Origin of the sequence: Rathayibacter sp. SD072, assembly GCF_017355185.1 — a bacterium.
Lineage (GTDB): Bacteria > Actinomycetota > Actinomycetes > Actinomycetales > Microbacteriaceae > Rathayibacter.
Map to the genome: position 1 here is coordinate 57,013 of NZ_JADILJ010000002.1, position 56,893 is coordinate 113,905.

Here is a 56,893-nt window from a genome sequence, read left to right on the forward strand (position 1 = left end):
CACGGTCTCGCGGTGGAGGGCGGCCCGCACGATCACGTTCCCGGTCTCGAGCAGGAGCAGTGCGGCGCCGACGGCGAGGAGGACCTGCTCGAGCGACCGACCGCGAGCGGGAGGATCGAGAGCGGTCCAGGCGTCGACGAGGGGACCCTCGAGGCCGGGCGCGGCGCGGTCGACGACGGTGAGCGTGAGGACTGCGACCGCCAGGCCGACGACGGCTCGCACCCCTCCCGGCGGGCGGCGCCCGGCCTCGGTGGTGGAGACGAGGAGCCAGAGGGCGGCGAGGACCACGACGACCGCCGCTCCGACGACCGGAGCACCCAGGCCCGCCACCGAGGCGACCACCGCCGCCGTGCCGAGGACGACGATCGCGACCGTCGCCGCCGTGCGGCCGAGGTGGGTGCGCAGCACATCCGACCCGCCGACCAGGACGAGCAGCAGGGCGGTCAGCACGCGTCCTCCAGCAGCCTCGACCCGGTGAGCAGAGCCTGCGCACCGGCCCGGCGCAGGGCCTGCGACACCGCGGACTGCGAGATCGACTCCTGCTCCGCAAGGACCCTCTGCGGGACCGCACGCGCGGTCCCGAGGACGAGCCGACGGTCCCGCGGGCTCAGGGGGGCGACGAGCGCGTCGCGCGCGAGCAGGTACGCGTTGACAGCGGCCTCCTCCGGACCCGGTGAGTCGGAGCCGACGAACCATCCGCGGGCGGTGGGGACGGCGCCGTCCTCGAGCCGGTGCGCACGGTCGATCGCCTCTCTCGCCCGCCACCAGCCCGAACCGTCCTGCAGCCCTCCCGCGACCCCGGTCCCGATGACGCGGACCTCGCCTCGACCCAGACCGATACGGCAGTCGATTCCCGCCGGCAGCGAGAGCCGCGCCAGGAGGGTCGCCGCCAACGCCGACGGAAGGGTCGGGTAGACGGCCTGGAACTCGTCGCCCACCGTCGGGTGCAGCGGCTCGAGCGGGGGGACGGCCCGATCCACTTCGGCGAATCCCCGCTCGACGTCCCGCTGGACGGCCTCGCGGTCCTCGATGCGGCGTGAATCGACCAGGTCGACCAGGACCGCGATGACCTCGGCTGCGCTCATTGCATCAGCTTAGGGCTGATATCGGACGGATATAAGCCCTGAACTGATGTGTCAGTGGCCCATCCCGAGACCGCCGTCGACGGGGATGACGGCTCCGGAGATGTACGCCGCCTCGTCCCCTGCGAGCCAGCGGGTGACCTTCGCCACCTCGCCCGCGGTCCCGTAGCGGCCGAGCGGGATGTTCTTCCGGTACTCGGCCTGCTGCTCGGCCGGCAGCTCCGCCGTCATATCGGTCTCGATGAACCCGGGCGCGACGACGTTCGCCGTGATGTTCCGGGCACCCAGCTCGCGGGTGAGCGACCGCGCGAATCCTACGAGGGCCGCCTTCGACGACGAGTAGTTGATCTGCCCGGGCGAGCCGTAGAGGCCCACGACGCTCGAGATCAGCACGACACGGCCGAACCTCTGCTTGAGCATGCCCTTCGACGCGCGCTTGACGACCCGGAACGCGCCGGTGAGATTCGTGTCGAGGACCGAGGTGAAGTCCTCCTCGCTCATGCGCAGCAGGAGCGTGTCGCGGGTGATGCCCGCATTCGCGACGACGACCTCGACCGGGCCCAGCTCCGCCTCCACCTGGGTGAACGCGGCGTCGACGGAGGCGGAGTCGGTGACGTCGGCCACGACGGTGAGCGAGCCGGCCGGTCCCGAGCCGGAGCGGGCGGTGACCGCGACCCGGTGCCCCGCGGCGACGAACTCCTCGGCGATCGCGTAGCCGATCCCTCGGTTGCCTCCGGTGACGAGGACGGTGCGGGGCGTGGTCATGATGTCCCTCCTGCCGACGCGCAGGTGACGCCGGACGACCCGTACATCCTAGGGGCGACCTGCGCAACACATCCGGAGATCCCGCCCTCACCGCTCGGCTCCCGCGCGCGCGACGTAGGCTTGTACAGCTGTGAAACCTCGCGAATCGCTCACCTCCCTCCCGCCGTCGCCGACCGCGGAGCGCCGCGCGCGCGCGATCAAGTACTCCATCGCGATGGGCATCCGCATGGTCTGCGTGATCTGCCTCATCTTCGCCCAGGGCTGGTGGCTCGCCTTCTTCGCGATCGGCGCCATCGTCCTCCCCTATTTCGCCGTGGTGCTCGCCAACGTGGGCGGGATCGGCGAGAGCGGGAACGTCCAGCGGCCCGGGGCGATCGTCCTCTCCCGCCCCGTGCCGCCCCCCGCGCCCGTGCCCGAGAGCAGCCCGAGCGCCGAGGGCGGCGAGCCGCCGGCGGACAGGCCGTGATCCCGCTCGGCACGACGCCCGATCGGCACACCTGCTCGCGAGCAGGCTGCACCACGACGGCGACCTGGGCCGTAGAGTGGCGGAATCCGCGGATCCACGCGGAGGACCGGCGCAAGACCTGGCTCGCCTGCGGTGAGCACCTCGAGTTCCTCCGCGAGTTCCTCGCCGCACGGGAGTTCCCGCTCGAGGTGAGACCGCTCTACACGACCGACCGGGGGACGACGCGTTGACCGCTTCCGCGCCGAGGCCCTCCTGGAGGTTCGTCCTCTCCCGCCGCTGGTTCGGCTACCTCGCTCTCGCCGTGGTGTTCGCCGTCGCCTGCGTGCTGCTCTCGCGCTGGCAGGTCGCCCGACTGGACGAGGCCGCGACGACGAACCGCCTGGTCACCGAGAACTGGACGGCCGATCCGGTTCCGCTGGACGGCCTGATCGGCCGCGGCGATCCGTGGGACGACGCCCTCGAATACCGGCCCGTCGAGGTGACGGGGGTGTACGAGACGCAGGACGAGACCCTCGTCCGCAACCGCCCGTACAACGGCAACCCCGGCTTCGAGGTGCTCACGCCGCTGCGGCTGGTCGACGGCAGCGTCTTCGTCGTTGATCGGGGCTGGGTCCCGGTCGGCCAGGAGCAGGACTCTCCGGATGCGGTGCCCGCTCCGCCGGAGGGCGAGGTGACGGTCACTGCGCGGCTCAAGCCGAGCGAGGGCCGCATCGAGGGCCGCTCGGCTCCCGCGGGGCAGATCGCGACCATCCAGCTCGAGGACCTCGGCGCCCAGCTGGACGAGCCCGTCCGCACAAGTGCGTTCGGCCTGCTCGTCGCGGAGGTTCCGCAACCGATCGACACTCCGCCGCTCGCCGAGCTGAAGCCGGTCGCCGACGAGGGACTGCACATCAGCTACGCCATCCAGTGGGTGCTGTTCGCCCTCATGGGCTTCGGCGGTCTCGGCTGGGCGGTGCGGCACGAGTACCGACTGCGCAACGCCGACGATCCCGAGGTCGTCGCCGCGGAGCAGCGGCGGGAGCAACGGCGCCTCAAGCGCGGCCGCAGCGACGCCGAGATCGAGGACGAGCTCCTCGACGCGCGCCGCTGACCCCGTCCGCTCGGCGGGACCGGCGGGCGCGGGCCGTTCTCAGGCCAGCATGATCAGGTCGAGGTAGTCCGAGGTCCAGTGGTCCTCGGTGCCCTCGGGCATGATGAGCACCCGCTCGGGGTTCAGCGCCTCGACGGCGCCCTCGTCGTGGCTGACCAGGACGACCGCTCCCTCGTAGTGCGCCAGTGCGTCGAGGATCTCGTCGCGACTCGCAGGGTCGAGGTTGTTGGTCGGCTCGTCCAGCAGCAGCACGTTGGCGCCCGAGACGACGATCATCGCGAGCGCGAGCCGGGTCTTCTCCCCGCCCGAGAGCACGCCCGCCGGCTTGTGGGAGTCGTCGCCCGTGAACAGGAACGAGCCGAGCACGCGGCGCGCCTCGGTCTCGGTGAGGTTCGGGCTGCTCGACACCATGTTCTCGAGCACCGAGCGCTTCACATCGATGGTCTCGTGCTCCTGCGCGTAGTACCCGATGCGCAGCCCGTGGCCCGCCTCGATGACTCCGGTGTCCGGGGCGTCCACGCCTCCGAGGATCCGGAGCAGGGTGGTCTTGCCCGCGCCGTTCAGACCCAGGATCACGACCTTCGAGCCGCGGTCGATCGCCAGATCGACAGCGGTGAAGATCTCGAGCGAGCCGTAGCTCTTCGAGAGGTTCTCCGCCTGCAGCGGGGTGCGGCCGCAGGGCATCGGAGTCGGGAAGCGCAGCTTCGCGACACGATCGACGGCGCGCACCTCCTCGAGGCCGCTCATCATCTTCTCGGCGCGCGCCACCATCTGGTGCGCAGCGGCGGCCTTCGACGCCTTCGCCCCGAAGCGGGCCGCCTGGAGCTGCAGTGCACCGGCCTTCTTCTCGACGTTGGCGCGCTCCTTCTTGCGGCGCTCCTCGTCGGCGGCGCGCTGGCGCTGGTAGTTCTTCCAGTTCATGTTGTAGACGTCGATGACCTGGCGGTTGGCGTCGAGGTAGAACACGCGGTTGACCGTCTCGCCGACGAGCTCGATGTCGTGGCTGATGACGATGAATCCGCCGCGGTAGTTCTTGAGGAACTCCCGCAGCCAGACGACGGAGTCCGCATCGAGGTGGTTGGTCGGCTCGTCGAGGATCAGGGTGCTGGCGTCCGAGAAGAGGATGCGCGCGAGCTCGATGCGCCGGCGCTGTCCGCCCGACAGCGTCTTCAACGGCTGGTCGAGGATCCGGTCGGGCAGGTTGAGGTTGCTCGCGATGGAGGCGGCCTCCGCCTCGGCCGCATACCCGCCCAATGCGAGGAAGCGGTCGGTGAGGTTGCCGTACTTCTTCATGCCCGCCGCGCTCACGGCCGGGTCGCTGCTCGACATCGCCTCGGTCGCCTCCGTCATGCCGACCACCAGCGACCCGAGGCCGCGGGCGTCGAGGATGCGCGTGCGGGCCAGCTCCTCCGGGTCACCGGAGCGCGGGTCCTGCGGGAGGTACCCGATCTCGCCGCCGCGGTCGACCGTGCCCTTCGCGGCGATCAGATCGCCCGCGAGGACCTTCGTCAGCGTCGTCTTCCCCGCTCCGTTGCGGCCGACGAGGCCCACCTTGTCGCCGTCGCCCACCCGGAAGGAGACGTTCTCCATCAGGAGTCGGGCGCCGACTCGGAGTTCGAGATCGTGCACGCTCAGCACAGTGCTGTCCGTTCTCGCCAAGAATTGGCGGTCGCTTCGGGAGGTCTGGGGCAAAGGGCCGCGATGCGGCAGCCCCCTAGTATATTTCCTGAGCCGCGGAGCGGGTTCACGTCCGCTCAGCGCGGACGGCGGCCCCGTCCTCGGCCGCTCTCGTTCCCCGCTCCTGCGCGACACGGCCTTTGGAGACACCCATGTCCAGCTATTCGCTCGCTCCGTCGCGACCGGTCCTCGCCGACCGCCTGTTCGCGCGCTCGATCGTCACCGATCTCGTCCTCGTCGTCGCCGCGGCGGCGCTCACCGCCGGGATGGCGCAGCTCTACATCCCGATGTGGCCCGTGCCGATCACGGGGCAGACGTTCGCCGTGCTGCTCGTGGGCACCACGCTCGGCGCCGTCCGCGGCGCCCTCTCGATGGGCGTCTACGCCCTCGTCGGCGCTCTCGGAGTCCCGGTCTTCACGGAGGGCTCGAGCGGCTGGGCCGTCCTCGCCGGCCCGACGGGCGGGTACATCGTCGGTTTCGTCCTCGCCGCGATCGTGACCGGGTGGCTCGCGCAGCGGCAGTGGGACCGCCGCGTGGTCGGCACGCTCGTCACCTTCCTCGCCGGAACGGCGACCATCTACCTCGTCGGTCTCCCCTGGCTGGCGACCGCGCTGGGCTCGCTCGGCTACCCGGCCGATCTCGGCTCGGTGCTGAACGCCGGGCTCGTGCCGTTCCTGGTGGGCGACGCCCTCAAGATCCTCGTCGCCGCGGCCCTGCTGCCGACCACCTGGGCGCTGCTGCGCCGCCGCTCGAGCTGAGCGCTCGGCGGGTACGGCGAAGGGCCGGGAGGATCATCCTCCCGGCCCTTCGCCGTACCGCCTCAGATCGAGAAGCCGAGCGCGCGCATCATGTCGCGGCCGTCGTCCGTGATCCGCTCGGGACCCCACGGCGGCATCCAGACCCAGTTGATCCGGAACGCCTCGACGATGCCGTCGAGCGACTCGGCGGTCTGCTCCTCGAGCACATCGGTCAGCGGGCAGCCCGCCGACGTGAGCGTCATGTGGATGACCAGGGCGTCGTTCTCGTCGTCCCAGCCGAGGTCGTAGATCAGGCCCAGGTCGACGACGTTGATCCCGAGCTCGGGATCCATGACGTCCTTGAGGGCCTCCTCGACCTGGTCGAAGAGCTTCGGCTCGAGCGTCGTGACGGCCATGGTCAGGCCGTCGCCGTCGTGAGGAAGCGGTCGTAGCCCTCGTCCTCGAGTCGCGTGGCGAGCTCCTTGCCGCCCTGCTCGGCGACGCGGCCGGCGACGAAGACGTGCACGAAGTCGGGCTGGATGTAGCGGAGGATCCGCGTGTAGTGCGTGATCAGGAGCACGCCGAGGCCTGTGTTCGCGTGAGCGCGGTTCACACCCTCCGAGACGATCTTGAGCGCGTCGACGTCGAGACCGGAGTCGGTCTCGTCGAGGACCGCGAACTGCGGGGCGAGCAGCTCGAGCTGGAGGATCTCGTTGCGCTTCTTCTCGCCGCCCGAGAAGCCCTCGTTGACGTTGCGCGCCGCGAAGGACGGGTCCATCCGCAGGTTGCCCATGGCCGCCTTGACGTCCTTGGTCCAGGTGCGGATCGCCGGCGCCTCGCCCGCGATCGCGGTCTTGGCGGTGCGGAGGAAGTTCGTGTTGGTCACTCCCGGGATCTCGACCGGGTACTGCATCGCGAGGAAGAGGCCGGCGCGGGCGCGCTCGTCGACGGACATGTCGAGGACCTCGACGCCGTCGAGCGTGATGGAGCCGCCGTCGACGTGGTACTTGGGGTGCCCTGCGATCGTGTACGCGAGGGTGGACTTGCCGGACCCGTTCGGGCCCATGATCGCGTGGATCTCACCCTGGTTGATGGTGAGGTCGACACCGCGGAGGATCTGCTTGGTCCCCTGCTCGGTCTCGACACTGACGTGGAGATCGCTGATCTGGAGAACGGACATTCAGACTTCCTTCGTGACGGTCGGGTCGATGTAGACGTCGCCGTCGATGATCTCGACGACGAAGACGGGGACCGGCTCGTAGGCCGGCAGGTTCAGAGGCGTCCCGGTGCGGAGCGAGAACTGGGACCCGTGCGCCCAGCACTCGAGGCTGTCGCCCTCGACGAAACCCTCGGACAGCGAGATCTCGCCGTGCGTGCAGGTGTCGCCGATGGCGTGGATCTCGCCGGCCGAGTCCTGGACGACGGCGATCGCGACCCCGTCGACCTCGACGCGCATGGCCTGGTTCGGGATCAGCTCCGAGACGGAGCAGATCATCGCGGCGTTGCTCATGCGGTCACCGCCGCCTGGTGCGCGGAGCCCGTCTGGCCGGCGCTGCCGGCGAGCTCGGCCTCGATCGCGAGCTGGAGGCGGTCCTCGAGCTCGGCGACCTTGATCTGCTGGACGATCTCGCTCAGGAAGCCGCGGACGACGAGGCGCCGCGCCTCGTCCTCGCGGATGCCGCGGGACTGCAGGTAGAAGAGCTGCTCGTCGTCGAAGCGGCCGGTCGCCGAGGCGTGGCCCGCTCCGGCGATGTCGCCGGTCTCGATCTCGAGGTTCGGGATGGAGTCGGCACGGGTGCCGTCGGAGAGGACCAGGTTGCGGTTCTGCTCGTAGCTGTCGGTGCCGGTCGCGCTGTTGCGGATCAGGACGTCGCCGATCCAGACCGTGCGGGCGCCCTGGCCCTGCAGCGCGCCCTTGTAGGTCACGCGGCTGCGGGTGTCGGGCGCGTCGTGGTCGACGTACACCTGCTGCTCGAGATGCTGGCCGCCGTCGGCGAAGTAGAGCCCGAAGAGCTCGCCGTCGGCCCCGCGCTCGACGAGGTGCGCGGACGGGTTGACCCGGACGATCGAGCCGCCGAGGGTGACGACGATGTGCTTGACCTTCGCATCGCGACCGACGCGGATGAAGTGGTTCGCCAGGTGGCGCGCCTCGTCGTCCCACTCCTGGACCGTGACGACGGTGAGCTGGGCACCCTCGCCGACCAGGATCTCGACGTTCTCGGCGAGCGTCGCGGCGCCCTCGTTCTGCAGGACGACGACCGCACGGGCGTACGGTGCCGCCTCGATGATCGTGTGCGCAGCGCGGGGGGCGGAGCCGAGACCCGAGCGGACCAGGGTCGCGACCTTCTCGTCCTCGCCCGTGACGCGCACGACGAGGGCCTGCTCGAAGCTCGACCACGCGTTGGCCGCGGCGCGGTCCTCGGGGAGGCCGGCGGTGCCGATCCGCTGGTCGTCGCGGCCGACCCACGAGACCTCCACGCCGTCCACCGCGGTGTGCTCGAACGCGGTCGGGGAGCCGTCGAGGGCTCCGTCGATGAGGTCGGCGAGCCGAGCGACGGGCGTGAGCTTCCAGGCGATCTCGCGTCCGGTGACGGCCTCGAAGGCGTCGATGTCGGCCGATGCGAAGCGCTCCGACCGCGTCTGCACGGGCGTGAAGGCCCCGTCGGAGTGGGCGCGGATGCCCAGGCGCTCGGCAGCGGCCGCGCCGTCGATCTCGGGGGTCGCGGCGCTCGTGGGGACCGTCATCAGGCGGTGGTTCCTTTCGATGGGTGCGGGGCGCCCCGTTCGGGCGCCCCTTCGAGGGGGGAGGCGGGCGTCAACCGACGCTGCCCTCCATCCCCATCTCGATGAGCTTGTTCAGCTCGAGGGCGTACTCCATGGGCAGCTCGCGCGCGATCGGCTCGATGAACCCGCGGACGATCATGGCCATGGCCTCGTCCTCGGGCAGGCCGCGCGACATCAGGTAGAAGAGCTGCTCCTCGCTGACCTTCGACACGGTGGCCTCGTGGCCGAGCTGGACGTCGTCCACGCGGATGTCGATCGCCGGGTACGTGTCCGACCGCGAGATGGTGTCGACCAGCAGGGCGTCGCAGCGCACGGTGTTGGCGGAGTGGTGCGCGTTGGCGTCCACCCGCACCTCGCCCCGGTAGCCCGCGCGTCCGCCGCCGCGGGCGATGGACTTCGAGACGATGGACGACTGCGTGTACGGCGCCATGTGGACCATCTTCGCGCCGGCGTCCTGGTGCTGGCCGGGGCCCGCGAACGCGACGGAGAGGGTCTCGCCCTTGGCGTGCTCGCCGACCAGGAAGATCGACGGGTACTTCATGGTGACCTTCGAGCCGATGTTGCCGTCGATCCACTCCATGGTCGCCCCCTCGTGCGCGATCGCGCGCTTGGTGACGAGGTTGTAGACATTGTTCGACCAGTTCTGGATGGTCGTGTACCGCACTCGGGCGTTCTTCTTGACGATGATCTCGACGACGGCCGAGTGCAGCGAGTCCGACTTGTAGATCGGAGCCGTGCAGCCCTCGATGTAGTGGACGTAGCTGTCCTCGTCCGCGATGATCAGCGTCCGCTCGAACTGGCCCATGTTCTCGGTGTTGATCCGGAAGTAGGCCTGCAGCGGGATGTCGACGTGGACGCCCTTGGGGACGTAGACGAACGAGCCGCCGGACCAGACCGCGGTGTTCAGCGCCGCGAACTTGTTGTCTCCCGCGGGGATGACCGTGCCGAAGTACTCCTCGAAGATCTCGGGGTGCTCGCGCAGGGCGGTGTCGGTGTCCATGAAGATGACACCCTGCTCCTCCAGGTCCTCGCGGATCTGGTGGTAGACGACCTCGGACTCGTACTGGGCCGCGACGCCGCCGACGAGGCGCTGGCGCTCCGCCTCCGGGATGCCGAGCTTCTCGTACGTGTTCTTGATGTCGTCGGGGAGGTCGTCCCAGGTCTGCGCCTGCTTCTCCGTGGAGCGGACGAAGTACTTGATGTTGTCGAAGTCGATGTCCGACAGGTCGGCACCCCACGTCGGCATGGGCTTGCGCTCGAAGAGCTTCAGCGCCTTCATGCGGCGATCGCGCATCCAGGCGGGCTCGTTCTTGAGCGCGGAGATGTCGGAGACGACCTCGGGCGAGATCCCGCGGCGCGCGGACGCGCCCGCGGAGTCGGAGTCGGCCCAGCCGAACTCGTAGACGCCGAGGCTCTCGAGCTCGGGGCGGTCGATCAGGATGTCTGACATGTGTACCTCGTTTCCTACCCACTGCTAACCGGTCGGGTTCCGGAGTCATTCCCCGTGGGGCGACCCGGAGCACATTCCGGCTGGTCGCGATCGTGGTGATGCGCGGGGGCGGTTGATGTGCGTGCCTGAGATGTCCTAAGGAAGTGCTGCGGCGCGTCATCGGGCCGGTGGTCCCGCACGGCGCCGTGTCCGCGTGGATGCGGGGGTCTCACGTCGTGCCTGAACCAACTACTCATTCTACAGAGGAGCGCCGGGATGGGAACCCGCGCACCTGGGTGTCGGCCGGGTACGACGTCCCGCGCCACCAGACGGTGATGACCATACGGGTGTCGGTGGTCCGTGATGAGGTCGCGGCATGTCGAACGACGATCCGCTCCCGCTCCCCGCCCGCCTGCTCCTGGCCGTCGCCCGGAGAGGACTCCCACCCGCGCAGGCCGACGTCCTCGCCCGACTCGGGGCCGTGCTCGCGCTCGAGCTCGCGCCGATGGCACTGCCGATCGCACTGCTCCGGCTCCGGCGGCACGTGCGCGGCGATCGGCCCGGACGATGACCGCGCCGGCCGGCTTCTCAGCCGACGGGCTGGAGCTCCTCCGCGGCACGGCGGCGCTGCGCGCGCACGGTGAAGAGACGGGGGTTCACGTCCAGGAGCACCCGGACCGTGCCGACCCAGACCAGGGCCGACCCGAGCAGGTGGACGGCGACGAGGGCCTCGGGGAGCGCGAGGAGCGACTGCGCGACCCCGACGAGGGCCTGCAGCACCACGACCACGATGTAGGTCGTCACCCGACGGCGCGCGAGCTCCGAGCCCGGCGAACGGCGCAGGAGCGCCAGCAGCGCGATGCCGAGGACGAGCGAGGCGGTTCCGAGGACACCGTGCACGAGCGTCACGCTCTCCCAGTGGAACCGCATGCGCGGCACCTCGGCGGAGTCGCCGGCGTGCGGGCCTGTCCCGGTGACGAGTGTGCCCACCAGGATCACGAGGAGGGTGACCGCGACCAGCGCGATGCTCACCGACCGGGTGAGGGCATCGGGCTCGAAGGCGGTGGACTGCGAGCGGTGCGCCCGGTGCCAGGTGAGCGAGGTCGTCGTGAGCAGGGCGATCGCGAGCGCGAAGTGCCCGGCGACGATGTAGGGGTTGAGCCCCGAGTGCACCGTGGCGCCCCCCGCGAGAGCGTTGGCGACCACCAGCCAGAACTGCGACCAGGCCAGTCGCGTCATCGTGCGGTCCCGGGGCTTCTGCAGGCGTGCGGCCGTGATGGCCCAGCCGACCGCCACGATCAGTACTCCCGTGAACGCCCTGTTGGTGAACTCGATGAAGCCGTGGATCCCGAGCTCGGGCGTCGACGTGAGCGAACCCGCGTCGCAGGCGGGCCAGGTCGGGCAGCCGAGTCCGGAGCCCGTGAGGCGCACCACTCCCCCGAAGAAGATGATCAGGATGCTCGCCACGAGTGCGGCGGTGGTCCCCCAGCGCAGCGCGCGGGGCGACAGCGTGACCCGCTCGGCGAGGAATGAGAAGGGCGTCACCATCAGAACGGCAGCAGGGGATCGACGCCGACGGCGAGGAACAGCAGCGTGAGGTACCCGATCGAGCCGTGGAAGACCCGCATCGGAGAGACGTGCTCGTGACGGATCGCGAGGCTGTACAGGCGGTGCGTCTCGGCGATGAACCAGACACCGCTCGCGAGGGCGACGACCGTGTAGACGAGGCCCATGCCGGCCACGGGGATCAGCAGCAGGGAGCACGCCACGGTCGCCCAGGCGTACAGGATCACCTGCAGTCCGACGATGGTGCGGCCGCGCACCACGGCCAGCATCGGCACTCCGGCCGCCTGGTAGTCGTCGCGGTACTTCATCGACAGGGGCCAGTAGTGCGGCGGGGTCCACAGGAAGATGACCGTGAAGAGGATCACCGGCGCCCAGTCGAGCGAGTTCGTGACGGCGGCCCACCCGATGAGCACGGGCATGCAGCCCGCGATCCCGCCCCAGACGATGTTCTGCGGCGTGCGGCGCTTGAGGAACAGCGTGTAGAAGACGACGTAGATGAGGATCGCCGCGAGGGAGAGTCCCGCCGCGAGCCAGTTGGCGGTCAGACCGAGCCAGACGATCGAGAGCACGCCGATCGTGGTCGCGAAGACGAGCGCCGCGCGGTCCGAGATCTCCCCCGTCACGAGCGGACGGTTCTTCGTCCGGTTCATGATGCGGTCGATGTCGCGATCGAAGTAGCAGTTGAACGCACCCGCCGAGCCGGCGCTCAGGGCGCCGCCGATCAGGACGTTGAGCACGAGCCGGAGATCCGGGATCCCGCCCTGGGCGAGGATCATCGTCGGCGCCGTCACCACGAGGAGGAGCTCGATCACGCGAGGCTTCGTCAGCGCCACGAAGGCCCTCACCTTGCGCGCGAGGGCCGCTCTGGACGGCTCGCCCCGCTCGATCGCGGTGGTCTCTACGGCTACGTCCATTGCTCCTCTAACGTTCGACAATCCCGAACGAGTGTAATGCGCCCGGCCTGGGCACGGGCCCCGTTCGTCGAGTCCGTCACAGCGCTCCCCGCGCATGCACGCTTGCCCAAACGACTCCCTACATATGCGACCCCGCAACCCCCGGTCGTGAGGACACCCCCCTCCGTATACTCGGGACTGCTCGCCAGAGCGCCCGGTACGCACCCGAGCCCGCCCGACCGATCGGTCGTGTCGAGGCCCAGAGGGTCGTCGCCGGGGCATCGTGCCGAAGTCGTCGCGCGGCGTGCTCCACCATGCGAGAGGACGGACGGTCTGCGTCTGCCCCACGTCTCGAGAAGGGTCAGTACCAAGTGTCAGAACTGCAATGGGAATCCATTGACGAGAAGGCAGTCGACACGGCGAGGGTCCTCGCCGCGGATGCCGTGGAGAAGGTCGGCAACGGCCATCCCGGAACCGCCATGAGCCTCGCTCCGGCCGCGTACCTCCTCTTCCAGAAGGTCATGCGCCGCGACCCGTCCGACAGCACCTGGATCGGCCGCGACCGCTTCATCCTGTCGGTCGGACACTCGTCGCTGACCCAGTACGTCCAGTTCTACCTGGGCGGCTACGGTCTCGAGCTCGACGACCTCAAGGCGCTGCGCACCTGGGGATCGAAGACCCCCGGCCACCCCGAGTACGGCCACACCGACGGCGTCGAGATCACCACCGGGCCGCTGGGCCAGGGCCTCGCCTCGGCCGTCGGCTTCGCCTACGCCTCGCGCTTCGAGCGCGATCTGTTCGACCCCGAGGCCGCCGCGGGCACCTCGCCGTTCGACCACTTCGTCTACGTCATCGCCGGCGACGGCGACCTGCAGGAGGGCGTCACCAGCGAGGCCTCCTCGCTGGCCGGCCACCAGCAGCTCGGCAACCTCGTCGTGATCTACGACTCCAACCAGATCTCGATCGAGGACGACACCAACATCGCCTTCACCGAGGACGTCAAGGCGCGCTACGAGGCGTACGACTGGCACGTCCAGGTCGTCGACTGGAAGAAGACCGGCGAGTACCACGAGGACGTCGCCGAGCTCCACGCCGCGATCGAGGCCGCGAAGGGCGAGACCGACAAGCCGTCGCTCATCATCCTGCGCACGATCATCGGCTGGCCCTCGCCGAAGAAGCAGAACACCGGCAAGATCCACGGCTCCGCCCTCGGCGCCGACGAGCTCCGCGGCCTCAAGGAGGTGCTCGGCTTCGACCCCGAGAAGACCTTCGACGTGGCCGACGAGGTCATCGAGCACACCCGAAAGGCCGTCGAGCGGGGTCAGGCGCAGCACGCCGAGTGGACCGAGCAGTTCGACGCGTGGGCCACGGCCAACCCCGAGAAGAAGGTCCTGCTCGACCGCGTGCTCAGCGGCGACCTCCCCGAGGGCGTCGAGGACGCGCTGCCCGTGTTCGAGCCCGGCAAGGAGGTCTCGACCCGCGCCGCGTCGGGCAAGGTCATCAACGCCCTCGCCGGCGTCGTCCCCGAGCTGTGGGGCGGGTCCGCCGACCTCGCGGAGTCGAACAACACCACCATCGAGGGAGCGGGCTCCTTCGTGCCGTCCGAGTTCTCGACGCACGAGTGGACCGGCAAGAAGGGCGGCCGCGTGCTGCACTTCGGCATCCGCGAGCACGCCATGGGCTCGATCCTCAACGGCATCGTGCTGCACGGCAACACGCGCCCCTTCGGCGGCACCTTCCTGATCTTCTCCGACTACATGCGTCCGGCGGTCCGTCTCGCCGCGCTCATGAAGGCGCCGGCGATCTACGTCTGGACCCACGACTCCGTGGCTCTGGGCGAGGACGGCCCGACGCACCAGCCGGTCGAGCAGCTGGCCTCGCTCCGCGCGATCCCGGGACTGGACATCGTCCGCCCCGGTGACGCCAACGAGGTGGCCTACGCCTGGAAGACGATCCTCGAGCGCCGCGAGGGTCCCGCGGGCCTCGCTCTGACCCGTCAGAACATCCCGGTGTTCGAGCGCGGCGAGGGCGAGGCCGAGGGTGAGACCTTCGCCCACGCCTCGAACGTCGCCAAGGGTGCCTACGTGCTCGCCGAGGCGCCCGGCGGCACGCCGGACGTCATCCTCATCGCGACCGGCTCCGAGCTCCAGATCGCCGTCGAGACGCGCGAGAAGCTGAAGGCCGACGGCGTCAACGCCCGCGTCGTCTCGGCTCCGTCGCTCGAGTGGTTCGAGGAGCAGGACGCCGAGTACCGCGAGAAGGTCCTCCCCGCATCGGTGAAGGCCCGCGTCTCCATCGAGGCCGGCCTGAGCCTGGGCTGGCAGAAGTACGTCGGCGACGCCGGCCGCTCGGTCTCGATCGAGCACTTCGGCGCCTCGGCCGACTACAAGACCCTGTTCCGCGAGTTCGGGATCACCACGGAGGCGGCCCTCGCCGCCGCCAAGGAGTCGCTCGCAGCCTCCTGAGCCGAAGGCCGCGTCCCCACGGACGCGGCCTTCGCCGTCGGGGCTCCGGCTCCTCCCCCGCATCACCTCCGAACGAAGAAGAGAAGAAGAGACATGACCGAGAACACCCCCACCGCAGACCTCTCCGCCGCCGGCGTCAGCATCTGGCTCGACGACCTCTCCCGCACCCGGATCTCCTCCGGCGGGCTCCAGAAGCTCATCGACGAGAAGAACGTCGTCGGAGTGACGACGAACCCCACGATCTTCGCCGCCGCCCTCGCGAACGGCGAGTCCTACGACGCGCAGGTGCGCGAGCTGGCCGCCTCCGGCACCTCCGTGACCGACGCCGTCTTCGAGATCACCACCGACGACGTGGCCGCCGCGTCCGACGTCTTCCGCCCGATCTACGACGCGTCCAACGGCTACGACGGCCGCGTCTCGATCGAGGTCGAGCCGGGCCTCGCCCACGACGCCCAGGGCACCATCGAGCAGGCCAAGGCCCTCTGGGCCAAGGTCGACCGCCCGAACGCGATGATCAAGATCCCCGCGACGGTCGAGGGCCTCGAGGCGATCACCGAGGTCATCGGCTCCGGCATCTCCGTGAACGTCACCCTGATCTTCTCCCTCGCCCGCTACCGCGCGGTCATCAACGCGTACCTCGCCGGCCTCGAGAAGGCCAAGGACGCCGGCATCGACCTGTCGACGATCCACTCCGTCGCCTCGTTCTTCGTGTCGCGCGTCGACACCGAGATCGACAAGCGCCTCGACGCGGTCGGCACCGACGAGGCGAAGGCCCTCAAGAGCAAGTCGGGCGTCGCGAACGCCCAGCTCGCCTACGAGGTCTTCGTCGAGGCCTTCGCCACGGAGCGCGCGCTCCTGCTCCAGGAGTCCGGCGCGAACCGCCAGCGGCCGCTGTGGGCCTCGACCGGCGTGAAGTCGACCGAGCTCCCCGACACCCTCTACGTGACCGAGCTCGTCGCGGCCGGGGTCGTCAACACGATGCCCGAGAAGACCCTCGAGGCGACCTTCGACCACGGCGTGATCACCGGAGACACCGTCACCGGCTCCTACGCCGACGCGAACGCCGTCCTCGACGCCGTCGCCGCCCAGGGCGTCTCCTACGCCGAGGTCACGGAGCTGCTCGAGAAGGAGGGCGTCGAGAAGTTCATCGTGTCCTGGAACGAGCTGCTCGACACCGTCACCACCGCCCTCGAGGGCGCGAAGGCGCAGGCCTGATCATGTCGATCCAGATCCACGTCAGCGGAGACGCCGAGAAGGCCGTCGACCGCGTCGTGCCCGACCTCGTCGCCGACGAGGTCGCCTCGGGCATCACCGCACAGGTCCCCACGTTCTGGGGAGCAGCCGCGGAGGAGGAGTCGGCCAAGCGCCTCGGCTGGACCGAGTCGACCACCGTGTCCCGTCCGCTGGTCCCCGAGATCCTCGCGCTGCGCGAAGAGCTCTCGGCGAAGGGCATCGACCACATCGTCCTGGGCGGCATGGGCGGCTCGTCCCTCGCCCCCGAGGTGATCACGCGGACGGCCGGCGTCGAGCTGACCGTCCTCGACTCGACCGCCCCCGGTCAGGTGCTCGCGGCGCTGAACGACCGCCTCGCCTCGACCGCCGTCGTGATCTCGTCGAAGTCCGGCTCGACCGTCGAGACCGCGAGCCAGAAGAAGGCCTACGAGAAGGCCTTCACCGAGGCGGGCATCGACCCGCTCGAGCGCATCGTGATCGTGACCGACCCCGGTTCGCCGCTGGACCGGTCGTCCCGCGAGGCGGGCTACCGGGTCTTCAACGCCGACCCGAACATCGGCGGGCGCTTCTCGGCGCTCTCCGCGTTCGGACTCGTCCCGTCCGGCCTCGCCGGCGCCGACATCGAGGCCCTCCTCGACGAGGCGGCGGAGGCGTCGCTCGGCCTCGCGGTCGACTCCCCGGAGAACCCCGGACTCGTGCTCGGCGCGGCGATCGCGGCGACCAGCCCGCGTCGCGACAAGCTCGCGATCGTCGCCGACGGGACCCACATCGTGGGCTTCGCCGACTGGGCGGAGCAGCTCATCGCCGAGTCGACCGGCAAGGACGGCACGGGCATCCTCCCCGTCGTCCTCGGGACCCTCGCCCCCGAGCTCTCGGAGGACCTCGCCGACGTGCAGGTCGTCCGGCTGGTCGACGACGCCTCCGCGCTGCACCTGTTCCCGCGCGACCGCCACGAGGGCGAGATCCTGCTCTCCGGCTCGCTCGGCGCGCAGATGCTGACGTGGGAGTACGCGGTCGCCGTGGCGGGGCGCCTGCTCGGCATCAACCCGTTCGACCAGCCCGACGTCGAGTCGGCGAAGATCGCGACCCGGGCACTGCTCGAGAAGCGCCCCGAGCCCGAGGCCCCGGCGTTCACCGACTCCGGCATCGAGGTCACGGGCAGCCCCGTCGTCACCGAGGGCGTCTCCACCGTCGCCGAGGCCGTCGACCGTCTCCTCGCCCAGCTGGGCGAGGGCGGCTACGTCGCGATCCAGGCCTACGTCGACCGCCTCGCCCTCCCGCAGCTGGAGGGCGTCCGCGACCTCCTCGCCGCGCAGGCGCAGCGTCCCGTCACCTTCGGCTGGGGACCCCGGTTCCTGCACTCGACCGGTCAGTACCACAAGGGCGGCGCCCCGACCGGCGTCTTCCTGCAGATCACCGAGCGCGCGAGCACGGATCTCGCGATCCCGGACAGCCCGTTCACGTTCGGCCAGCTGATCCTCGCTCAGGCGGCAGGCGACGCGAGCGTGCTCGCCGAGCACGGCCGTCCGGTGCTGACGCTCACGCTGACGGATCCGGACGCCGACCTCGTGGCGCTCTTCGAGGCGCTCAACACCTGATCCACCGCGCGCGCCGCTCCGTCCCCGCAGGGGGGCGGGGCGGCGCGCGCGTGATCGCACCCCACCCACCTCGTCACCGAGAGCAGTGCGCCGGAGCATCCGGCACACAGAAGGACACTGCACATGTCTGTGGACATCACCCCCGAGTTCAACCCCCTGCGGTTGAGCTTCGACCGGCGGTTGAACCGGATCGCGGGCCCCAGCGGCCTCGTGATCTTCGGCGTCACCGGCGATCTCTCGCGCAAGAAGCTGATGCCGGCGGTCTACGACCTCGCCAACCGCGGCCTCCTGCCCCCTGGATTCGCGCTCGTCGGCTTCGCCCGTCGCGACTGGGACGACCAGGACTTCGAGCAGGTCGTGCACGACTCCGTCAAGAAGTACGCGCGCACCGAGTTCCACGAGGACGTCTGGGCCCAGCTGGCTCAGGGCATCCGCTTCGTGCAGGGCGAGTTCGACGACCCCGAGGCGTTCACCCGCCTCAAGACCGTTGTCGACGAGCTCGACCGCGAACGCGGCACAATGGGCAACTTCGCGTTCTACCTCTCGATCCCGCCGAAGTCCTTCCCGCAGGTCACCGAGCAGCTGCGCAGCTCGGGCCTGGCGGAGCAGAAGGAGGGCCAGTGGCGCCGCGTCGTCATCGAGAAGCCCTTCGGCAGCGACCTCACCACCGCCCGTGAGCTGAACGCCGTCGTCGAGTCGGTCTTCCCGCCCGACTCGGTCTTCCGCATCGACCACTACCTCGGCAAGGAGACCGTCCAGAACATCCTGGCTCTCCGCTTCGCCAACATGATGTACGAGCCCCTCTGGAACTCGAACTACGTCGACCACGTGCAGATCACCATGGCCGAGGACATCGGAGTGGGCGGCCGTGCCGGCTACTACGACGGCATCGGCGCCGCGCGCGACGTGATCCAGAACCACCTCCTCCAGCTCCTTGCCCTCACGGCGATGGAGGAGCCGATCTCGTTCGACGCCGCCGACCTGCGCGCCGAGAAGGAGAAGGTCCTCGCGGCGGTCCGTCTGCCCAAGGACCTGTCCACCGCCACCGCTCGCGGACAGTACGCCGGCGGCTGGCAGGGCGGTGAGAAAGTGCTCGGCTTCCTCGAGGAGGACGGCATGAGCCCGACGTCGACGACCGAGACCTTCGCCGCGATGCGCCTGGACATCGGCACCCGCCGCTGGGCCGGCGTCCCGTTCTACCTCCGTGCCGGCAAGCGCCTCGGCCGCCGTGTCACGGAGATCGCGGTCGTCTTCAAGCGCGCGCCCCAGCAGCTGTTCGCCGAGAGCCAGACCACCTCGCTCGGTCAGAACGCGCTCGTCATCCGCGTCCAGCCCGACGAGGGCGTCACGATGCGCTTCGGCTCCAAGGTGCCCGGCGCCGGGATGCAGGTGCGCGACGTCACGATGGACTTCGGCTACGGCCACGCCTTCACCGAGGCGAGCCCGGAGGCCTACGAGCGTCTGATCCTCGACGTCCTCCTGGGCGAGCCGCCGCTGTTCCCCCGCCACGAGGAGGTCGAGCTCTCGTGGAAGATCCTCGATCCGATCGAGGAGTTCTGGGAGACCCAGGGCCAGCCCGAGCAGTACCGCCCCGGAACCTGGGGCCCCGAATCCGCCGACGAGCTCCTCGCTCGCGACGGCCGTACCTGGAGGCGTCCATGATCGTCGATCTGCCCGACACCACGACCAGCGAGGTCTCCAAGACCCTCGTCAAGATCCGCGAGGAGGGCGGCGCCGTCGCCCTCGGCCGTGTGCTCACCCTCATCATCGCGACCTCCCGCGGGCACGAGGAGGAGGCGATCGACGCCGCGAACGACGCTTCGCGCGAGCACCCCATGCGCGTCATCGTCGTCTCGAAGGACGACGGTCTGACCACCGTCCCCGTCAACGCCGCACCGCGGGTCGACGCCCAGATCCGGGTCGGCGGGGACGCCGGCGCGAGCGAGGTCGTCGTGCTCCGTCCGTTCGGCGACGCCGCGAACGACGAGGAGAGCCTCGTGACGGGTCTCCTGCTCCCGGACGCGCCCGTCGTCGCCTGGTGGCCGAACAGCGCGCCCGAGAGCGCGTCGAAGTCGCCGATCGGCCGCATCGCCCAGCGGCGCATCACCGATGCCTCGGCCCAGTCGAACCCGGCGGAGGCGCTGCACCACCTCGCCTCCACCTACGCCCCCGGCGACACCGACTTCGCGTGGACGCGGCTCACGCTGTGGCGCGCCCAGCTCGCCGCCGTCCTCGACCAGCCGCCCTACGAGCCCATCACGGCGGTGGAGGTGTCCGGAGCGCCCGACTCGCCGTCGACGATCCTGCTCGCCGCGTGGCTCCAGCTCGAGCTCGACATCCCCGTCGACCACGAGCTCACGATCAGCGCGACCGGCTCCAGCGGCATCCACGGCGTGAAGCTGCTCCGCGCCTCGGGGACCATCGAGCTGGAGCGCTCGGTCCCCAACGTGGCGACGCTGACCCAGCCGGACCAGCCCGTCCACGACATCTCCCTCCCCCGCCGGAGCCTGCGCGACTGCCTGGCCGAGGAGCTGCGCAGGCTCGACCCGGATGACCTGTACGGTGAAGTCATCTCGCGCGGTGTCGACATGCTCACGGAGCAGACCGGCGCCCGCAGCGCTTCCTGACACGGAGCCGACCATCCGCCGATCGGCATTCGAACCCGAAGGAGACCTCTCATGACCACCGAACGTCGAGTGCTCGTCCACCGCGACAAGCAGACCCTCGCCGGGTCGGTCGCCGCCCGCTTCATCACGAAGACGATCGACATCCTCGACGATCTCGGGTCCGCCAATGTGATCCTGACCGGTGGGACGATGGGGGCGGCGACGCTCGCCGAGATCGCGACGTCGTCCGCCTCCGGCAACGTCGACTGGTCGAGGGTCCACTTCTGGTGGGGGGACGAGCGCTGGGTTCCCCGTGGCCACGAGGACCGCAACGACGTCCAGGCGGGCGACCTGTTCACCCGGCTCGACGTCCCCGCCGAGAACGTGCACTCGCTGCCCGCCTCGGACGACGGCATCGATCTCGACGCGGCGGCGGCCCTGTACGACGCGGAGCTGCGCGCTCACGCGACCGAGGGCCGCGACTACCCGCGGTTCGACATCACGTTCCTCGGAGTCGGGCCCGACGGCCACATCGCGTCGCTCTTCCCCGAGCGCTCCGCGATCCGGTTCGCGGAGCCGGGGGTGCTCCCCGTGCGCAACTCCCCCAAGCCTCCGCCGGAGCGCCTCACCCTGACCCTGCCGCTGATCAACCAGTCGGACCGGATCTGGATGGTGCTCGCCGGCGCCGACAAGGCCTCGGCGCTCGGTCTCGCGCTCGCGGGCGCGAACACGAACGAGGTGCCGGTCGCCGGCGCCTTCGGCCGCAAGCGCACCGTCTTCTTCGTCGACCAGGAGGCTGCGGCCGAGGTCCCGGAGTCGCTCATCGCACCGAGCTACTGAGCGGAGCGGGCTGCACGCCCTGCACCGTGGAACGACGAAGGGCCCGATCCGCTGGATCGGGCCCTTCGTCGTTCCGGACGGATCCGGATCAGGAGGGGGTCGCGGTGCCGCGACGGGCGCGCAGCTGCTGCAGCGCCTCCTCGAGGAGCTGCGCCGCTTCCGCCTCGGTGCGTCGCTCCTTCACGTACGCGAGGTGCGTCTTGTAGGGCTCGGTCTTCGCGACCTGCGGGGGGTTGTCTCGATCGCGCCCCGCGGGGAGACCCGACTGCGGGGAGTCGATGACCTCGGGGATCTCGTCCTCGGGGAGGGCCGCCGAGAAGTGGCGCACCGTCTCGTTGCCGAGGGCGTCCCAGTAGGACACCGCCACGCGCTCCGCGTGGAAGCCCCGGTCCTGCTCGCCCATGGGTCCCGCGCCGACGCGCGAACCGCGGATTGCACTGCCGCCTGATGCCATTCCGTGTACCCCTATGCTCCGGTGTCGAACTTGGTGATGAGACCGAGCACCACGATGCACGCCAGCCAGACGAGGCCGAGGATCACGGTGATGCGGTTCAGGTTGCGCTCTGCGACGCCCGAGGCGCCGAGGTTGGAGGTGACTCCACCGCCGAACATGTCGGACAGTCCGCCGCCGCGCCCCTTGTGGAGCAGGATCAGCATGGTGAGCAGGAGGCTCGTGATGCCCAGGACGACCTGGAGCACGACCTGGAGGATGTCCACGCGGTACCTTTCGAAGTTCCGGCGCGTTGCGCGCCCCGTCGAGTATAACGGCGCCTGCGAATCTCCGCGGAATGCGTCCGCCCGTGTTCCCTCCGCTGTATACGGCTGAGAGACGCGACTGCTGGAGTGCGCGAAGGGATGACTACTGGATCGGGGCAGAGGGGATGGCCTCATCGCGGTGCCTTCCCGCGCCCTTCGGGCGCCCGCCGGACCCGAGCCGGTCACCGCGACGAGACCATCCCCTCCGCCCGCGTACCGCGAGTCCCTCCATCAGCCGTTGCGTCGAAGGACCTGGAGACGAAGGTCGAGAGGAGGGGCCCCTTCCGGAGGGCCGATCGAGCAACGGCTCTCGCGTAGCGAGGCCAACCGGCGATTCGCGTGCCAGCGAATCGTCGTGGCCGGACGCAGGACGCTCTGCAGAACGCACCCACCTCGAACAGCCGACTGCGCCACGCCGCGCAAGGAGCGGCGTGGACGACGAGAAGGGGGCGGGCCCATCGGGCCCGCCCCCTTCTCGTCGCAGAAGCTCAGACCCCGACGTGGTTCCGGAACCTCGCGATCGCGGCGAACTCGTCGACCTGGAGGCTCGCTCCTCCGACGAGGGCGCCGTCGACGTCGGGCTCGCGCATGAAGCCGGCGATGTTGCCCGACTTCACCGAACCGCCGTAGAGGATCCGGGTCTTCGCCGCGGTGTCGGCTCCGAGGATGTCGGAGACCACGCCGCGAAGCGCCTTGCAGACCTGCTGGGCCTGCTCGGGCGTCGCGGCCTGGCCGGAGCCGATGGCCCAGACGGGCTCGTACGCCACGACCAGGTCGGCGTCGGCCGGGAGACCGGTGAGGGCCTCCTTCAGCTGCGCGACGGGGACCGCGGACGGCCCGTGCTTCTCGAGGTCCTCGGCGGTCTCTCCGACGCAGACGATCGGTGGAACGCCGTGCTTGACAGCCGCAGCCGTCTTCGCAGCGATGTCCGCGTCCGTCTCGCCGTGGAGCGTGCGGCGCTCCGAGTGGCCGACGATCACGTAGTCGCAGTCGAGCTGCTTCAGGAACTGCCCCGAGATCTCGCCGGTGTAGGCCCCGCTGTCGAACTTCGACAGGTCCTGCGCGCCGTACTTGAGCGGCAGCTTGTCGGAGTCGACGAGGATCTGCACCGGACGCAAGTCGGTGAAGGGCGGGAACACCGCGACCTCGACGCCGTCGAAGTCGTGATCCGCGTCCTTCAGGCTCCACGCGAGCTTCTGGACGAACGCGATGGCCTGGAGGTGGTCCAGGTTCATCTTCCAGTTGCCGGCGATGAGCGGGGTGCGGGTGTCTACTGCCATCCGAGGACCTCCAGTCCGGGGAGGCGCTTGCCCTCGAGGAATTCGAGGCTCGCTCCGCCTCCCGTCGAGATGTGACCGAACTGCCCGTCCTCGAAGCCGAGGGCGCGCACTGCAGCGGCCGAGTCACCGCCGCCGACGACGCTGAGTCCGTCGACCTCGGTGAGGGCCTGGGCGACGGCCTTCGTGCCGGCCGCGAACGGCTCGATCTCGAAGACGCCCATGGGGCCGTTCCAGAACACCGTCTTGGACGCTGCCACGATCTCGGCGAACCGCTTCGCGGTGTCCGGGCCGATGTCGAGGCCGAGACCGGAGGAACCCCACGGGGTGCCCTCGATCGCGTCCGCTGCAGCGGTCTCGTACTCCGCGTCGGCACCGAACTTCGACGCCACGACGACGTCGGTCGGCAGCACGATCTCGACGCCCAGCTCCTGGGCCTTCGAGAGGTAGCCGAGCACGGTGTCGATCTGGTCGGCCTCGAGCAGGCTGGATCCGACCTCGTGGCCCTGGGCCTTGAGGAAGGTGAACAGCATGCCGCCGCCGATGAGGATCGAGTCGACCCGCGGGAGCAGGTGATCGATGACGCCGAGCTTGTCCGACACCTTCGAGCCGCCGAGCACGACCGTGTAGGGGCGCTCGGGCTTCTCGGTGAGCCGGTCGAGCACCTCGAGCTCGGCTGCGATGAGCGTGCCGGCAGCGCTCGGGAGCAGCTGAGCGAGCTCGTACACACTGGCCTGCTTGCGGTGGACGACGCCGAATCCGTCCGAGACGAAGGCGTCGCCGAAGGCGGCCAGCTCCTCGGCGAAGGCGCGGCGCTCGGCCTCGTCCTTGCTCGTCTCCCCCGCGTTGAAGCGGAGGTTCTCGAGCACGACGACCTCGCCCGCGGCGAGACCCTCGACGGCCGCGGACGCGGACTCGCCGACGGTGTCCTCGGCGAACGAGACCGGGGCGTCGAGCAGCTCGCCGAGCCGCTCGGCGACCGGAGCCAGGCTGTACTTCGGGTTCGGCTCCCCGTCGGGGCGCCCGAGGTGGCTCACGACCACGACTCGGGCACCCTCGGAGACGAGCCGCTGGAGGGTGGGCACCGACGCGCGCACGCGGCCGTCGTCCGTGATCGTTCCGTCCTTCAGGGGGACGTTCAGATCGCAGCGGACGACGACGCGCTTGCCTGCGAGGGAGCCCAGCGAGTCCAGAGTGCGGAACGTCACTGGTTCGGGGCCTTAGAGCTTGCCGGCGACGAACTCGGTGACGTCGACGAGGCGGTTGGAGTAGCCCCACTCGTTGTCGTACCAGGAGGCGACCTTGACCTGGCTGCCGATGACCTTCGTGAGGCCCGCGTCGAAGATCGAGGAGTGCGGGTCGGTCACGATGTCGCTCGAGACGATCGGGTCCTCGGTGTACTTGAGGATGCCCTTCAGGTCGCCCTCGGCGGCGGCCTTGTAGGCCGCGTTGATCTCCTCGACCGTGGCGGGCTTCGAGAGCTCGACGGTGAGGTCGGTGATCGAGCCGGTCGGGACCGGGACGCGCAGGGCGTAGCCGTCGAGCTTGCCGACGAGCTCGGGGATGACGAGGCCGAGGGCCTTGGCGGCACCGGTCGACGTCGGGATGATGTTCACGGCGGCGGCGCGCGCGCGGCGGAGGTCGCTGTGCGGGCCGTCCTGCAGGTTCTGGTCGGCGGTGTACGCGTGGACCGTCGTCATGAGGCCGCGCTCGATGCCGAAGTTGTCGAGCAGCACCTTGGCGAGCGGCGCGAGGCAGTTCGTCGTGCAGGACGCGTTCGAGATGATGTCGTGGGTGGCGGGGTCGTAGGTGCCCTCGTTCACGCCCAGGACCAGGGTCGCGACGTCGCTGCCGGTGGCGGGAGCGGAGACGATGACCTTCTTGGCGCCGGCGGTGATGTGCTTGCGCGCGTCCTCCGACTTGGTGAAGCGGCCGGTCGACTCGATGACGACGTCGACTCCCAGCTCGCCCCAGGGGAGGTTCGCGGGGTCGCGCTCCTCGAGCACGATGATGGGCTTGCCGTTGACGACGATCTTGTCGCCGTCGAGCTCCACCGTGGCGTCCAGACGGCCGGTGATGGAGTCGTACTTCAGGAGGTGCGCGAGCGCCTTGTTGTCGGTGAGGTCGTTGACCGCGACGATCTCGAGGTCGCTGCCCTTGGCGAGGGCCGCGCGGAAGAAGTTACGGCCGATACGGCCGAAGCCGTTGATGCCGATCTTTACGGACACAGATTTCTCCTGGTGAGGAAGGGCACCCGGACGGTGCAGTGGAGGGTGGTGACGCAGTGAGGGCGTCCCGGGCCGGGCCCGGGACGCCGACATCGCTACGACAGTAGCAGCAGGCCCGAAGTCTTCTCGCGGGCCTTCTCGAAGCGCGCGGAGACGTCCGCCCAGTTCACGATGTTCCAGAACGCCTTCACGTAGTCGGCCTTCACATTGACGTAGTCGAGGTAGAAGGCGTGCTCCCACATGTCGAGCAGCAGCACCGGAACGGTCGCCGCGGCCAGGTTGCCCTGGTGGTCGTAGAGCTGCTCGATGATGAGCTTCTCGCCGAGGCTGTCCCAGGCGAGGATCGACCAGCCGGAGCCCTGGATGCCGAGGGCGGACGCGGTGAAGTGCGCGCGGAACTTGTCGAACGACCCGAAGGAGTCGTCGATCGCCGCAGCGAGCTCTCCGACGGGCTTGTCGCCTCCGTCGGGCGAGAGGTTGTTCCAGAAGACCGTGTGGTTCACGTGACCGGCGAGGTTGAACGCGAGGTCCTTCTGCAGCTTGTTCACGTTCGCGAGGTTGTCGCTGTCGCGAGCCTCCTGGAGCGCGGCGAGGGCGGTGTTGGCGCCCGTCACGTAGGTGGCGTGGTGCTTGTCGTGGTGGAGCTCCATGATCCGCCCACTGATGTTCGGCTCGAGAGCCGAGTAGTCGTAGGGCAGTTCGGCGAGCGTGTAGTCAGCCATTCGCAATCTCCTGTTCGTGATCGTCGATCTCGAGGGGTCGACCGGCCTCGATCCGCCTTCCCGCGAGGGGGAGAACGGGCGCCGGAGGCGACCTGAGCGACGTGCCCAGTCTAGTGAGGGGGCCCCTTGGCACTCGGAGTCCCTCCGCCGTTCAACCAGCAGACACTCAGCGTTCGCACGACCGGGAGGACCGCGGATCCGCGGGTCAGAGGTCCTGGAGTTCCGGCGGGAGGTTGGCGTCGGTGCCCGGGATGTCGAGCTCGGAGGCGCGCTTGTCGGCCATCGCGAGCAGACGGCGGATGCGTCCCGCCACGGCGTCCTTCGTCATCGGCGGGTCGGCGTGGTGCCCCAGCTCGTCGAGGCTCGCGTCGCGGTGGGACAAGCGCAGCCGACCCGCGTAGCGCAGGTGCTCGGGGATGTCGTCGCCGAGGATCTCCATTGCGCGCTCGACCCGGGCGCAGGCGGCGACGGCGGCCTGAGCGGAGCGGCGGAGGTTCGCGTCGTCGAAGTTGACGAGGCGGTTCGCCGTCGCCCGGACCTCGCGGCGCTGGCGCAGCTCCTCCCAGCTCGCGACGGTCGCCGTCGCGCCCATGAGCGTGAGCATGGCGCTGATGCTCTCGCCGTCGCGGACGACGACCCGGTGGACGCCGCGCACCTCGCGCGACTTGGCCTGCACCCCGAGGCGGCCCGCCGCTCCGACGATCGCCATCGCCGCCTCGTTCCCGGGGCAGATGATCTCGAGCGCCGCCGAGCGGCCGGGGTCGGTCAGCGAACCCTGCGCCAGGAAGGCCCCGCGCCAGACGGCCGCCAGCTCCTCTCGGGAGCCGGTGGTCAGGCGGTTGGGCAGGCCGCGGACGGGACGGCCGCGCTGGTCGAGGAGGCCGGTCTGGCGCGCGAGGGTGTCGCCGCCCTCGACCACGCGGACGAGCCAGCTGGTCGTGCGGCGGGAGCCGCCCGCCGAGACGATGCTCCCCTCGCTGCGGACGCCGTAGAGCTCGGCGAGGTCGCGGCGGACCCGGGTCGCGAGCGGAGCCGAGTCGAGCTCGACCTCCACGGCGAGCCGGTTCGAGATGATGTGCAGTCCGCCGGAGAAGCGGAGGACGGTCGCCAGTTCAGCGGCGCGGACGGTGTTCTTGCGCGAGACGATCGCGACCAGTTCGCCCTTGACGTCTGCGGTGAGGGCCACGGAGTCTTCCTTACGTCGGGTGCGCGGCGGAGCGCGCGGGGATCATTCTCGGCCGAGGTCGCGGTGCGCCACGTTGACGGCGACTCCCGGGAGCTCGGCCAGCCGGGCCGCGATGCGGCCGGCGACGGCGACCGAGCGGTGCTTCCCTCCCGTGCATCCGACGGCGATGGTCGCGTGGCGCTTGTTCTCGCGCTGGTAGCCGTCGAGCACCGGGCGGAGTGCTCGCGAGTAGGAGTCGATGAACTCCTCCGCACCCTGCTGGGCCAGCACGTATTCTCTCACCTCTTCGTCGAGGCCGGTGTGCGGGCGGAGCTCGGGGATCCAGTAGGGATTGGGGAGGAAGCGCGCGTCGGCGACCATGTCGGCATCGGTCGGCAGGCCGTACTTGAAGCCGAAGCTCATGACGGTGACCTGCAGCCCCGCGCGACCCGCCTCCGCGAAGCGCTCGGTGATCGAGGTCGCCAGCTGGTGGATGTTGAGGTCCGAGGTGTCGATGACGATGTCGGCCGATTCACGCAGCTGAGCAAGGCGGGTCCGCTCGGCCGTGATGCCGTCGAGGAGGGTCCCGCGACCCTGGAGGGGGTGGGGGCGCCGCACCTGCTCGAACCGGCGCACGAGGGCTGCGTCGGTGGCCTCGAGGAAGACGACCCGGAGGTCGACCCCCGCGCGCAGCTCGCGGACGATCTCGCCGAGGTCGGCGAAGAAGTCGCGACCGCGGACGTCCACGACGGCGGCGATCTTGGGCAGGGTGTCCCCCGCGCGCTGCGCCAGATCGACGAGCGGCCGCAGCATCTGCGGCGGGAGATTGTCGACGACGTACCAGCCCAGGTCCTCCAGGGCGTTCGCGGCGGTCGACCGGCCTGCGCCGGACATCCCCGTGACGATCAGCACGTCCTGCTGCTCGCTCTCCGTGCTCATGCGGTCTCCGTGCTCGTGTGTGGAATCTCGGGCCCTCGATCGGGGCGCGCCCTGGTCTCCAGCCTAGGGCGTGCCTCCTGCGAGGCCGCCCGTCAGGGGTGCAGGTGGGTGTGGATCGCCGCCGCCAGGGTCGGGCCGATGCCCTTCACCTCGGCGATCTCGGCGTCGCTCGCCTCACGCAGCCGCGCGACCGAGCCGAAGTGCTTCAGCAGGTCGCGGACGCGGGTGCCGCCGAGGCCGGGGACCTCGCTCAGCTGGGAGGAGATGTCGCGCTTGCGGCGCTGCCGCTGGTGCGTGATGGCGAACCTGTGCGCCTCGTCGCGGATCCTCTGGAAGAGGAACAGCGCATCGCTGTTGCGCGGCAGGATCACCGGGAAGTCCGAGTCGGGCAGCCAGATCTCCTCGAGCCGCTTCGCGATGCCGCAGAGCGTGATGCCGGTGACTCCGGATTCGTCGAGCGCCCGCTGCGCCGCGGCGACCTGCGGCTGGCCGCCGTCGACGATCAGGAGGTTCGGCGGGTAGGAGAACTTGCGGCGCTTGGCCTCCCCCGTCTCAGGATCGACCGCCGCGGCCTCCACCGGCTCCTTCAGATAGGCGAGCCGGCGGGTCAGCACCTGGTGCAGCGACTCGGTGTCGTCGGTGGAGTCGGCGATGGAGAACCGGCGGTACTGGTCCTTGCGCGCCAGGCCGTCCTCGAAGACGACCATCGACGCGACGATGTTCGTGCCGCTGAGGTGGGAGACGTCGTAGCACTCCATCCGCAGCGGCGCCTCCTCCATGCCGAGCGCGTCGCGGATGTCCTCCAGGGCCTGCGTGCGCGCGGTGAAGTCGGCGGAGCGGCGGGTCTTGTAGAGCATGAGCGAGTGGCCGGCGTTCTGGGTGGCGGTCTCGAGCAGCGCGGCCTTGTCTCCGCGCTGGGCTGCGCGCAGGCGCACGTTCGCGCCGCGCAGCCCGCTCAGCCACTCCTCGAGCGCCTCCGAGTCCTCGGGCAGCTCGGGCACGACGACCTCCCGCGGTGGGATGTCGCCCGTCTCGTACGCGGCCTGGAGCGCCGTGTCGACGAGCTCCGCGGTCGTCATGTCGAGCTCCTTGTCGACGACCCAGCCGCGCTCGCCGCGGATGCGGCCTCCGCGGACTCGGAACTGCTGCACCGAGGCGGCGAGCTCGTCGTGGACGATCGCGTAGAGGTCGACGTCGACGTTGTCCTTGAGGACGACCGCGCTCTTCGCGAGCACGGCGTCCAGTGCAGACGCCTGGTCGCGGAGCTTCGCCGCACGCTCGTACTGGAAGTCGGCGGCCGCCTCGCGCATCTCCTTCTCGAGCTCGCCGATCATCCGGCGGTCGTGGCTGCCCATGAACGCCACGAAGCGGTCGACCATCGCGCGGTGCTCGGCGAACGTGACCCGGTGCGAGCAGGGTCCGCCGCAGCGCCCGATCTGCGAGGCGAAGCAGGGCTTGCCGCTCTGCATCGCGCGCTTGTAGTTCGAGTCGTTGCAGGTCCTGATCGGGAAGGCCTTGATCATCAGATCGATGGTCTCGTGGATCGCCCAGATCTTGGGGTACGGGCCGAAGTAGCGCGCCCCGCGGATCTTGGAGTTGCGGGTCACCATCACCCGCGGCGCCTCGTCGCCCAGGGTCACCGCCATGTAGGGGTACGACTTGTCGTCCCGGAACTTGACGTTGAAGGGCGGGTCGAACTCGTTGATCCAGGTGAACTCGAGCTGCAGGGCCTCGACGTCGGTGCCGACGACGGTCCACTCGACCCCGGACGCCGAGAGCACCATCCGCCGGGTGCGCTCGTGCAGGCTCGGCAGGGGGGCGAAGTAGTTGCTCAGCCGGGCTCGGAGGTTCTTGGCCTTGCCCACGTAGAGGACCCGGCCCCGGGCGTCCTTGAAGCGGTAGACGCCCGGGAGGGTCGGGATCTCGCCGGCCTTGGGCCGGTAGTCGACGGTCTGCGTCATGCCTCGGTCTGTCCGTCCGCGCCGGTCACTCGAGGATCTCGGCGAGGAACGAGCCGGTGTGGCTCTCGGGCACCTTCGCGACCTTCTCGGGGGTGCCGATCGCGACGACCTGGCCGCCGCCGGCACCGCCCTCGGGTCCCATGTCGATCAGCCAGTCGGCCGACTTGATGACGTCGAGGTTGTGCTCGATGGTGATGACCGTGTTGCCCTTGTCGACCAGGCCGTTGAGCACGAGCAGGAGCTTGCGGACGTCCTCGAAGTGCAGACCGGTGGTCGGCTCGTCGAGCACGTAGACGCTCCGCCCGTTGGAGCGGCGCTGCAGCTCGGTGGCGAGCTTGACGCGCTGCGCCTCCCCGCCCGAGAGCGTGGTGGCGCTCTGCCCGAGCCGGACGTAGCCGAGGCCGACGTCGACGAGGGTCTTCAGGAAGCGGTGGATCGCCGTGATCGGCTCGAAGAACTCGGCCGCCTCGGCGATCGGCATGTCGAGGACCTCGGCGATGCTCTTGCCCTTGTAGTGCACCGTGAGGGTGTCGCGGTTGTACCGCGCTCCCCCGCACACCTCGCAGGAGACGTAGACGTCGGGCAGGAAGTTCATCTCGATCTTGATCGTGCCGTCTCCCGAGCACGCCTCGCAGCGGCCGCCCTTGACGTTGAAGCTGAACCGGCCCGGCAGGTATCCGCGGGCCTTCGCCTCGGTCGTCTCGGCGAAGAGGTTGCGGATGCGGTCGAAGACGCCCGTGTAGGTCGCCGGGTTGGAACGCGGGGTGCGGCCGATCGGGTTCTGGTCGACGTGCACCACCTTGTCGAGGTTCTCGAGACCGGTGACGCGGGTGTGCTTGCCCGGAACCTTGCGGGCGCCGTTGAGCTGGTTGGCGAGCACCCGGTAGAGGATGTCGTTCACGAGCGTGCTCTTGCCGGAGCCCGAGACTCCCGTGACCGCGACGAACGCGCCGAGGGGGAACTCGACGTCGACCTTCTGCAGATTGTTCGCCGACGCCCCGACCACCTTGATGACGCGCTTGCGGTCGATCTTCCGGCGCTTCTCCGGCACCTCGATCGACTTGCGTCCGGAGACGTAGTCGCCCGTGAGGGAGTGCGTGTTCTGGAGCAGCTCGGCGTAGGAGCCCGAGTGCACGACCTTGCCGCCGTTGACGCCCGCGCCCGGTCCGATGTCGACGATCCAGTCGGCGGTGCGGATGGTGTCCTCGTCGTGCTCGACGACGATGAGCGTGTTGCCCAGGTCGCGCAGCTTGATGAGGGTGTCGATGAGGCGGCGGTTGTCGCGCTGGTGCAGGCCGATGCTCGGCTCGTCGAGCACGTAGAGCACTCCTGTGAGTCCGGACCCGATCTGCGTGGCCAGGCGGATGCGCTGCGCCTCACCGCCCGAGAGCGATCCCGCGGCTCGCGAGAGGTTGAGGTAGTTCAGACCGACCTCGATCAGGAAGTCGAGGCGGGCCTTGATCTCGCGGAGCACCTGTGCGGCGATGTGCGCCTCGCGGTCGGTCAGCTCGAGCCGGCCCATGAACTCCTGGGCGTCGCCGAGGCTCAGGTCGGCGACATCGGCGATGCTCGCTCCGTGCACGAGGACCGCGAGGACCTCGGGCTTCAGGCGCGTGCCCTTGCAGACCGGGCACGCGACCTCGCGGAGGAACTCGGCCCAGCGCGAGCGCTGGACGTCGGTCTCGGCCTGCACGTACTGCCGCTCGATGTAGGGCACCACGCCCTCGAAGCCCGACGTGTAGCTCATCTCACGGCCGTAGCGGTTCTTCCACTTGACCTTGACCTCGAAGTTGTCGCCGTGCAGGACGGCCTGCTGCACCTCGGAGCTCAGTCGCTTCCACGGGGTGGACAGCGAGAACCCGAGATCGCGCGAGAGGCCGTCGAGCAACTTCTCGTAGTACTGGAAGAGGCCCTTGCCCTGCGTGGTCCAGGGGATGATGACGCCCTCGGCGATGCTGAGGTCGGGGTCGCCGAGCAGGAGCTCGTCGTCGACGGACATGCGGGTGCCGAGGCCGGAGCACTCGGGGCAGGCGCCGAAGGGCGCGTTGAACGAGAAGGTGCGCGGCTCGATCTCGGTGAGCGAGATCGGGTGGTTGTTGGGGCAGGACAGCTTCTCGGAGTAGGTGGTCCACGCGCCGTCGCCCTCGCCGTCGACGAAGTTGATCTGCACGATGCCGTCGGTGAGGCGCAGCGCGGTCTCGAGCGAGTCGGTGAGGCGCCCGAGGATGTCGGGGCCGGCGACGAGGCGGTCGACCACGACCGAGATGTCGTGCTTGAACTGCTTCTTGAGCGTCGGCGGATCGCTGAGCTGGATCAGCGTGCCGTCGACCATGGCGCGCGAGTAGCCGCCCGCGGTGAGCTCCTTGAAGAGGTCGACGAACTCGCCCTTCTTCTGCGAGACGACGGGACTCAGGATCTGGTACCGCGTGCCCTCGTCGAGCTCCATGAGCTGATCGGCGATCTGCTGGACGGTCTGCGCCGAGATCTTCTCGCCGCAGACGGGGCAGTGCGGAACTCCGATGCGCGCCCAGAGCAAGCGCATGTAGTCGAAGATCTCGGTGATCGTGCCGACCGTCGAGCGCGGGTTGCGGTTCGTCGACTTCTGGTCGATCGACACCGCCGGGCTGAGGCCCTCGATGAAGTCGACGTCCGGTCGGTCGACCTGACCCAGGAACTGACGCGCGTACGCGGAGAGCGACTCGACGTAGCGGCGCTGCCCCTCCGCGAAGATCGTGTCGAACGCGAGCGAGGACTTGCCGGACCCGGACAGGCCCGTGAAGACCACCATCGAATCGCGTGGGATCTCGAGGTCGACGTCCTGCAGGTTGTGCACCCGGGCGCCGCTGACCACCAGCTTCGAGACGGAGTCGTCCAGCTGGGAGACGAACCGGTGGGGGTGGTGGGAGTGCTCGGAGGGAGCGGGAGCAGGGTCTTTGACAGCGTTCGAGATCGACACCTCGAAAGTGTATGCGGAGCCACCGACATCGCCGGCTGGCGTTCGCTGGGCGCTGATCCGCCCCCTCCGAGCTTGCGGATCAGGTCAGGTGACCGGCCTTCTCCATCTGCCGCAGCTCGCGCTTGAGCTCCGACACCTCGTCGCGCAGGCGCGCCGCGAGCTCGAACTTCAGCTCGCCCGCCGCCTGCAGCATCTGACCGTTGAGGTCGCCGATGATCGCCTCGAGGTCGTTGCCGCCGTTGGCGGCGAGACCCTGGCGGCGCAGGTTGGGGGTGGGGCTCTTCTTCTTCGCGTCGCGGCCCGCGAGCAGCTTCGCCGTGTCGGCGCCCTCGCGGGCGAGGACCTCGGTGATGTCGGCGATCTTCTTGCGCAGCGGGGTCGGGTCGATCCCGTGCTCGAGGTTGTACGCCACCTGCTTCTCGCGCCGTCGATCGGTCTCGTCGATCGCGAGCCGCATCGAGTCAGTCACCTTGTCGGCGTACATGTGCACCTCGCCAGAGACGTTGCGGGCGGCGCGGCCGATGGTCTGGATGAGCGAGGTGGACGAGCGGAGGAAGCCCTCCTTGTCGGCGTCGAGGATCGCGACCAGCGAGACCTCGGGGAGGTCGAGTCCCTCGCGCAGCAGGTTGATGCCGACGAGGACGTCGTAGACGCCGGCGCGGAGCTCGGACAGCAGCTCGACTCGACGGAGCGTGTCGACGTCGGAGTGGAGGTAGCGCACGCGGACGCCCGCCTCCGTGAGGAAGTCGGTGAGCTCCTCGGCCATCCGCTTGGTCAGGGTCGTGACCAGGATCCGCTCGTCGCGCTCGGTGCGGCGCTTGATCTCCTCGAGGAGATCGTCGATCTGGCCCTTGGTCGGCTTGACGACGATCTCGGGATCGATGAGGCCGGTGGGGCGGATGATCTGCTCGACGATGCCGTCGGCGATGCCCATCTCGTAGCGGCCCGGGGTCGCGGAGAGGTAGACGGTCTGACCTACGCGGTCCTTGAACTCCTCCCACTTCAGCGGGCGGTTGTCCATCGCGGAGGGAAGACGGAAGCCGTGCTCGACGAGCGTGCGCTTGCGGGACGCGTCGCCCTCGTACATCGCACCGATCTGCGGCACGGTGACGTGCGACTCGTCGATGACGACGAGGAAGTCGTCCGGGAAGTAGTCGAGCAGGCAGTGGGGGGCCTCGCCCGACTGGCGGCCGTCGATGTGGCGGGAGTAGTTCTCGATGCCGGAGCAGAAGCCGATCTGCTGCATCATCTCGAGGTCGAAGGTGGTGCGCATCCGCAGGCGCTGCGCCTCGAGGAGCTTGTTCTGCTTCTCGAGGTCGGACAGGCGCACCTCGAGCTCCTGCTGGATGGTGTCGATCGCCCGGTGCATGACGTCCTGGCTGGCGACGTAGTGCGAGCCGGGGAACACCGAGACGGAGTCGAGCTTGCGCACGATGTCGCCGGTCAGCGGGTGCAGCGTGTAGAGCGCCTCGATCTCGTCGCCGAACATCTCGATGCGGATCGCGAGCTCCTCGTACATCGGGATGATCTCGATCGTGTCGCCGCGGACGCGGAAGGTGCCGCGGGCGAAGTCGACGTCGTTGCGCGCGTACTGCATCGACACGAACTTGCGGATGAGTCGATCGCGGTCGACCCGCTGCCCGACCTGCAGGGCCACCATCGCCTCGAGGTACTGCTCGGGCTGACCGAGGCCGTAGATGCACGAGACCGTGGAGACGACGATGACGTCGCGGCGGCTGAGCAGGGAGTTCGTCGTCGAATGGCGCAGGCGCTCGACCTCGGCGTTGACCGAGCTGTCCTTCTCGATGAAGGTGTCGGTCTGCGGGACGTACGCCTCGGGCTGGTAGTAGTCGTAGTACGACACGAAGTACTCGACGGCGTTGTTCGGGAAGAGCTCGCGGAACTCGTTCGCGAGCTGCGCGGCGAGGGTCTTGTTGTGCGCCAGGACGAGCGTGGGCCGCTGCACGGCCTCGACGAGCCAGGCGGTGGTCGCGGACTTGCCGGTGCCGGTGGCGCCGAGGAGGACCACGTCGGTCTCGCCGGCGGTGATGCGCGCGCTCAGATCGGCGATGGCGCGGGGCTGGTCACCGCTCGGCTTGTATTCGCTGACGACCTCGAACGGGTGCACGGCACGGGTTGGCTCCATGAGTCGAAGCGTAGCCGCGACCACCGACACCCGACGCGGCGTGCGCTCCGGGCGAACGCCTCCCCCGCCGACACGCTCACCGCGTCCGGCTCAGCTCCGCCCACAGCTCGTCGGCGCGGGCGAGCGTCTGCTCCAGCGATCCGCTCGAGTCGAGGACGCGGTCGGCCAGCGCGAGCCGCTCCTCGTCGCTCGCCTGAGCGGTGACGCGGGAGCGCGCCTCCGTCTCGCTGAGGCCTCTGAGGGCGATCAGCCTCTCGATGCGCGTCTGCTGCGGCGCGTGCACGACGACGACCTCGTCGAACTCGGCCGAGCCCCTGCCCTCGGCGAGCAGGGGGACGTCGTAGACGACGACCGCCGCCGGGTCCGCCGCACCCGCCTCGGCGAAGAGCCGCTGCGACCGCTCCGTCACCGCGGGATGGGTGATCGCGTTCAGATCGGCGCGCGCAGCGGCGTCCGAGAAGATCACCGCTCCGAGGGCCGCGCGGTCGAGCGTGCCGTCCTCACGGATCATCGGTGCCCCGAACCGCTCGGCGATGGCCTCGAGAGCGGGCTCCCCCGGTTCGACGACCTCGCGGGCGAGACGATCGGCGTCGACCACCACGGCTCCGTGCTCGGCGAGGCGGCGGGCGACGGTCGACTTCCCCGAGGCGATGCCTCCGGTCAGGGCTACGAGATGCACGCGGCCACCCTACCCAGCGCCCCCGGGAACGCCGAACGGCCGGCCCCCGAGGGGACCGGCCGTTCGTGGAGTGCACTCGATCAGTTGTTCGAGGACAGCTTCTCGCGCAGTGCGGCGAGCGACTCGTCGTCGGCGAGGGTGCCGCCGGTGGTCGACTCGTTGGTGAAGCCGCCGCCGACCGAGACGCCCTCGGAGACGGTGGCCGCCTCCTCCTGCGACTTGGCGACCTGAGCCTTGTGGGCCTCCCAGCGGGCCTGCGCCGCTGCGTACTCGAGCTCCCAGGCCTCGCGCTGCGACTCGAAGCCCTCGCGCCACTCGTTGGTCTCCGGGTCGAAGCCCTCGGGGTACTTGTAGTTCCCCTGGTCGTCGTACTCGGTGGCCATGCCGTAGAGCGCCGGGTCGAACTCGGTGCCCTCGGGGTCGACGTTCTCGTTCGCCTGCTTGAGCGAGAGCGAGATGCGACGGCGGTCGAGGTCGATGTCGATGACCTTGACGAACACCTCTTCGCCGACCGACACGACCTGCTCGGCGAGCTCGACGTGCTTGCCCGACAGCTCGGAGATGTGGACGAGGCCCTCGATGCCGTCCGCGACGCGGACGAACGCACCGAACGGGACCAGCTTCGTGACCTTGCCCGGGGCGACCTGACCGATCGCGTGGGTGCGGGCGAAGACCTGCCACGGGTCCTCCTGGGTCGCCTTGAGCGAGAGCGACACGCGCTCGCGGTCGAGGTCGACCTCGAGGATCTCGACGGTGACCTCCTGGCCCACCTCGACGACCTCGGAGGCGTGCTCGATGTGCTTCCAGGAGAGCTCGGAGACGTGGACGAGACCGTCGACGCCGCCGAGGTCGACGAACGCACCGAAGTTGACGATCGAGGACACGACGCCCTTGCGGACCTGACCCTTGTGCAGGTTGTTCAGGAACGTGGTGCGGCTCTCGGACTGCGTCTGCTCGAGGAGCGCACGGCGCGACAGGACCACGTTGTTGCGGTTCTTGTCGAGCTCGAGGATCTTCGCCTCGATCTCCTGGCCGAGGTACGGCGTGAGGTCGCGGACGCGGCGCAGCTCGATGAGCGAGGCCGGGAGGAAGCCGCGGAGGCCGATGTCGACGATGAGCCCGCCCTTGACGACCTCGATGACCGAACCGGTGACGACACCGTCGGACTCCTTGATCTTCTCGACGTCGCCCCATGCGCGCTCGTACTGCGCACGCTTCTTCGAGAGGATCAGGCGACCCTCCTTGTCCTCCTTCTGCAGGACGAGGGCTTCGACGCTGTCGCCCACGTTGACGACCTCGGAGGGGTCGACGTCGTGCTTGATGGAGAGTTCGCGCGAGGGGATGACGCCCTCGGTCTTGTAGCCGACGTCGAGGAGGACCTCGTCGCGGTCGATCTTCACGACGGTGCCTTCGATGAGGTCTCCGTCGTTGAAGAACTTCAGAGTCTTTTCGACCGCGGCAAGAAAGTCTTCAGCAGACCCGATGTCGTTGATCGCGACCTGCTTGGCTGCCTTTTCGGTCGTTGCGGTTGTCATTAAGGGATGCTCCAGGATGGATGGGTATCGGGCGGCGGGCACCGGCGCGGCTCTCGACGCGACCGAGTGGTGACCACCGCGGTGTATGAGGGGATGTGCCGTCGTCCGGCGGCGGCTCCGACGCGACCGGGCCGTGACCCGGAGCCTCTTCGCACGCCGTGGCACGGCGGCGCCACAAACGTGACGGTCAAGCCTATCGAACCCGGGAGCGCAGTGGCAATCGCCCGCGGTTCCGCTCGGAGCGATCCGGGAGCGGCACTCCCGGACAGGATCAGGACGCGAGACTCGCGCGCAGAGTGTCGAGGCCGACCCCGCCGAGATCGAGGGCGCGGCGGTGGAACGCCGCGAGCGAGAACGCGTCCCCCTCGCGGGCCGCGGCGTCGTCGCGCAGCTGCTCCCAGATCCGCTGGCCGACCTTGTAGGACGGCGCCTGTCCCGGCCAGCCCAGGTAGCGGTTCACCTCGAAGCGGATGAACGCGTCGTCCATGTTCACGTTCCGCCTCATGAAGGCGAGGGCCGACTCCGCGGTCCAGATCTCGTCCGTCCCCGGCATCCGCTTGCCCAGGTGCACGCCGATGTCCAGGACCACGCGCGCGGCGCGCATCCGCTGGCCGTCGAGCATGCCGAGGCGGTCGGCCGGGTCGTCGAGGTAGCCGAAGCCCTCCATGAGCCTCTCGGCGTAGAGCGCCCAGCCCTCGGCGTGACCCGAGCTCCCGGCGAGCTGCCGCCGCCAGGTGTTCAGGCTCGCCCGGTTGTACACGGCCTGACCCACCTGCAGGTGGTGACCGGGGACGCCCTCGTGGTAGACGGTCGTCAGCTCCCGCCAGGTGGCGAACTCGGTGACGCCCTCGGGCACCGACCACCACATCCGTCCCGGGCGCGCGAAGTCGTCGCTCGGGCCGGTGTAGTAGATCCCGCCCTCGTGCGTCGGCGCGATGAGGCACTCGAGCCGCAGAAGCTCCTCGGGGATGTCGAACGCCGTCTCCGCGAGCTCGCGGACGGCGCGGTCGCTCGTCTCCTGCATCCAGCGCTGCAGGGCGTCGACGCCGTGCAGCGTGCGGGACGGGTCGGCGTCGAGGTGGGCGATGGCCTCGGCGACCGAGGCGCCGGGCAGGATCTCCCGGGCGATCGCCTCCTGCTCGGCCGTCATGCGGGCGAGCTCCTCGATCCCCCACTCGTAGGTCTCGTCGAGGTCGACGACCGCTCCGAGGAAGCGGCGGGACTGGAGTGCGTAGTGCTCGCGGCCGACGGCGTCCTGCTCGCTCGCGGCGGGATCGAGCTCGCTGCGGAGGAATCGCTCGAGCTCGCCGTAGGCGGCGGCGGCGCGCCTCGCGCCCTCCTCGAGCCGACCGGCGAGCGAGGCGGGCAGGGATCCCTCGGCCGGCGCCGCGTCGGCGGCGAGCTCGGCGAAGAAGCCGCGGGGCGCCGCGACCTTCGCGGCCTGCTCGGCGACGAGGCCGACCTGGCGACGTGCGGGGACCACTCCCCTGCGGATGCCTTCGCGCAGGGTCTCGGCGTACCCGGTGAGCGCGGAGGGCAGGGCGTGGAGGCGCTCGGCGACGTCCTCCCAGTCGCTCACCTCGGCGGTGGGCATGAGATCGAAGACATCGCGCAGCTCCTGCGCCGGTGAGGCGATGACGTTGAGATCGCGCAGCGGCAGACCCGCCTCGTGCGCCTCGAGCGCCAGCCGGAGCTCCGCACCGAGATCGGCGACGGTGACGCGGTCGACGGCGTCGACGGGGGCTGCGGCCTCCAGCTCCGCCAGCGCGGCCGCCGTCGCGGCACGGGAGCGCTCGAGTCCGTCCGGCGACAGATCGGCGAGGCCTCCCCCCGGCCGTCCGAGCCAGGTCCCCACCGCGGGGTCGAGCTCGACGAGGGTGTCGACCCAGCGCTCGGCGACCTGGTCGACGGCGGAGGGCTCACGGGGATTCGCAGTCATGCTCCGAGCCTAGCCAGGACGCGCGGGCGCCCGTCGCGAGCCGTCAGTGCGCGGCGGCGTCCCAGTTCGCCCCGTGCCCGACCTGGACCTCGAGCGGGACCGACAGATCCGCGGCGTGCGCCATCCGGTTCCTCACGACCGCCTCGAGGGCCTCCTCCTCGCCGGGGGCGACATCGAAGATCAGCTCGTCGTGCACCTGGAGGAGCATCCGCGAGCCCAGGCCCTGCTCGTCGAGATCGGACTGCACGCCGATCATCGCGATCTTCATGATGTCGGCGGCGGAGCCCTGGATCGGCGAGTTCAGGGCCGCGCGCTCGGCGTTGTCGCGCAGCACGCGGTTGGCGCTCTGCAGGTCCGGGAACGGCCGGCGGCGGCCGAAGATCGTCTCGGTGTAGCCCGTCTCGCGCGCCTGCTCGACGACGCTGCGCAGGTAGTCGCGCACCGCGCCGAAGCGGACGAAGTAGTCGGTCATCAGCTGCTTGGCCTCGGCGCTCGAGATCCGGAGCTGCTTCGACAGGCCGAAGGCGCTGAGTCCGTAGGCCAGACCGTAGGACATCGCCTTGACCTTGTTGCGCATCGCCGAGGTGACGTCGCCGGGCTCGACGCCGAAGATCCGCGACCCGACGAAGCGGTGCAGGTCCTCGCCGCTGTGGAACGCCTCGATGAGCCCGGCGTCGCCCGAGAGGTGCGCCATGATCCGCATCTCGATCTGCGAGTAGTCGGCGGTGAGCAGGGTGCTCGCGTCGTCGCTGTGCACGAACGCGGTGCGGATCCGGCGCCCGACCTCGCTGCGCACCGGGATGTTCTGCAGGTTGGGGTCGTTCGAGGAGATGCGGCCGGTGGCCGTCCCTGTCTGGTCGTAGCTGGTGTGGATCCGCCGGTCGGGCGTCACCGACTTCTCGAGGGTCTCGATGATCTGCTTGAGCTTGGTCGCGTCCCGGTGCTCGAGCAGGAGGCCGAGGAACGGGTGCGGGTGCGACTCCTGCAGGTCGGCGAGAGCGGAGGCGTCGGTCGTGTAGCCCGTCTTCGTCGCCCGGGTCTTCGGCATCGCGAGCTCCTCGAAGAGGACCTGCTGGAGCTGCTTCGGCGAGCCGAGGTTCATCTCGTGGCCGATCTCGGCGAACGCGCGGCTCGCGAGGTCGGCGGACGTCGTGGTCAGCTCTCCGCGGAGCCGCGCGAGCACCTCGGGATCGATCGCCACGCCGGTCAGCTCGACGGTCGCGAGGACCTGCACGATCGGCAGCTCGATGTCGACGAGGACCGACAGCATGCCCTCGCCGAGCATCTCGGTGAGGACGCCGACGAGGCGGAACGCGTACCACGCCTCGGTCGCGGAGCTCATCGGCTCGACGGTCGGCACGAGCTGGTTCGGATCGCCCTGCGCCATCGTCTCGTCGAGGTACTGCGAGACCTGCGCGGGCAGCGTCGCCGCGTGGCCCGTGGGCTGCAGGAGCCACGCCGCGATGCGGGTGTCGAACGCCAGGCCTGCGACCGGGAGGCCGGCGGTGCGCAGCGCCTTCACCTGCGGCTTCGCGTCGGCGAAGTACTTGGGCGCGTCGCTCGCCAGCCACTGCTCGAGGCCCGTGTAGTCGGGGCGGTCGGCCGCCCAGGGGACGAACGCCGACTCCTTCTCGACCGACAGGCCGATGCCCTCGAGGCCGTCGGGGCCGACCTGCGCCTGGACGGCGACGGGGGTCGTGCCCTTCGCGGAGACGGTGTCGAGCCAGTGGGCGAGCTCCTCGTCGACCATCGTCCGCACCGCGGGCGCCGCGGTCGTGACGGTGTCGCCGGCGAGCGCGGCGGCCGCTCCCTCGACGCCCTCGTCGGCGGCGATCGTGAGGACGCGCTCCTGGAGGGTCTTGAACTCCAGGCGCGAGAAGATCTCGCGCACCGCGTCCGGATCGATGGGCTGCCGGGCGAGGTCGGTCGGGCCCAGCGGCAGCTCGACGTCGGTGACGAGGCGGTTCAGCCTGCGGTTGCGGAGGGCGTTCTCCTTCTGCTCGCGCAGCTTCTCTCCGACGACGCCCTTGATCTCGTCGGCGTGGGCGATGATGTCGGCGACCGTGCCGTACTGGTTGACCCACTTCGCCGCGGTCTTCGGCCCGACCTTGTCGACCCCGGGCAGGTTGTCGCTCGTCTCGCCGACCAGAGCCGCGATCTCGGGGTACTGGTGGGGCTCGACGCCGTACTTCTCGAACACCTTGTCGCGGTCGTAGCGGGTGAGCTGCGAGACGCCCTGCGTCGACGGGTAGAGGAGGGTGACGTCGGGCGTGACGAGCTGGATCGTGTCGCGATCACCCGAGACGACGAGCACCCGGTAGCCGGCCTCCGCGCCCTGCTTCGCGAGAGTGGCGAGGATGTCGTCGGCCTCGAAGTCCTCCTTCGAGACGGTGCGGATGTTCATCGCGTGCAGCGCCTGCTCGAGGAGCGGGACCTGCCCCTTGAACTCGGGCGGGGTCTCTCCGCGAGTGCCCTTGTACTCGGGGTACTCGCGGGTGCGGAACGAGTAGCGCGAGATGTCGAACGCGACGCCGAGGTGGGTCGGCTTCTCGTTCTTCAGCAGCAGGATCAGCATCGACAGGAAGCCGTGGATGGCGTTTGTGTGCTGGCCGTCGCGGGTCTGGAAACTGTCGACCGGGAGCGCGTAGAACGCCCGGAACGCCAGGGAATGGCCGTCGACGAGCAGGAGGGTAGGCTGTTCCGGATCTGACACACGGCAAGACTACACAGCGCCTCCGACACCGGATCCGGACGGTTCCGAGCCGCTGGTCGAGGGCCTCGCAGGACGCGACGACGAGGAGATCCGTGACCGACTCATCCCCCCTCGACACCTCCTGGGTCCGGCCCCCCGCGATCGACCTCGTGGCCGGGATCGGCCGCGGGATGGGCGAGCTCGCCGAGCGGATGGGCATCGTCTGGCACGAGCTCTCGCCGCAGCACTCCGTCGCCTCCATGCCGGTGGAGGGCAATCGCCAGCCCGTCGGGATCCTGCACGGCGGGGCGCACGTCGTGCTGGCCGAGTCGATGGGCTCGATCGCCGCGAACATCCACGCGGGCGAGGGCCGGATCGCGATGGGGATCGAGCTGAACGCGAGCCACAGCCGCTCGGTCCGCTCCGGCTTCGTCATCGCCACCTGCGACGCGATCCACCTCGGGGGAACGCTGGCGACCCACGAGATCGTGGTGCGCGACGAGGCCGGGCGCCGCCTCTCGACGGTGCGGATCACCAACATCCTGCGCTGACCCGACCGGCCGCGGCTCCGTCCGCAAGCCCCGGTCGTGTCGCAGTCCGGAGCCTAGGCTCGCTGCGTGACCTTCCGCGACCTCCTCAAGAGCCTCCCGTCCATGCCCTCCGAGCTGCCGTCCTTCGACGCCGACGCCGCACCGGACGACCCGCTCGACCTGTTCGGCCGGTGGCTGCAGGAGGCCGCGACGGCCGGCCAGCTGCTCCCCCACGGCGCCACCCTCTCGACGGCCGGCGCCGACGGCCGGGTCGGCGCCCGGGTGCTCGTCCTGAGGAACGTCGACGAGCAGGGCTGGGCCTTCTCCACCCATGCCACGAGCCCCAAGGGGCGGGAGATGGAGGAGAACCCGCACGCCGCACTGACCTTCTTCTGGCCCGTGCAGGGGCGTCAGGTCCGCGTCGAGGGACGGATCGTGCGCGGCTCCGCGGCCGAATCGGCCGAGGACTTCCGCCGCCGATCGGAGGCGGGCCGCACCGCGCTGCTCGTCGGACGGCAGAGCGAGCCGATGGCGACCGCCGCCGACTTCGGCCTCGTCACGCTGCAGACCAGCGTCGCCGTCGGCTGCTCCCCGGCGACGATCGACCGCGAGTGGGCCGTCTACCGCGTCGTGCCGGAGCGGATCGAGTTCTGGCAGGGCTCCTCCGCGCCCGAGCAGGACCACGTCCGCCTCGAGTACCGCCCGGGAACGACGGAGGCGGGCGGCTCCCCGTGGGAGCGCACCCGCCTCTGGCCGTAATCGGGGCTGCCGCCCCGGCGGCTACTTCTTCGGACTGAGCTGCTCGATGATCGCCTGGGCGACGTCGTGCATGGTGAGACGGCGGTCCATCGACGCCTTCTGGATCCAGCGGAACGCCTCGGGCTCGGTGAGGCCCATCTTCTCGTTGAGCAGGCCCTTGGCCCGGTCGACGAGCTTGCGGGTCTCGAAGCGCTCGACCATGTCGGCCACCTCGGCCTCGAGGGTCAGGATCTGGGCGTAGCGCGAGAGGGCGATCTCGATCGCGGGCAGCAGGTCGTTCGGGGTGAACGGCTTGACCACGTAGGCCAGCGCGCCCGCCTCGCTCGCCCGCTCGACGAGCTCCTTCTGGCTGAACGCCGTGAGGAGGACGACCGGCGCGATGTGCGCCTTCGAGAGGCGCTCGGCGGCCGAGATGCCGTCCAGCTGGGGCATCTTCACGTCCATGATCACCAGGTCGGGCCGGAGCTCGGTGGCGAGGGCCACGGCGGTCTCGCCGTCGCCCGCCTCGCCCACGACCTCGAAGCCGTTGTCGCGGAGGATCTCCACGATGTCGAGGCGGATGAGCGATTCGTCTTCGGCGACGACGACCCGACGGGGTGCGGTCGGCGCGGTTTCCTGGTCTGTCACGCCGATGAGCCTACGGTATTCTCGACGGGCTCGTGATGAGCCGGTGTGGCGGAATGGCAGACGCGGGGCACTCAAAATGCTCTGTCCGAGAGGGCTTGTGGGTTCGAGTCCCACCACCGGTACCGCCCGATCGCGGGCCTCATCGGGGTCCGCTAGCGTCGTCGGATGACCGCCGCGGCTCCTCTCTGGCCCCTGTTCGATCTGGTGCTGCGCACTCCCAGGCTGGAGTTGCGTCCGGTGCGGGACGAGGATCTCCCCGGTCTCGCGGCCGCGGCGCTCGCCGGGATCCACGAACCGGGGCGCTCGCCGTTTCCGGCTCCGTGGGCCGAGGCGCCCGCCGATGAGCTGCCCGCGAACCTCGCCCGCTACCACTGGTCGCTCCGCGCAGAGACCACGCCGGACACCTGGAGGGTCGCGTTCGCCGTCATCGAGGACGGGGTCGTGATCGGCTGCCAGGACCTCCTGGCCGACCGGTTCGCGGCCACGCGCTCCGTCGCCTCCGGCTCGTGGCTCACCCTGTCGGCTCACGGCCGGGGTCTCGGCCGGGAGATGCGGGCGGCCGTGCTGATGCTGGCGTTCGACCACCTCGGGGCGGAGGTCGCCGAGAGCAGTGCACTGGCGTGGAACACCGCCTCGATCCGCGTGTCGACGGCGCTCGGCTACGAGCGCAACGGCAGCAGCCGCACGGTCGGCGCCGACGGGGCGGGCGTCGAGGAGACGCGGTTCCGCGTCACTCCTCGGACCTTCGTCCGACCCGCATGGGTTCTCGACGTCGAGGGCGTCGAGGCCGCACGCAGGTGTCTGCTCGGCTCCGCAGCCGATTAGACGCGGGTCAGGCTCCTCCGCAGCCCGCCGCCCGGGTGCCCGCGCCGCAGGATCCCGCGGCGCCGCAGGATCGGGACGAGCTCGTCGAGCATCCGGTGCAGCGTCACCGGGTGGAAGTCCCCCGAGAACGCGATTCCGTCGTTGTCGGCGTCCTCGCCCAGCTCCTCGATGAAGTCGGCGATCTCCTCCGCGGTGCCGACGAGACCCCGCCGGTCGGCGACGAGCCCCAGCCTGGCCTTCGCGGTCAGCAGCTCGCGCAGCGGCGCGTCGGGGCCGGCCGAGCCGTAGAGGCCCGAGATGCTCCCCCGCGAGACGTGCCCGCCGAAGACGGCCGGATCGATCGGCCGATCCAGGTCGAGCGCGGTGAGGTCTGTCTCGAGGTCGCTCGAGTACGCGGAGGCGAGGGCGAGCAGAGCGGACTCGTCCGGATGAGCGGACGCGGCGACGAGCCGCTCCGCCTCCTCCCGGCTCGAGACGACGACCGGCTTCACGACGAAGAGGACGGTCAGATCGTCGGGGTCGCGCCCGTGCGAGGCCGCTGCGGCGCGCGCCCGCTCCCGGTACGCGCGCACGGTTCCGACGTCCAGCGAGGCCAGCGCCAGCTGGACGTCGGACTGCGCGCCGGCGAAGTCGATGCCGCGGGGCGATCCTCCCGGGGAGACGACGACGGGCTCGCCGGTCTCTAACGGCAGCGCGTTCAGCGGGCCGTCGAAGGAGTAGTGCTCCCCGCGGTGGCGGACCGGGCGCAGGCGCGTGCCGTCCGCGAAGAGCCCGGTCGCGGCGTCCTGGAGGAGCGCGCCGTCGTCCCAGCTGCGCCACAGCTCGCGGATCGAGTCGAGCCACTCGTGCGCCCGGTCGTAGGCGCGGTCGTGCGGCAGCGGCTCGAGGCCGAAGTGGCGGCTGCTGCCCACATCGGTCACGACGTTGATGCCGAGGCGCCCCCCGCTGAGGTGCTGCAGTGTCGAGAACTGGCGCGCCGCCTGATAGGGGCTCCACGCCATCGGATTGACGGTCGGCGCGACGCCCAGGTGCCGCGTCGCCTCGAACAGGTACGGCGCGAGCAGGAGCGGATCGTGCTTGGGCCCGCCGTAGGCGCGGCGCACCCGCAGGTCGAGGGTGTCGGCACTGCCCAGCGACAGCGCGTCCTCGATGATCACGAGGTCGAAGCCGGCCTGCTCGAGCTCGCGCGCGCTCTGCCGGTAGAGCTCCGGCTCCGTCCAGCGGCGGTCCCAGTCCCAGTCCGGCCGCCCCCACGCCTGCGGTCCGAAGCCGCGGGAGAGGAACCACGCGAAGTGCTGCAGGCGGCTCACGACGCCGCCGCCAGCACGAGCGGAACGGCCGAGGCGAGGAGACCTGCCTCCAGGTCGTCGATCAGGTCCTCGACGTCCTCGATGCCGATGGAGAGCCGCAGCAGGCCCGGTCCGATGCCGGCCGCCTCGCGCTCCTGGACTGTGCGCTGGGTGTGGGTCGTGCTGGCGGGGTGCAGGACGAGCGAGCGCACGTCGCCGAGGTGCGTCATCCGCGTGAACAGACCGAGGGCATCGGTGAAGCGGCGCGCCGCCTCCTCTCCCCCTCGCACAGTGAAGGAGAAGACCGAGCCCTGTCCGCGCGGCAGGTACCGACGGGCGACCTCGTGCGACGGGCTGGACGCGAGTCCGCTGTAGTCGACGCTCTCGACCTCGGGCCGCGCCTCGAGCCACTGGGCGATCCGCAGCGCGCTGCGCGACTGGTGCCGTACGCGCAGCGACAGCGTCTCGAGCCCCTGCTCGAGGAGGAACGCGGTGAGCGGGGAGACGGTCGGACCCATCCGTCCGGCGACGACGTCGCGGGCGTAGTCGAGGAACGCCCGCTCGGGGCCGGTTCCGGCGACAGCGAGGTGCGGGAACCGGGCGGCCTCGGCGCGCCAGTCGAAGCGGCCCGCATCGACGACGGCACCTGCGATGACCGCGCCGTGGCCCGCCAGGAACTTGCTGGCGGAGTGCACCACGACGTCCGCCCCGTGCTCGATCGGACGGAGCAGGTACGGGGTGGCGAAGGTGTTGTCGACGACGAGGGGCACGCGGTGGAGGTGCGCGACGTCGGCGACGAGCCGCAGGTCCACCACGTCGTTCCGCGGATTCGGGATCGACTCGACGAGCACCGCCCGGGTCCGCGGGGTGATCGCGTCCTCCCAGGCCAGCGGGTCGTCGGCGTCCTCGACGAAGGTCGTGGTGATGCCCAGGCGTGCCAGGTTCTCGAGGAGCAGGTTCCGGGTGCCCTCGTAGAGGCTCGCCGCGGCGACGACGTGCTCGCCGGCCGAGACGAGGGCGAGCAGGGCGACGGAGAGCGCCGCCTGGCCGCTGCCGACGAGGAGCGCCCCGGATCCGCCCTCGAGCGCGGCGAGACGGCGCTCGACCGCATCCGTCGTCGGGTTGCCGATCCTGGTGTAGGTGTAGCCGTCCGCGCCGGCGAAGCGGTCGCGCGCGTCGTCGAACGAGTCGAAGCTGAAGCCCGCCGTGAGGTAGATCGGGGTGCGCCGGGCGTGGAGCGCGTCCTCGGCCGTGCCCGCGTGCAGCTGGCGGGTCGAGAACCCCCAGGCGTCCGTCCGCTCGCTCATCCCGTTCCGCCTCCCGCCCCGTCCCTCGGGGTGCCCCACGATGACATGGGGGTGCTCCGCGGGTCGCGGAGGTTACCCGGCATGACGCTCACAGCACCGGCCCACCGCTCTGCGCCAGGCTGTCGGCGGTGCCGTCGGCACCGGAGGGCGGACACATGGCAGGCGCACGCGGGATCACCGTCCCCACTCTCGGGCTGGCCTCGGAGCGGGGCAGAGAGCCCGGGAGACCGGCCGTCGGTCGAGGCCGGCGCTTCGTCGACCTGGTGCGGCTCGCGCGGCGCAACGGCCTGCTCCCCTGGACGGATCTGGACTTCGGCACCGAGCCGTCCCGCTCGGCGCTGCGCCGCGAGCAGGCGGAGGGTCTCCGCAGTGCTCTCGAGGAGGCGGGCGGTGCCTTCGTCAAGCTCGGCCAGCTGCTCTCCACCCGATCGGATCTGCTGCCCGAGGAGTGGGTGAGCGCCCTCTCCGCTCTGCAGCGCGATGTGGAGCCGGCCCCGTGGCCCGCGGTGCGGGCGGAGCTCGAGGCGGCGTTCTCCGGTCCGCTCGAGCGCGTCTTCTCCTCGTTCGAGGAGGTGCCGGTGGCGGCGGCCTCGATCGGCCAGGTCCATCGCGCCCGCCTGCACGGCGGACGGCTCGTCGCGGTGAAGGTGCTCCGCCCCGGGATCGCCCCGGAGGTGCGCCGCGACGTCGACGTCGCGCTGCGCGCCGTGCGGGTGATCGAGCGCGCGTCACCGCAGGCTCGGCAGCTCGGGATGCGCGCGATCGCCGAGCAGTACGGCGCCGACCTGATCCGCCAGCTCGACTTCCGCCTGGAGGCGCTGAACCTGCAGGCCCTGCGCGCGGTGCAGGCGCGGTCGCCGCGCTCCGACGAGCTGGTCCTGCCCGAGCTCGTCGAGGAGCTCTCCGACCACCGCGTGCTGGTGATGGACTTCATCGAGGGCGAGACGCTCACGTCGGTGACCGCCAGGGGCGGGGAGTCGCCCCTGGTCCTCGAACCCGCCCTGCGGTCGGTCCTTCGCGCCTTCGTGCGGCAGGTCGTGCTCGACGGCGTCTACCACTCCGATCTGCACCCCGGGAACATCCTGCTGCTGCCGGACGGCCGCGCCGCCCTCGTCGACTTCGGATCCGTCGGGCGGCTGGACCGCGAGCTGCGCGAGCGCGCCCAGGATCTGCTGATCGCCTACCTGCAGTCCGACAACCGCGCGTTCGCGGATGCGCTGCTCGGTGTGGCCTCGCTCGAGGAGGGCGCGGACGAGGACGCGTTCCGGCGGGAGCTGAGCGCCTTCCTGACCCTCGAGCTCGGGCCAGGAGCGCGCATCGACGTCGCGACCGTGGACGCCCTCGTGAAGGTCGTCACCGCGTACGGGCTGGCGGTTCCCGCGGAGGTCGTCGCTGCGGGACGCGGAGCAGCGGTCCTCGAGGGCACCCTCCGATCGACCGTCCCGCAGATCGACCTGCTCGACGAGGCGAAGGCGCTCGCCGCCGAGCAGATCCGCGACCGCCTGGCTCCGACCGCCCTGCGCGACACGCTCGCGAGCGAGGCGCTGGGGCTGCTGCCGGGCCTGCGGCGCCTCCCGCGCCGACTCGAGCGGATCGGCGCCGCCGTCGAGGACGGGGAGCTCACGGTCAACATCCGCGTCCTCGCCGATGACAGGACGCGACGCCTGGTGGCGGCGGCGGTCCGCCAGACGCTGCTCGTCGCGGTCGGCGCCGTCGGCGGAGTCACCGCACTGGGCTACCTGACGTCCCCCGGTGCGGGCGGCGGAGTGCTCGACGCCGCGACCGTCGGCACCTGGCTCGGCGCGGGCTCGCTGGTCGCGCTCGCCGCGGCGGCGGTGGACGTGGTGCGCAGCCGCCGCTGACGACGCACGGGGCGGATCACCAGAACATCGTGCCCGGGGCCCCCTTGAAGGGACCGACGACGCGGGAGGTGATCCAGCCGCCGTAGAAGTCGCCCGGCTGCGGCTGGACGGTCTCGCCGTCGACCGTGCAGGAGTCCATCCGACCCGGGTAGAGCGCGACCGTGCCGCGCAGCTCCTCGAAGCCCGCCCTCGGCTCCGGGTAGGTCCAGCCGGCGCTCTCGGCCACCGCCGAGCCCCCTCGCACGCTCAAGTAGGACGCAGCGCCCTTGAACTCGCAGACGCTGCGGCCCGGCGCGGGCTCGAGCGCCCCGTCGACGAACGCCTCTCGCGGGAGGTAGTAGACGGGCGGATGGCTGGTCTCGAGGACGCGGAGCGCCTCGCGGCTCTCGGCGACGACCACGCCGCCGAGGCGGACGATCACGTGCTCGGAGGTGGGCTCGACCCGCGGGGGCCTCGGGTAGTCCCAGACGGATTCCTGGCCCTCAGCGGGCGGTACGCGCTTCATCCCTCCACGCTACGCGCCGTCCGCCCGAGGTCGCCGAGTACCCGGCGAACGCCCGGCGGGTCCGCGTCCGGCGACCGCGGATCACCGCCGGGGCGGCACGCGGGGCCCTCGGTCGCGTAACGTCGTCCTTGCGCCGGACCCCCCGAGACCGTGCGCAGAAGGATCCAGCGTGCCCACCGAATGCATCCACGGCCTCGACATCGCGCTCTGCGACGTCTGCTCCCCCGCCAAGGCCCCCGACCCCGCGGCCGGGCGCACGCGCACCCCTGCGCGCGTTCCCGGGACCTCCCGCGCGGCCACCGCGCGAGCGGCGGCACGGGGCACGGCCCGCGAGAAGCCGCTGCCCAAGGTCGACATCGCCGCGCAGCGCATCTACCACGTCACGCACATCGACAACCTGGCCGCGATCGTGGCCGCGGGCGCCATCATCGCCGACGAGCAGCTGCCCGAGCGCCCCGCGATGGACGTCAGCGCCGAGACCACGCGCGAGCACCGCCGCGCCGTGCAGGTGCGCGACGGAGCGAGCGTCGCCGGGTTCGTCCCCTTCTTCCTCTCCCCCGACGCCGCGCTCTGGGCCGATCTGCGCGGGGAGCGCGTCGCTCCGCACTGGTCGCCCCGCGCGCACGACACGACCGCGTCGCAGTACGTCGTCCTCGTCGGGTCGCTGGCCTCGGCTCCGGTGCTCAGCGACGGCGATGCCTCGCACGTCCTCACCCGCTTCACCGAGGGCGACGCCCTGGTGCGCACCTTCGCGCGCCTGCTCGTCGACGAGCCCGCTCTCCGCAGCGCCGAGGCGCTCGTGCCCGAGCGGTTCCCGCTCGAGGAGATCGCGGTCGTCGGAGTCCCGTCGGTGACGACGCGCAACAAGGTCAAGGCGCTCTTCGAGGGCAGCTCCGCCTCGCCCCGGGTCGCGGTCTACCCGCCGTGGTTCCACCCGGTGGCCGAGGAGGAGTGACCCCTCAGGCGCCGGACTGCAGGTCGATGCGCTCCGAGAGGTAGCGCTCGATCGGCATCAGCCCCTGCTCGCCGAGTCCCGGTGCCCAGCGCACCATGACCTCGTCACCGCGCACCGCCAGCGGCTCCGGGTCCGCGAGCAGCCCGTCCGCGTCCAGCGCCAGCCTCCGCCAGCCGTAGTTGACGATCTCCCCCTCGCGGAACGGGCCGTCGAAGGCGGCGCGACGGATCTCGCGGCGCGCCTCCTGCGACTCCGACTGGTTGTTGGCGTGCAGCGGTGCGACCGCACGCGTCACCGAGCCGGTGGCGAAGAGTGCGCCGGAGCGAGCGAGCAGCAGGACGCCGACCCGCCAGGCGCGCGTCACCGGGGCCATCACCGGTGCGCGGCGGAAGCCGAGGATCGCCCTCGGGCGCCGCAGCTCGGCCAGAGCCTGGTCCTCGGCTCCGCGAGCCTCGAGCTCGGCGACCGCCGAGACCAGCACCTCGGCGAGCCGGGCGGCGGCCCTGATCGCCTGCGTCGCGTCCGTCATGCGCCTCCTCCGTGCGTCGTCACCAGCCTAGAACGGGTGGCACGCGCGCTCCGAATCGCACAGCCCGGTCCGCGCGCCCGGCTACGATCGCCTGACGACAGCGAGGGAGGACGAGCGATGCGCGTCATCATGATGGGGCCGCCCGGCGTGGGCAAGGGCACTCAGGCGGCGATCCTGGCCGGCTCGCTCGGCGTGCCGGCGATCTCGACAGGAGAGCTGTTCCGCGCGCACGTCGCCGATGGGACCGACCTCGGCAGGCGTCTGCGGACGATCGTCGAAGCCGGGCAGTACGTGCCGGACGAGATCACGAACGCTCTGGTCGCCGAACGGCTGGACGAGGCCGACGCGCACGACGGCTTCATCCTCGACGGCTATCCCCGCACCCTCGCCCAGGTCGGCGAGCTGGACCGGATGCTCGAAGAGCGCGGTGCGGAACTGGCGCGGGTGGTGCTGCTGACCGCCGCCACCGACACGGTGGTGGGCCGGCTGCTCTCGCGCGCCGCCCAGCAGAAGAGGGCCGACGACGACGCCGAGGTGATCCGTCACCGGATCTCGGTCTACGAGCAGGAGACGGCACCGCTCGAAGAGGTCTACGCCGACGCGGGACTGCTCGTGCGGGTCGACGGGAGCGCTGACCAGGACGAGGTCGCCCGGCGGGTGGCCGCGGCGTGCCGGACGGAATGACCGGTCACGCCGCGGCGACGGCTCAGATCGCCGAGGCGAGGACCTCGTCGAGCTTGGCCGAGGCCTCCTCGTCGGTGCCCTTGAGCGCGAGCGACAGCTCGGACACCAGGATCTGACGGGCCTTCAGCAGCATGCGCTTCTCGCCGGCCGAGACTCCGCCGGCCTGCTCGCGGCGCCACAGGTCGCGGACGACCTCGCTGACGCGGTAGACGCTCCCGCTGGCCATCTTCTCCTGGTTGGCCTTGAAGCGGCGGGACCAGTTGCTGGCCTCCTCCGCGACGTCGCTGCGCAGGACGTCGTAGACGGCCTGGACACCGGCGTCGTCGATGATCTCGCGGACGCCGACGAGCTCGGCGTTCTCGACGGGCAAGGTGATCGTGAGCTCGCTGGTGTGCACGTTCATCGTCATGAACGTCTTCTCGACGCCCTTGACCGAGCGCTTCTCGAGCCCGGTGATCGTCACCGCTCCGTGGTGCGGGTAGACCAGGGTCTCGCCGACCTCGAATGTCATCATGTCGTGCCTTTCATCGTGGGGCCTTCAGTGGGAGGAACAGGGGATCCGAGCGGCGCATCGGCCAGCCACGGGGGAAGGAGGGCGACGAGCTGCTCGACGAGCTCCTCGTCGGTGCCGTCGAGGGAGCCGGCGAGCCACGCTCCGACGACGGCGAGCACGCCGCCGGCCGCGAAGGTCGCGGTGAGCTCCGGGTCGACGCTCGCGGGGACGTCCACGCGGCCGAGCACCTCGCGGTGCAGGGCCAGGACGGTGTCGAGCACGGCGTCGTCGGAGGCGACGCGTGCCGAGGCGCGGGCGCGCAGCCGTGCGTGGAAGGCGTGGCGGTCGACGAGCCGCTCGACGAGGCGCGCGTAGCCGCGGCGCAGAGCCGTCGCTCCGGTGCGGTCCTCGGCGTCGCCCTCGGCGACCTCGGCGACGACGAGGTCCTCGCGCAGCAGTGCGGAGGCGACGGCGGCCGCGTCCTCGAAGTGCGCGTAGAAAGAGCTGCGGCTGATCCCGGCCTCGCGGACGATGTCGCTGACGGCGATGCCCTCGGTGCGCTCCTCTGCGTCGTGCATCACGAGGCGCTCGACGGCGTCGAAGACGCGGCGGCGGGTGCGTCGCGCCCGAGGATCGGCCGAGGTGGGCATCGAGGAGGGACCCGCTCCGTGCAGGGAGGCGACGCGAGCGGAAGTCATCGACATCAGTCTACCACTTCCCGGACAGGTGTTCGGGAGTCGGGAGCAGAGGGTCCTGCCGTCAGCCGCGGTGCGCCTCCTCGAGTCGACCGAGGCGCGTCCTCGCCGCGCGCTCACTGGGCGAGAGGCGACCGAGGTGGAGCTCCAGTCCCCGCATCAGGAGCCGGTTGGCCGTGATCGCCGGCCACCAGGGGCGGCGGAGCCCGAGCAGCCGACGGACCTCCGGGCGGAGGGAGGCGACGGCACCGGCGAAGAGCAGCGGGTAGACGACGCCGGCCTCGCCCGGGAGGCGGATGTCCCGGAGGAACCCGACGGCCTCGCGGACCCGCTCGTCCGGCTTCAGCTCGGCCGCGAAGCCCGTGAGCTGCTGCCGGAGCTCGGCGACGCTCTCGGGCGGGTTCGGCACGCCGAGCAGACGGCCGGACTCGGCCCACTCGCGCACGTAGGCGTCGGGGCCGCCGGGGATCGGACGTCCCCAGATCTCGTGGGTGCTGAGGAAGGCGTCGGTGAAGGCGTCGTGCACCCAGAGCAGCAGGCGCGGGTCCTGAGCCGAGTAGGGGCGCTCCGCGCCGGCCGCGTCCTCGTAGGTGCCCGTGATCCGCTCGTGCACGCCGGTCACCCAGCGAGCGGCCCCGGTGGCGGCGGCGCGGTCACCGAAACTCGTCGTCAGCACCCAGCGGACGGTGTTGTCCAGCCGCCCCATCGGGTCCTCGCGGTACGTCGAGTGGTCGTGAACCCCCGCCATGGCGCCCGCGTGCAGCGTCTGCATCAGCAGCGCCCTGACGCCGGCGATCATCGTCGGCATCGCGCCGTTGACCGCCCACACCGCGCTCCCGGGACCGAAGAGCCCGGGACCTTCGCCCTGCTCAAGTGCGACGACCCAGTCGGGGCGGGGACGGGGTCGGCGGGAGCTCATCCGGCCAGTGTGCGCTCGCCCCCTGTGCCGCGGCTGTCTGTCACCCTTCCGGCCGAACGCGCCTCGCTACTCGGCCAGCAGCTCGCGCAGATCCTCGGCCGTCAGCGCCTGCGCGAACAGCTCGCCGTCGTCCAGGACGGCCGCGCCGAGACGGGCCTTGCGCTCCTTCAGCCGCACGATCTTCTCCTCGATCGTGTCGAGGGCGACCAGCCGGTAGACGTTGACCCGGCGCTGCTGCCCGATGCGGTGCGCCCGATCGACGGCCTGGGCCTCGGCCGCCGGGTTCCACCAGGGGTCCAGGATGAAGACGTGGTCCGCCTCCGTGAGGGTGAGGCCGGTGCCTCCCGCCTTGAGACTGATGAGGAACACCGGCGCGTCGCCCGAGCGGAACGACTCGACGACTCCCGCCCGGTCGCGCGTCGACCCGTCGAGCTGCACGAACGGCACCCCGCGCGCCCGCAGCCGCTCCGCCGCCCGCTCGAGGTACGACGTGAAGGTGCTGAACACGAGCGCGCGCCGACCCTCGGCCAGCACGTCGTCGAGCTGCTCCAGCAGAGCGTCGAGCTTGGCCGAGGGGACGTGCCGGTAGGAGGAGTCGACCAGGGAGGCGTCCAGCGCCAGCATCCGCAGCAGGGTGAGCGAGCGGAAGACGGTGAACCGCTGCCGGTCGAGGTCCTCGACCAGGCCCAGCAGCTTGCGCCGCTCGCGCTGGAGGTAGCCGTCGTACAGCACGCGGTGGGCCGGCGCGAGGGTCACCTCGATCGTCTGCTCCTGCTTCTCGGGCAGCTCGGGTGCGACCGCCTCCTTCGTCCGGCGCAGGAGGAACGGGCGCACGCGTCGGCGCAGGCGCTCGAGCCGGCGGCGAGCCCCCTCCTCCTGCGAGACGGTCCTGCCCTCGGACAGGTCGGGCGACGCGATGCCGAGAGGCGCGTCCGCGTGCTGGATCGGCCGGGTGTACTCCTCCTGGAACCGGCGCAGCGGGGGCAGGAGGCCTGGCGCTGTCAGAGCGAGGATCGCCCAGAGCTCGTCGAGCGAGTTCTCGAGCGGAGTGCCGGTCAGCGCGAGGACGGTGGGCGCGCCGAGCGAGCGAGCCGCCCGGTGGGTCTGCGACGCGGGGTTCTTGACGAACTGGGCCTCGTCGAGGACCAGGGCGGACCACGTCCGCGCCGCCCACTCCTGAGCTGCCAGGCGCAGGACGGCGTAGCTGGTCAGCACGAGATCGGCGTCGTCGGGGACGCCCGAGACTCCGGTCCGCGTGCTCGAGACCGTGTGCACGCGCAGCCCCGGAGCGAAGCGCGCCGCCTCGGAGGCCCAGCCGGGCACTACCGAGGTCGGGGCGACCACCAGGAACGGCGCGCACCGCTCCCCCGCCGAGCGCGCCTGCTCGCCGGCTTCCAGCATCATCGCGAGGGCCTGCAGCGTCTTGCCGAGGCCCATGTCGTCCGCGAGGATCCCGCCGAGGCCGTGCCGTCGGCGGTGGACGAGCCACGAGTACCCCTCCTGCTGGTAGGGACGGAGCTCGGCGCGCAGGCTCTCGGGAGCGGCGACGTCTGCCGGCACCCCGGCGGCCAGCGCCTGCTGCAGGACCCGCCGCCACGCGTCCGAGGCGACGCTCTCGTCGGCGAGCTCCTCCAGCTCCTCCCACAGCGCCGTCTGGTGCCGACCGAGCCGCGGCCCCGTCTCCCACTCGTCGAGCTGGTCGGCGCGGTTCAGCAGCTCGCGCAGGCGGTCGAGACCCGGATGGGCGAGCGAGAGGTAGGAGTGGTCGACGAGCCGCACGCGGTCGCCTCCGGCCGAGAGAGCGCGGAACAGCGGGAGGAACGGCACGCTGACGTCGCCGATCCTGACGATGACGGCGAGGTCGAACCAGTCGGCGTCCGCGGTGTCGACGGCGGTCACCGTGAGGGTGAGGTCGCCGTTCAGGAGCCGGTAGTCGGGCGGGACGCCCTCGCGCTCCACCCGGACCCCGCCGACCTCCTCGAGACGCGGGAGGTGCTCGACGACGAACACCGCGGCGTCCGCTCCGCGCAGGAGCACCCCGGCGGCGAGGTCGGGGACGAGCGGGGATCCGGCGTCGGCGAGCACGGCGGTGGCGCGCCGAAGGATCGCCGCCTCGAGGAACCCCGTGCCCGCTCCGTCGATCTCGCTCGAGCGATCCGCGCTGCGCCGCCAGCGCCAGCCCACCCGCACCGCGCGGCGGGGCTCGAACGACACCGCGCAGACCAGCCTCGGCGGCTCCGGCTCGTCGATCGCGACGCCCGGCCCGCTCGGTCGGACGGCGACCCTGCCCCTCAGGGCGGGGAGGTGGTCGCGGAGGAACTCGTCGACGTCCTCTGCTGGCACGCTCGTCGCCTCCGGATGGCGGAGCAGACGCAGCTCCTCGTCCTCCAGTGCTGCCGCGGCCGGCGCGAGGAGCAGTGCGGACGGATCCCCGCCCTCGACGACGTAGACGCCGTGGCGGGCGAGCGGGCGCGCCTCGTCGAGCGGCCGGTCCTCCTCGCCGAAGCGGAGGACCGGTCGCAGCTCGAGCGCTCCGGACCGGTCGGTCGCGAGGAGCGCGACGTGCGCCGCGGGGCCGAGGCGCACGGCTCGGCGATCCGGCGCGAGGAGGGGGATCCCGAGGGAGGGAGCCTGCTCGAGCAGGCGCCAGAGCAGCGGGCTCTCGTAGTCGTCGAGGTGGATCCAGTC

General features: G+C 70.7%; 52 protein-coding genes and 1 tRNA gene (2 of these 53 running past the window's edge). 18 read left to right on the plus strand and 35 right to left on the minus strand.

Annotation, left to right across the window (positions count from 1 at the left end; all coding sequences use genetic code 11):
* The 3 genes in view from IOC53_RS01355 to IOC53_RS01365 are tightly spaced (at most 51 nt apart) and all read right to left on the minus strand, a layout consistent with a single transcriptional unit that may run on beyond the window.
* Positions 1-450, minus strand: the 5' portion of a protein-coding gene (locus tag IOC53_RS01355) for a hypothetical protein (RefSeq protein ID WP_207402598.1). 327 nt of this gene lie to the left of the window's left edge; 450 of the gene's 777 nt are visible here — the first part of the coding sequence; the start codon lies at positions 448-450; its stop codon lies beyond the left edge, outside the window.
* Positions 444-1,085, minus strand: a complete 642-nt coding sequence (locus tag IOC53_RS01360; RefSeq protein ID WP_207402599.1) for a SatD family protein — start codon at positions 1,083-1,085, stop codon at positions 444-446. The genes IOC53_RS01355 and IOC53_RS01360 overlap by 7 nt, the downstream gene beginning before the upstream one ends.
* 51 nt (positions 1,086-1,136) lie before the next feature.
* On the minus strand, positions 1,137-1,847 hold the full coding sequence (locus IOC53_RS01365) for a beta-ketoacyl-ACP reductase (RefSeq protein WP_207402600.1): 711 nt from the start codon (positions 1,845-1,847) through the stop codon (positions 1,137-1,139).
* Between the two features lie 130 nt (positions 1,848-1,977).
* Between IOC53_RS01365 and IOC53_RS01370 the strand changes: the two genes are divergently transcribed.
* Genes IOC53_RS01370 through IOC53_RS01380 form a run of 3 tightly spaced genes read left to right on the plus strand, consistent with a single transcriptional unit; the run spans position 1,978 to position 3,403 of the window.
* Positions 1,978-2,313 carry a DUF3099 domain-containing protein gene (locus tag IOC53_RS01370; RefSeq protein ID WP_207402601.1) on the plus strand — a complete coding sequence of 112 codons (336 nt, stop codon included), beginning with the start codon at positions 1,978-1,980 and terminating at the stop codon, positions 2,311-2,313.
* The gene (locus IOC53_RS01375; RefSeq protein ID WP_207402602.1) at positions 2,310-2,543 is read left to right on the plus strand and encodes a hypothetical protein; all 234 of its coding nucleotides are present in this window, start codon (positions 2,310-2,312) and stop codon (positions 2,541-2,543) included. Before IOC53_RS01370 ends, IOC53_RS01375 begins: the two co-directional genes overlap by 4 nt.
* Positions 2,540-3,403 carry an SURF1 family protein gene (locus tag IOC53_RS01380; RefSeq protein WP_207402603.1) on the plus strand — a complete coding sequence of 288 codons (864 nt, stop codon included), beginning with the start codon at positions 2,540-2,542 and terminating at the stop codon, positions 3,401-3,403. The genes IOC53_RS01375 and IOC53_RS01380 overlap by 4 nt, the downstream gene beginning before the upstream one ends.
* Positions 3,404-3,442: 39 nt before the next feature.
* Here IOC53_RS01380 and abc-f read toward each other — a convergent pair whose 3' ends face one another.
* On the minus strand, positions 3,443-5,041 hold the full coding sequence (gene abc-f, locus IOC53_RS01385) for a ribosomal protection-like ABC-F family protein (protein WP_207402604.1): 1,599 nt from the start codon (positions 5,039-5,041) through the stop codon (positions 3,443-3,445).
* A gap of 191 nt (positions 5,042-5,232) precedes the next feature.
* On the opposite strand from abc-f, the gene IOC53_RS01390 reads away from it, so the two are divergent.
* Positions 5,233-5,838 (plus strand): biotin transporter BioY, encoded by a 606-nt coding sequence (locus tag IOC53_RS01390; protein WP_207402605.1) that lies wholly within the window; start codon positions 5,233-5,235, stop codon positions 5,836-5,838.
* A 62-nt stretch (positions 5,839-5,900) separates the two neighbouring features.
* Here the strand turns inward: IOC53_RS01390 and IOC53_RS01395 are convergent, their stop codons facing one another.
* The 5 genes from IOC53_RS01395 to sufB all read right to left on the minus strand — a co-directional run bounded on the left by IOC53_RS01395 (position 5,901) and on the right by sufB (position 10,051).
* Entirely contained in the window at positions 5,901-6,233 is a 333-nt protein-coding gene (locus IOC53_RS01395; RefSeq protein WP_055792004.1) for a metal-sulfur cluster assembly factor, read from the minus strand.
* A 2-nt stretch (positions 6,234-6,235) separates the two neighbouring features.
* Positions 6,236-6,997: a Fe-S cluster assembly ATPase SufC gene (gene sufC / locus IOC53_RS01400; RefSeq protein ID WP_207402606.1), complete on the minus strand. Its 762-nt coding sequence runs from the start codon at positions 6,995-6,997 to the stop codon at positions 6,236-6,238.
* Entirely contained in the window at positions 6,998-7,327 is a 330-nt protein-coding gene (locus IOC53_RS01405; RefSeq protein ID WP_077222834.1) for a non-heme iron oxygenase ferredoxin subunit, read from the minus strand.
* Complete coding sequence (sufD, locus tag IOC53_RS01410) at positions 7,324-8,562, minus strand: Fe-S cluster assembly protein SufD (protein WP_207402607.1); 1,239 nt, start codon at positions 8,560-8,562, stop codon at positions 7,324-7,326. The genes IOC53_RS01405 and sufD overlap by 4 nt, the downstream gene beginning before the upstream one ends.
* Positions 8,563-8,632: 70 nt before the next feature.
* Positions 8,633-10,051 (minus strand): Fe-S cluster assembly protein SufB, encoded by a 1,419-nt coding sequence (gene sufB, locus IOC53_RS01415; protein WP_207402608.1) that lies wholly within the window; start codon positions 10,049-10,051, stop codon positions 8,633-8,635.
* 355 nt (positions 10,052-10,406) lie between these two features.
* On the opposite strand from sufB, the gene IOC53_RS01420 reads away from it, so the two are divergent.
* On the plus strand, positions 10,407-10,601 hold the full coding sequence (locus IOC53_RS01420; protein WP_207402609.1) for a hypothetical protein: 195 nt from the start codon (positions 10,407-10,409) through the stop codon (positions 10,599-10,601).
* A gap of 17 nt (positions 10,602-10,618) precedes the next feature.
* Here IOC53_RS01420 and IOC53_RS01425 read toward each other — a convergent pair whose 3' ends face one another.
* Positions 10,619-11,578, minus strand: coding sequence for a heme A synthase (locus IOC53_RS01425; RefSeq protein WP_207402610.1), 960 nt, complete (start codon positions 11,576-11,578; stop codon positions 10,619-10,621).
* A complete protein-coding gene (locus IOC53_RS01430) occupies positions 11,578-12,510 on the minus strand; it encodes a heme o synthase (protein WP_207402611.1) in 933 nt (310 codons plus the stop codon). Before IOC53_RS01430 ends, IOC53_RS01425 begins: the two co-directional genes overlap by 1 nt.
* Before the next feature lie 350 nt (positions 12,511-12,860).
* Between IOC53_RS01430 and tkt the strand changes: the two genes are divergently transcribed.
* The 6 genes from tkt (at position 12,861) to pgl (ending at position 21,231) form a co-directional block, all read left to right on the plus strand.
* A complete protein-coding gene (gene tkt / locus IOC53_RS01435) occupies positions 12,861-14,954 on the plus strand; it encodes a transketolase (RefSeq protein WP_207402612.1) in 2,094 nt (697 codons plus the stop codon).
* 93 nt (positions 14,955-15,047) lie between these two features.
* A complete protein-coding gene (gene tal / locus IOC53_RS01440; RefSeq protein ID WP_207402613.1) occupies positions 15,048-16,169 on the plus strand; it encodes a transaldolase in 1,122 nt (373 codons plus the stop codon).
* Between the two features lie 2 nt (positions 16,170-16,171).
* A complete protein-coding gene (locus IOC53_RS01445; RefSeq protein ID WP_207402614.1) occupies positions 16,172-17,785 on the plus strand; it encodes a glucose-6-phosphate isomerase in 1,614 nt (537 codons plus the stop codon).
* A 123-nt stretch (positions 17,786-17,908) separates the two neighbouring features.
* Positions 17,909-19,447, plus strand: coding sequence for a glucose-6-phosphate dehydrogenase (gene zwf, locus IOC53_RS01450; RefSeq protein WP_207402615.1), 1,539 nt, complete (start codon positions 17,909-17,911; stop codon positions 19,445-19,447).
* Positions 19,444-20,412 (plus strand): glucose-6-phosphate dehydrogenase assembly protein OpcA, encoded by a 969-nt coding sequence (locus tag IOC53_RS01455; protein WP_207402616.1) that lies wholly within the window; start codon positions 19,444-19,446, stop codon positions 20,410-20,412. The genes zwf and IOC53_RS01455 overlap by 4 nt, the downstream gene beginning before the upstream one ends.
* 51 nt (positions 20,413-20,463) lie before the next feature.
* Positions 20,464-21,231: a 6-phosphogluconolactonase gene (pgl, locus tag IOC53_RS01460; RefSeq protein ID WP_207402617.1), complete on the plus strand. Its 768-nt coding sequence runs from the start codon at positions 20,464-20,466 to the stop codon at positions 21,229-21,231.
* Between the two features lie 88 nt (positions 21,232-21,319).
* On the opposite strand, the gene IOC53_RS01465 is transcribed toward pgl, so the two are convergent.
* The 15 genes from IOC53_RS01465 to polA all read right to left on the minus strand — a co-directional run bounded on the left by IOC53_RS01465 (position 21,320) and on the right by polA (position 42,247).
* Positions 21,320-21,685, minus strand: coding sequence for an RNA polymerase-binding protein RbpA (locus tag IOC53_RS01465; RefSeq protein WP_207402618.1), 366 nt, complete (start codon positions 21,683-21,685; stop codon positions 21,320-21,322).
* A gap of 11 nt (positions 21,686-21,696) precedes the next feature.
* A complete protein-coding gene (gene secG, locus IOC53_RS01470; protein ID WP_123733087.1) occupies positions 21,697-21,948 on the minus strand; it encodes a preprotein translocase subunit SecG in 252 nt (83 codons plus the stop codon).
* A gap of 527 nt (positions 21,949-22,475) precedes the next feature.
* A complete protein-coding gene (tpiA, locus tag IOC53_RS01475) occupies positions 22,476-23,267 on the minus strand; it encodes a triose-phosphate isomerase (RefSeq protein ID WP_207402619.1) in 792 nt (263 codons plus the stop codon).
* Entirely contained in the window at positions 23,258-24,472 is a 1,215-nt protein-coding gene (pgk, locus tag IOC53_RS01480) for a phosphoglycerate kinase (RefSeq protein WP_207402620.1), read from the minus strand. The genes tpiA and pgk overlap by 10 nt, the downstream gene beginning before the upstream one ends.
* A 12-nt stretch (positions 24,473-24,484) precedes the next feature.
* Positions 24,485-25,492 (minus strand): type I glyceraldehyde-3-phosphate dehydrogenase, encoded by a 1,008-nt coding sequence (gene gap / locus IOC53_RS01485; protein WP_107575247.1) that lies wholly within the window; start codon positions 25,490-25,492, stop codon positions 24,485-24,487.
* Positions 25,493-25,587: 95 nt separating this feature from the next.
* The gene (locus IOC53_RS01490) at positions 25,588-26,214 is read right to left on the minus strand and encodes a superoxide dismutase (RefSeq protein WP_207402621.1); all 627 of its coding nucleotides are present in this window, start codon (positions 26,212-26,214) and stop codon (positions 25,588-25,590) included.
* A 205-nt stretch (positions 26,215-26,419) separates the two neighbouring features.
* Entirely contained in the window at positions 26,420-27,400 is a 981-nt protein-coding gene (whiA, locus tag IOC53_RS01495) for a DNA-binding protein WhiA (protein WP_207402622.1), read from the minus strand.
* 42 nt (positions 27,401-27,442) lie between these two features.
* On the minus strand, positions 27,443-28,318 hold the full coding sequence (rapZ, locus tag IOC53_RS01500; RefSeq protein ID WP_207402623.1) for an RNase adapter RapZ: 876 nt from the start codon (positions 28,316-28,318) through the stop codon (positions 27,443-27,445).
* A gap of 92 nt (positions 28,319-28,410) precedes the next feature.
* Positions 28,411-30,279, minus strand: coding sequence for an excinuclease ABC subunit UvrC (uvrC, locus tag IOC53_RS01505; RefSeq protein WP_207402624.1), 1,869 nt, complete (start codon positions 30,277-30,279; stop codon positions 28,411-28,413).
* Positions 30,280-30,304: 25 nt separating this feature from the next.
* On the minus strand, positions 30,305-33,154 hold the full coding sequence (gene uvrA / locus IOC53_RS01510) for an excinuclease ABC subunit UvrA (RefSeq protein WP_207402679.1): 2,850 nt from the start codon (positions 33,152-33,154) through the stop codon (positions 30,305-30,307).
* Between the two features lie 160 nt (positions 33,155-33,314).
* The gene (uvrB, locus tag IOC53_RS01515) at positions 33,315-35,381 is read right to left on the minus strand and encodes an excinuclease ABC subunit UvrB (RefSeq protein WP_207402625.1); all 2,067 of its coding nucleotides are present in this window, start codon (positions 35,379-35,381) and stop codon (positions 33,315-33,317) included.
* Positions 35,382-35,457: 76 nt separating this feature from the next.
* Positions 35,458-36,060: a dephospho-CoA kinase gene (gene coaE / locus IOC53_RS01520; RefSeq protein ID WP_207402626.1), complete on the minus strand. Its 603-nt coding sequence runs from the start codon at positions 36,058-36,060 to the stop codon at positions 35,458-35,460.
* An 80-nt stretch (positions 36,061-36,140) separates the two neighbouring features.
* A complete protein-coding gene (gene rpsA / locus IOC53_RS01525) occupies positions 36,141-37,595 on the minus strand; it encodes a 30S ribosomal protein S1 (RefSeq protein ID WP_207402627.1) in 1,455 nt (484 codons plus the stop codon).
* 271 nt (positions 37,596-37,866) lie between these two features.
* Positions 37,867-39,534 (minus strand): DUF885 domain-containing protein, encoded by a 1,668-nt coding sequence (locus IOC53_RS01530; RefSeq protein ID WP_207402628.1) that lies wholly within the window; start codon positions 39,532-39,534, stop codon positions 37,867-37,869.
* A gap of 43 nt (positions 39,535-39,577) precedes the next feature.
* Entirely contained in the window at positions 39,578-42,247 is a 2,670-nt protein-coding gene (gene polA, locus IOC53_RS01535) for a DNA polymerase I (protein WP_207402629.1), read from the minus strand.
* Between the two features lie 92 nt (positions 42,248-42,339).
* Here polA and IOC53_RS01540 point away from each other — a divergent pair, with 92 nt between their 5' ends.
* Entirely contained in the window at positions 42,340-42,777 is a 438-nt protein-coding gene (locus IOC53_RS01540; protein ID WP_374070108.1) for a PaaI family thioesterase, read from the plus strand.
* Between the two features lie 66 nt (positions 42,778-42,843).
* Entirely contained in the window at positions 42,844-43,515 is a 672-nt protein-coding gene (locus IOC53_RS01545) for a pyridoxal 5'-phosphate synthase (protein ID WP_207402630.1), read from the plus strand.
* A gap of 21 nt (positions 43,516-43,536) precedes the next feature.
* On the opposite strand, the gene IOC53_RS01550 is transcribed toward IOC53_RS01545, so the two are convergent.
* Complete coding sequence (locus IOC53_RS01550; protein WP_055791910.1) at positions 43,537-44,142, minus strand: ANTAR domain-containing response regulator; 606 nt, start codon at positions 44,140-44,142, stop codon at positions 43,537-43,539.
* A gap of 39 nt (positions 44,143-44,181) precedes the next feature.
* On the opposite strand from IOC53_RS01550, the gene IOC53_RS01555 reads away from it, so the two are divergent.
* A tRNA-Leu gene (locus IOC53_RS01555) sits at positions 44,182-44,264 on the plus strand.
* Positions 44,265-44,307: 43 nt separating this feature from the next.
* Entirely contained in the window at positions 44,308-44,967 is a 660-nt protein-coding gene (locus IOC53_RS01560) for a GNAT family N-acetyltransferase (protein WP_207402631.1), read from the plus strand.
* On the opposite strand, the gene IOC53_RS01565 is transcribed toward IOC53_RS01560, so the two are convergent.
* Positions 44,964-46,277 (minus strand): NtaA/DmoA family FMN-dependent monooxygenase, encoded by a 1,314-nt coding sequence (locus IOC53_RS01565; RefSeq protein WP_207402632.1) that lies wholly within the window; start codon positions 46,275-46,277, stop codon positions 44,964-44,966. The two genes, IOC53_RS01560 and IOC53_RS01565, sit on opposite strands and share 4 nt — an antisense overlap.
* Positions 46,274-47,563: an O-acetylhomoserine aminocarboxypropyltransferase/cysteine synthase family protein gene (locus IOC53_RS01570; RefSeq protein WP_207402633.1), complete on the minus strand. Its 1,290-nt coding sequence runs from the start codon at positions 47,561-47,563 to the stop codon at positions 46,274-46,276. The genes IOC53_RS01565 and IOC53_RS01570 overlap by 4 nt, the downstream gene beginning before the upstream one ends.
* Before the next feature lie 155 nt (positions 47,564-47,718).
* Here IOC53_RS01570 and IOC53_RS01575 point away from each other — a divergent pair, with 155 nt between their 5' ends.
* Positions 47,719-49,425 (plus strand): AarF/ABC1/UbiB kinase family protein, encoded by a 1,707-nt coding sequence (locus IOC53_RS01575; protein ID WP_207402634.1) that lies wholly within the window; start codon positions 47,719-47,721, stop codon positions 49,423-49,425.
* Between the two features lie 16 nt (positions 49,426-49,441).
* Here IOC53_RS01575 and IOC53_RS01580 read toward each other — a convergent pair whose 3' ends face one another.
* On the minus strand, positions 49,442-49,930 hold the full coding sequence (locus IOC53_RS01580; RefSeq protein WP_207402635.1) for a DUF427 domain-containing protein: 489 nt from the start codon (positions 49,928-49,930) through the stop codon (positions 49,442-49,444).
* A 169-nt stretch (positions 49,931-50,099) separates the two neighbouring features.
* Here IOC53_RS01580 and IOC53_RS01585 point away from each other — a divergent pair, with 169 nt between their 5' ends.
* On the plus strand, positions 50,100-50,885 hold the full coding sequence (locus IOC53_RS01585) for a DarT ssDNA thymidine ADP-ribosyltransferase family protein (RefSeq protein ID WP_207402636.1): 786 nt from the start codon (positions 50,100-50,102) through the stop codon (positions 50,883-50,885).
* Positions 50,886-50,889: 4 nt separating this feature from the next.
* Here IOC53_RS01585 and IOC53_RS01590 read toward each other — a convergent pair whose 3' ends face one another.
* A complete protein-coding gene (locus IOC53_RS01590) occupies positions 50,890-51,414 on the minus strand; it encodes a hypothetical protein (protein ID WP_207402637.1) in 525 nt (174 codons plus the stop codon).
* A 117-nt stretch (positions 51,415-51,531) separates the two neighbouring features.
* Between IOC53_RS01590 and IOC53_RS01595 the strand changes: the two genes are divergently transcribed.
* Complete coding sequence (locus IOC53_RS01595) at positions 51,532-52,098, plus strand: adenylate kinase (RefSeq protein WP_207402638.1); 567 nt, start codon at positions 51,532-51,534, stop codon at positions 52,096-52,098.
* A 22-nt stretch (positions 52,099-52,120) separates the two neighbouring features.
* On the opposite strand, the gene IOC53_RS01600 is transcribed toward IOC53_RS01595, so the two are convergent.
* The 4 genes from IOC53_RS01600 to IOC53_RS01615 all read right to left on the minus strand — a co-directional run.
* Entirely contained in the window at positions 52,121-52,609 is a 489-nt protein-coding gene (locus tag IOC53_RS01600) for a CarD family transcriptional regulator (RefSeq protein ID WP_068257183.1), read from the minus strand.
* On the minus strand, positions 52,609-53,289 hold the full coding sequence (locus IOC53_RS01605; protein WP_207402639.1) for a TetR/AcrR family transcriptional regulator: 681 nt from the start codon (positions 53,287-53,289) through the stop codon (positions 52,609-52,611). The genes IOC53_RS01600 and IOC53_RS01605 overlap by 1 nt, the downstream gene beginning before the upstream one ends.
* A gap of 61 nt (positions 53,290-53,350) precedes the next feature.
* Entirely contained in the window at positions 53,351-54,205 is an 855-nt protein-coding gene (locus tag IOC53_RS01610; protein ID WP_207402640.1) for an oxygenase MpaB family protein, read from the minus strand.
* Positions 54,206-54,271: 66 nt separating this feature from the next.
* Positions 54,272-56,893: the 3' portion of a DEAD/DEAH box helicase gene (locus IOC53_RS01615; RefSeq protein ID WP_207402641.1), read on the minus strand. It continues 399 nt past the right edge of the window; 2,622 of the gene's 3,021 nt are visible here — the last part of the coding sequence; its start codon lies off the right edge, out of view — the gene reads right to left on this strand; it ends in the stop codon at positions 54,272-54,274.

Excerpts from the sequence above, each read along its gene's own strand:
- IOC53_RS01360 (WP_207402599.1), bottom strand. The coding sequence starts at position 1,085 with ATGAGCGCAGCCGAGGTCATCGCGGTCCTGGTCGACCTGGTCGATTCA.
- IOC53_RS01365 (WP_207402600.1), bottom strand. The coding sequence starts at position 1,847 with ATGACCACGCCCCGCACCGTCCTCGTCACCGGAGGCAACCGAGGGATC.
- IOC53_RS01390 (WP_207402605.1), top strand. The coding sequence starts at position 5,233 with ATGTCCAGCTATTCGCTCGCTCCGTCGCGACCGGTCCTCGCCGACCGC.
- IOC53_RS01395 (WP_055792004.1), bottom strand. The coding sequence starts at position 6,233 with ATGGCCGTCACGACGCTCGAGCCGAAGCTCTTCGACCAGGTCGAGGAG.
- sufC (WP_207402606.1), bottom strand. The coding sequence starts at position 6,997 with ATGTCCGTTCTCCAGATCAGCGATCTCCACGTCAGTGTCGAGACCGAG.
- IOC53_RS01405 (WP_077222834.1), bottom strand. The coding sequence starts at position 7,327 with ATGAGCAACGCCGCGATGATCTGCTCCGTCTCGGAGCTGATCCCGAAC.
- sufD (WP_207402607.1), bottom strand. The coding sequence starts at position 8,562 with ATGACGGTCCCCACGAGCGCCGCGACCCCCGAGATCGACGGCGCGGCC.
- sufB (WP_207402608.1), bottom strand. The coding sequence starts at position 10,051 with ATGTCAGACATCCTGATCGACCGCCCCGAGCTCGAGAGCCTCGGCGTC.
- IOC53_RS01420 (WP_207402609.1), top strand. The coding sequence starts at position 10,407 with ATGTCGAACGACGATCCGCTCCCGCTCCCCGCCCGCCTGCTCCTGGCC.
- IOC53_RS01425 (WP_207402610.1), bottom strand. The coding sequence starts at position 11,578 with ATGGTGACGCCCTTCTCATTCCTCGCCGAGCGGGTCACGCTGTCGCCC.
- IOC53_RS01430 (WP_207402611.1), bottom strand. The coding sequence starts at position 12,510 with ATGGACGTAGCCGTAGAGACCACCGCGATCGAGCGGGGCGAGCCGTCC.
- tal (WP_207402613.1), top strand. The coding sequence starts at position 15,048 with ATGACCGAGAACACCCCCACCGCAGACCTCTCCGCCGCCGGCGTCAGC.
- IOC53_RS01445 (WP_207402614.1), top strand. The coding sequence starts at position 16,172 with ATGTCGATCCAGATCCACGTCAGCGGAGACGCCGAGAAGGCCGTCGAC.
- zwf (WP_207402615.1), top strand. The coding sequence starts at position 17,909 with ATGTCTGTGGACATCACCCCCGAGTTCAACCCCCTGCGGTTGAGCTTC.
- IOC53_RS01455 (WP_207402616.1), top strand. The coding sequence starts at position 19,444 with ATGATCGTCGATCTGCCCGACACCACGACCAGCGAGGTCTCCAAGACC.
- pgl (WP_207402617.1), top strand. The coding sequence starts at position 20,464 with ATGACCACCGAACGTCGAGTGCTCGTCCACCGCGACAAGCAGACCCTC.
- IOC53_RS01465 (WP_207402618.1), bottom strand. The coding sequence starts at position 21,685 with ATGGCATCAGGCGGCAGTGCAATCCGCGGTTCGCGCGTCGGCGCGGGA.
- tpiA (WP_207402619.1), bottom strand. The coding sequence starts at position 23,267 with ATGGCAGTAGACACCCGCACCCCGCTCATCGCCGGCAACTGGAAGATG.
- IOC53_RS01490 (WP_207402621.1), bottom strand. The coding sequence starts at position 26,214 with ATGGCTGACTACACGCTCGCCGAACTGCCCTACGACTACTCGGCTCTC.
- rapZ (WP_207402623.1), bottom strand. The coding sequence starts at position 28,318 with ATGAGCACGGAGAGCGAGCAGCAGGACGTGCTGATCGTCACGGGGATG.
- uvrC (WP_207402624.1), bottom strand. The coding sequence starts at position 30,279 with ATGACGCAGACCGTCGACTACCGGCCCAAGGCCGGCGAGATCCCGACC.
- uvrB (WP_207402625.1), bottom strand. The coding sequence starts at position 35,381 with ATGGAGCCAACCCGTGCCGTGCACCCGTTCGAGGTCGTCAGCGAATAC.
- rpsA (WP_207402627.1), bottom strand. The coding sequence starts at position 37,595 with ATGACAACCGCAACGACCGAAAAGGCAGCCAAGCAGGTCGCGATCAAC.
- IOC53_RS01530 (WP_207402628.1), bottom strand. The coding sequence starts at position 39,534 with ATGACTGCGAATCCCCGTGAGCCCTCCGCCGTCGACCAGGTCGCCGAG.
- IOC53_RS01560 (WP_207402631.1), top strand. The coding sequence starts at position 44,308 with ATGACCGCCGCGGCTCCTCTCTGGCCCCTGTTCGATCTGGTGCTGCGC.
- IOC53_RS01570 (WP_207402633.1), bottom strand. The coding sequence starts at position 47,563 with ATGAGCGAGCGGACGGACGCCTGGGGGTTCTCGACCCGCCAGCTGCAC.
- IOC53_RS01575 (WP_207402634.1), top strand. The coding sequence starts at position 47,719 with ATGGCAGGCGCACGCGGGATCACCGTCCCCACTCTCGGGCTGGCCTCG.
- IOC53_RS01580 (WP_207402635.1), bottom strand. The coding sequence starts at position 49,930 with ATGAAGCGCGTACCGCCCGCTGAGGGCCAGGAATCCGTCTGGGACTAC.
- IOC53_RS01590 (WP_207402637.1), bottom strand. The coding sequence starts at position 51,414 with ATGACGGACGCGACGCAGGCGATCAGGGCCGCCGCCCGGCTCGCCGAG.
- IOC53_RS01595 (WP_207402638.1), top strand. The coding sequence starts at position 51,532 with ATGCGCGTCATCATGATGGGGCCGCCCGGCGTGGGCAAGGGCACTCAG.
- IOC53_RS01600 (WP_068257183.1), bottom strand. The coding sequence starts at position 52,609 with ATGACATTCGAGGTCGGCGAGACCCTGGTCTACCCGCACCACGGAGCG.
- IOC53_RS01605 (WP_207402639.1), bottom strand. The coding sequence starts at position 53,289 with ATGACTTCCGCTCGCGTCGCCTCCCTGCACGGAGCGGGTCCCTCCTCG.
- IOC53_RS01610 (WP_207402640.1), bottom strand. The coding sequence starts at position 54,205 with ATGAGCTCCCGCCGACCCCGTCCCCGCCCCGACTGGGTCGTCGCACTT.